The sequence below is a fragment of the Muricauda sp. MAR_2010_75 genome (genome assembly GCF_000745185.1).
Classification (GTDB): domain Bacteria; phylum Bacteroidota; class Bacteroidia; order Flavobacteriales; family Flavobacteriaceae; genus Flagellimonas.
The window spans coordinates 3,404,339-3,462,009 of the sequence record NZ_JQNJ01000001.1 but is presented as its reverse complement, the minus strand read 5'-3'; the positions used below and the strand labels follow the sequence as shown (position 1 = coordinate 3,462,009).

General features: G+C 42.1%; 42 protein-coding genes and 1 tRNA gene (2 of these 43 running past the window's edge). 18 read left to right on the top strand and 25 right to left on the bottom strand.

Annotated elements, in window-relative coordinates; all coding sequences use genetic code 11:
- On the bottom strand, window positions 1–154 hold the 5' portion of the coding sequence (locus tag FG28_RS15580; protein WP_036384394.1) for a DUF493 family protein. 134 nt of this gene lie to the left of the window's left edge; the window shows 154 of its 288 coding nt (coding positions 1–154); its start codon is at window positions 152–154; its stop codon lies beyond the left edge, outside the window.
- Between the two features lie 87 nt (window positions 155–241).
- Here FG28_RS15580 and FG28_RS15575 point away from each other — a divergent pair, with 87 nt between their 5' ends.
- The 5 genes from FG28_RS15575 (at window position 242) to FG28_RS15555 (ending at window position 4,783) form a co-directional block, all read left to right on the top strand.
- On the top strand, window positions 242–805 hold the full coding sequence (locus FG28_RS15575) for an AAA family ATPase (RefSeq protein WP_036384392.1): 564 nt from the start codon (window positions 242–244) through the stop codon (window positions 803–805).
- Window positions 805–2,700, top strand: a complete 1,896-nt coding sequence (locus FG28_RS15570) for an ATP-dependent DNA helicase RecQ (RefSeq protein ID WP_036384391.1) — start codon at window positions 805–807, stop codon at window positions 2,698–2,700. Before FG28_RS15575 ends, FG28_RS15570 begins: the two co-directional genes overlap by 1 nt.
- Window positions 2,678–3,643 (top strand): methionyl-tRNA formyltransferase, encoded by a 966-nt coding sequence (gene fmt / locus FG28_RS15565; protein ID WP_036384389.1) that lies wholly within the window; start codon window positions 2,678–2,680, stop codon window positions 3,641–3,643. Before FG28_RS15570 ends, fmt begins: the two co-directional genes overlap by 23 nt.
- A gap of 177 nt (window positions 3,644–3,820) precedes the next feature.
- Window positions 3,821–4,093, top strand: coding sequence for an HU family DNA-binding protein (locus tag FG28_RS15560; RefSeq protein ID WP_036384387.1), 273 nt, complete (start codon window positions 3,821–3,823; stop codon window positions 4,091–4,093).
- Between the two features lie 129 nt (window positions 4,094–4,222).
- Window positions 4,223–4,783, top strand: a complete 561-nt coding sequence (locus FG28_RS15555; RefSeq protein ID WP_036386733.1) for a YqgE/AlgH family protein — start codon at window positions 4,223–4,225, stop codon at window positions 4,781–4,783.
- Here the strand turns inward: FG28_RS15555 and FG28_RS15550 are convergent.
- Window positions 4,780–5,628 (bottom strand): aminotransferase class IV, encoded by an 849-nt coding sequence (locus FG28_RS15550; RefSeq protein ID WP_036384385.1) that lies wholly within the window; start codon window positions 5,626–5,628, stop codon window positions 4,780–4,782. The genes FG28_RS15555 and FG28_RS15550 overlap by 4 nt on opposite strands.
- 53 nt (window positions 5,629–5,681) lie before the next feature.
- On the bottom strand, window positions 5,682–6,065 hold the full coding sequence (locus tag FG28_RS15545; protein WP_036384383.1) for an START-like domain-containing protein: 384 nt from the start codon (window positions 6,063–6,065) through the stop codon (window positions 5,682–5,684).
- 138 nt (window positions 6,066–6,203) lie between these two features.
- Here FG28_RS15545 and FG28_RS15540 point away from each other — a divergent pair.
- Window positions 6,204–6,277: transfer RNA gene (locus FG28_RS15540), tRNA-Met, on the top strand.
- A gap of 64 nt (window positions 6,278–6,341) precedes the next feature.
- On the opposite strand, the gene acs is transcribed toward FG28_RS15540, so the two are convergent.
- The 5 genes from acs to FG28_RS15515 form a co-directional block, all read right to left on the bottom strand.
- Complete coding sequence (acs, locus tag FG28_RS15535) at window positions 6,342–8,249, bottom strand: acetate--CoA ligase (protein ID WP_036384381.1); 1,908 nt, start codon at window positions 8,247–8,249, stop codon at window positions 6,342–6,344.
- Between the two features lie 63 nt (window positions 8,250–8,312).
- A complete protein-coding gene (locus FG28_RS15530; protein ID WP_036384379.1) occupies window positions 8,313–10,028 on the bottom strand; it encodes a sodium:solute symporter family protein in 1,716 nt (571 codons plus the stop codon).
- Between the two features lie 19 nt (window positions 10,029–10,047).
- Complete coding sequence (locus FG28_RS15525; protein WP_036384378.1) at window positions 10,048–10,305, bottom strand: DUF4212 domain-containing protein; 258 nt, start codon at window positions 10,303–10,305, stop codon at window positions 10,048–10,050.
- Window positions 10,306–10,377: 72 nt separating this feature from the next.
- Window positions 10,378–11,337, bottom strand: a complete 960-nt coding sequence (locus tag FG28_RS15520; protein WP_036384375.1) for a phosphoribosylaminoimidazolesuccinocarboxamide synthase — start codon at window positions 11,335–11,337, stop codon at window positions 10,378–10,380.
- Window position 11,338: 1 nt separating this feature from the next.
- Window positions 11,339–12,295, bottom strand: a complete 957-nt coding sequence (locus FG28_RS15515) for a PhoH family protein (protein ID WP_036384373.1) — start codon at window positions 12,293–12,295, stop codon at window positions 11,339–11,341.
- A gap of 121 nt (window positions 12,296–12,416) precedes the next feature.
- Between FG28_RS15515 and FG28_RS15510 the strand changes: the two genes are divergently transcribed.
- From FG28_RS15510 to FG28_RS15475, 8 genes are all read left to right on the top strand, one after another.
- A complete protein-coding gene (locus FG28_RS15510) occupies window positions 12,417–13,247 on the top strand; it encodes an S-adenosyl-l-methionine hydroxide adenosyltransferase family protein (protein ID WP_036384371.1) in 831 nt (276 codons plus the stop codon).
- Window positions 13,248–13,544 carry a putative quinol monooxygenase gene (locus FG28_RS15505; protein WP_036384368.1) on the top strand — a complete coding sequence of 99 codons (297 nt, stop codon included), beginning with the start codon at window positions 13,248–13,250 and terminating at the stop codon, window positions 13,542–13,544. It abuts the gene before it with no gap.
- A gap of 37 nt (window positions 13,545–13,581) precedes the next feature.
- Entirely contained in the window at window positions 13,582–14,082 is a 501-nt protein-coding gene (locus FG28_RS20225; protein WP_051947404.1) for a carboxypeptidase-like regulatory domain-containing protein, read from the top strand.
- 40 nt (window positions 14,083–14,122) lie between these two features.
- A complete protein-coding gene (gene gldF, locus FG28_RS15495; protein WP_036384366.1) occupies window positions 14,123–14,854 on the top strand; it encodes a gliding motility-associated ABC transporter permease subunit GldF in 732 nt (243 codons plus the stop codon).
- The gene (gene gldG, locus FG28_RS15490; protein WP_036384364.1) at window positions 14,851–16,515 is read left to right on the top strand and encodes a gliding motility-associated ABC transporter substrate-binding protein GldG; all 1,665 of its coding nucleotides are present in this window, start codon (window positions 14,851–14,853) and stop codon (window positions 16,513–16,515) included. The genes gldF and gldG overlap by 4 nt, the downstream gene beginning before the upstream one ends.
- A 120-nt stretch (window positions 16,516–16,635) precedes the next feature.
- A complete protein-coding gene (dnaN, locus tag FG28_RS15485) occupies window positions 16,636–17,754 on the top strand; it encodes a DNA polymerase III subunit beta (RefSeq protein WP_036384362.1) in 1,119 nt (372 codons plus the stop codon).
- Between the two features lie 154 nt (window positions 17,755–17,908).
- The gene (locus FG28_RS15480) at window positions 17,909–18,982 is read left to right on the top strand and encodes a hypothetical protein (RefSeq protein ID WP_036384360.1); all 1,074 of its coding nucleotides are present in this window, start codon (window positions 17,909–17,911) and stop codon (window positions 18,980–18,982) included.
- Between the two features lie 105 nt (window positions 18,983–19,087).
- Entirely contained in the window at window positions 19,088–20,035 is a 948-nt protein-coding gene (locus FG28_RS15475; protein WP_036384359.1) for a GNAT family N-acetyltransferase, read from the top strand.
- 53 nt (window positions 20,036–20,088) lie between these two features.
- Here FG28_RS15475 and FG28_RS15470 read toward each other — a convergent pair whose 3' ends face one another.
- Window positions 20,089–20,448 carry a DUF4870 domain-containing protein gene (locus FG28_RS15470; protein ID WP_036384357.1) on the bottom strand — a complete coding sequence of 120 codons (360 nt, stop codon included), beginning with the start codon at window positions 20,446–20,448 and terminating at the stop codon, window positions 20,089–20,091.
- Window positions 20,449–20,535: 87 nt separating this feature from the next.
- Between FG28_RS15470 and mnmE the strand changes: the two genes are divergently transcribed.
- Window positions 20,536–21,906, top strand: a complete 1,371-nt coding sequence (gene mnmE, locus FG28_RS15465) for a tRNA uridine-5-carboxymethylaminomethyl(34) synthesis GTPase MnmE (protein ID WP_036384355.1) — start codon at window positions 20,536–20,538, stop codon at window positions 21,904–21,906.
- Window positions 21,907–21,908: 2 nt separating this feature from the next.
- Here the strand turns inward: mnmE and FG28_RS15460 are convergent, their stop codons facing one another.
- The 9 genes from FG28_RS15460 to FG28_RS15415 form a co-directional block, all read right to left on the bottom strand.
- Window positions 21,909–22,538, bottom strand: coding sequence for a hypothetical protein (locus FG28_RS15460; protein WP_197062612.1), 630 nt, complete (start codon window positions 22,536–22,538; stop codon window positions 21,909–21,911).
- 127 nt (window positions 22,539–22,665) lie between these two features.
- Window positions 22,666–23,010, bottom strand: a complete 345-nt coding sequence (locus tag FG28_RS15455; RefSeq protein WP_036384351.1) for a hypothetical protein — start codon at window positions 23,008–23,010, stop codon at window positions 22,666–22,668.
- 37 nt (window positions 23,011–23,047) lie between these two features.
- Window positions 23,048–23,464 (bottom strand): GreA/GreB family elongation factor, encoded by a 417-nt coding sequence (locus FG28_RS15450; protein WP_081894425.1) that lies wholly within the window; start codon window positions 23,462–23,464, stop codon window positions 23,048–23,050.
- A gap of 221 nt (window positions 23,465–23,685) precedes the next feature.
- Window positions 23,686–25,005 carry a sigma-54 dependent transcriptional regulator gene (locus FG28_RS15440; RefSeq protein ID WP_036384344.1) on the bottom strand — a complete coding sequence of 440 codons (1,320 nt, stop codon included), beginning with the start codon at window positions 25,003–25,005 and terminating at the stop codon, window positions 23,686–23,688.
- Window positions 25,006–25,011: 6 nt separating this feature from the next.
- A complete protein-coding gene (locus FG28_RS15435) occupies window positions 25,012–26,115 on the bottom strand; it encodes a HAMP domain-containing sensor histidine kinase (RefSeq protein ID WP_316930872.1) in 1,104 nt (367 codons plus the stop codon).
- A gap of 53 nt (window positions 26,116–26,168) precedes the next feature.
- Window positions 26,169–26,411, bottom strand: coding sequence for a hypothetical protein (locus FG28_RS15430; protein ID WP_036384343.1), 243 nt, complete (start codon window positions 26,409–26,411; stop codon window positions 26,169–26,171).
- A gap of 83 nt (window positions 26,412–26,494) precedes the next feature.
- Window positions 26,495–27,193, bottom strand: a complete 699-nt coding sequence (locus FG28_RS15425) for a response regulator transcription factor (RefSeq protein WP_036384339.1) — start codon at window positions 27,191–27,193, stop codon at window positions 26,495–26,497.
- The gene (locus FG28_RS15420) at window positions 27,183–28,460 is read right to left on the bottom strand and encodes a sensor histidine kinase KdpD (protein WP_036384337.1); all 1,278 of its coding nucleotides are present in this window, start codon (window positions 28,458–28,460) and stop codon (window positions 27,183–27,185) included. The genes FG28_RS15425 and FG28_RS15420 overlap by 11 nt, the downstream gene beginning before the upstream one ends.
- Before the next feature lie 219 nt (window positions 28,461–28,679).
- Complete coding sequence (locus tag FG28_RS15415; RefSeq protein ID WP_051947403.1) at window positions 28,680–36,692, bottom strand: malectin domain-containing carbohydrate-binding protein; 8,013 nt, start codon at window positions 36,690–36,692, stop codon at window positions 28,680–28,682.
- A gap of 446 nt (window positions 36,693–37,138) precedes the next feature.
- Here FG28_RS15415 and FG28_RS15410 point away from each other — a divergent pair, with 446 nt between their 5' ends.
- Window positions 37,139–37,879, top strand: a complete 741-nt coding sequence (locus tag FG28_RS15410; protein WP_036384333.1) for a tyrosine-protein phosphatase — start codon at window positions 37,139–37,141, stop codon at window positions 37,877–37,879.
- Window positions 37,880–37,962: 83 nt separating this feature from the next.
- On the opposite strand, the gene FG28_RS15405 is transcribed toward FG28_RS15410, so the two are convergent.
- The 5 genes from FG28_RS15405 to FG28_RS15385 all read right to left on the bottom strand — a co-directional run bounded on the left by FG28_RS15405 (window position 37,963) and on the right by FG28_RS15385 (window position 53,454).
- The gene (locus FG28_RS15405; protein WP_036386728.1) at window positions 37,963–46,947 is read right to left on the bottom strand and encodes a PKD domain-containing protein; all 8,985 of its coding nucleotides are present in this window, start codon (window positions 46,945–46,947) and stop codon (window positions 37,963–37,965) included.
- A 247-nt stretch (window positions 46,948–47,194) separates the two neighbouring features.
- Window positions 47,195–49,567, bottom strand: a complete 2,373-nt coding sequence (locus FG28_RS15400; protein ID WP_036384331.1) for a tyrosine-protein kinase — start codon at window positions 49,565–49,567, stop codon at window positions 47,195–47,197.
- A gap of 28 nt (window positions 49,568–49,595) precedes the next feature.
- Window positions 49,596–50,372 carry a polysaccharide biosynthesis/export family protein gene (locus tag FG28_RS15395; RefSeq protein ID WP_036384330.1) on the bottom strand — a complete coding sequence of 259 codons (777 nt, stop codon included), beginning with the start codon at window positions 50,370–50,372 and terminating at the stop codon, window positions 49,596–49,598.
- Between the two features lie 23 nt (window positions 50,373–50,395).
- Entirely contained in the window at window positions 50,396–52,330 is a 1,935-nt protein-coding gene (locus FG28_RS15390) for a nucleoside-diphosphate sugar epimerase/dehydratase (protein WP_036384329.1), read from the bottom strand.
- Window positions 52,324–53,454, bottom strand: a complete 1,131-nt coding sequence (locus FG28_RS15385) for an aminotransferase class I/II-fold pyridoxal phosphate-dependent enzyme (protein ID WP_036384326.1) — start codon at window positions 53,452–53,454, stop codon at window positions 52,324–52,326. Before FG28_RS15385 ends, FG28_RS15390 begins: the two co-directional genes overlap by 7 nt.
- 246 nt (window positions 53,455–53,700) lie before the next feature.
- On the opposite strand from FG28_RS15385, the gene FG28_RS15380 reads away from it, so the two are divergent.
- Window positions 53,701–55,098 (top strand): nucleotide sugar dehydrogenase, encoded by a 1,398-nt coding sequence (locus FG28_RS15380; protein ID WP_036384325.1) that lies wholly within the window; start codon window positions 53,701–53,703, stop codon window positions 55,096–55,098.
- Window positions 55,095–56,114, top strand: a complete 1,020-nt coding sequence (locus FG28_RS15375; protein ID WP_036384324.1) for an NAD-dependent epimerase — start codon at window positions 55,095–55,097, stop codon at window positions 56,112–56,114. Before FG28_RS15380 ends, FG28_RS15375 begins: the two co-directional genes overlap by 4 nt.
- Window positions 56,115–56,309: 195 nt before the next feature.
- Here FG28_RS15375 and FG28_RS15370 read toward each other — a convergent pair whose 3' ends face one another.
- Both FG28_RS15370 and FG28_RS15365 read right to left on the bottom strand, forming a co-directional pair.
- Entirely contained in the window at window positions 56,310–57,200 is an 891-nt protein-coding gene (locus FG28_RS15370; protein ID WP_051947401.1) for a sulfotransferase, read from the bottom strand.
- A 267-nt stretch (window positions 57,201–57,467) separates the two neighbouring features.
- Window positions 57,468–57,671, bottom strand: the 3' end of a protein-coding gene (locus tag FG28_RS15365) for a hypothetical protein (RefSeq protein WP_036384323.1). 1,929 nt of this gene lie beyond the right edge of the window; 204 of the gene's 2,133 nt are visible here — the last part of the coding sequence; its start codon lies off the right edge, out of view; its stop codon occupies window positions 57,468–57,470.

Below are 57,671 nucleotides of genomic sequence, written 5' to 3'. Positions count from 1 at the left end.
CGCCTGTATTATCAAAAATATCGTGGATTTGTGCTATTCGCTCCTCATCAGTGGGCACAATGAACTTATAAAGATAGGTTGAAGGCCAACTGGTGTTTTCCAACAGTTGTTCCTTGAGCCTTTCATAAAACTCATCTGTGTTCTCCTTCGCCATGCCTATTTTTTTACAAATATATGGCTTAACCTGCAATTTTTTTTCTTTGGGGCTATTTCATTACTTTGTAGTGTTAAATTATTGTGCTTGAGTAAGAACAAAGTGGTTATTACAGGGGCTCCGGGAACCGGGAAGACTTCCATTGTAAAAGGATTGGAGAGCTTGGGCTTTCATTGTTTCCATGAAATTATCCGAGACATGACCTCAAAGGCCAAACAGGAAGGAGGCTCCAGTGTTTTTGTGTCCAATCCCCTGGTCTTTGTTGACGATGCCATGCAGTTCAACAAGGATTTGCTTTATGGCAGGGCCCAACATTACAAAGAATCATTGGGCACTAAGGTCTCCATAAGTTTTTTTGACCGTGGCATTCCCGATGTACTTGCCTATATGGATTTTTTTGGGCAGACATACGGAAAAGAATTCATCAACACTTGTATAAACCACCGATACGATACGGTGTTCATAGTACCTCCATGGGAGGAAATTTATATTTCTGATGGTGAGCGATTTGAAACCTATGAGGAGGCAGAGCGCATACATCATGCCTTGATGAACACCTATACCCAATTTGGCTACCACCCCATCTCAGTGCCAAAAGATGTAATCCAAAAACGGATTGACTTTATTTTGGAAACCCTTAATCAACCTTAGTGCGGAAAGAAACCAAAGCTATTTTAAAGGAATTCTGGGGTCATGATGATTTTAGGGGATCCCAGGAAACCATCATCAATACTGTACTTTCTGGAAAAGATGTCCTGGCCTTGATGCCCACCGGAGGTGGAAAATCCATTTGCTATCAGGTTCCGGCACTTTCCAAGGAAGGGCTTTGCATTGTGGTTTCCCCCTTAGTGGCGTTGATACAGGACCAGGTGAACCAGCTAAAGGCCCGGGGCATAAAGGCCATTGCACTTACCGGTGGCATCCCCTTTACAGAACTCAATGATCTTTTGGACAACTGTCTTTATGGAAATTACAAGTTTCTTTATCTCTCTCCAGAGCGGTTGCAGCAATCCTTGATCCAAGAGCGTATTCAAGAAATGGATGTAAACCTCATTGCCATTGATGAGGCCCACTGCATTTCGCAATGGGGCAATGATTTTAGGCCTGCTTATTTGGAATGTTCCGTTCTCAAGGAGCTCATCCCCAACACGCCCATGATTGCACTAACGGCCACAGCGACTCCTAAAGTTGTGGATGACATCGTTGAAAACCTAAAATTGAAAGAGGTAGAAATTTTCAAGGATTCGTTTTCCCGATCTAATATTGTTTTCAAGGTAAAACGGACACAGGATAAGCTGTATCAACTCAAGAAATATATGGGCAAGATTCCCGGCAGTTCCATTGTGTATGTACGTTCCCGGAAGATGTCTGTTTCCCTTTCAGAATTTTTAAACAAGAACGGTTTTAAGGCTTCCTTTTTCCATGGAGGGATTTCAAAATCTGAAAAAGAGGAAAAACTTAAGGATTGGTTGACAGGAAAGGTAACTATAATGGTGGCCACAAATGCCTTTGGGATGGGTGTGGACAAACCTGATGTTCGTTTGGTGGTCCATTATCAAATTCCCGATAGTCTGGAAAGCTATTTTCAAGAAGCTGGAAGGGCTGGTAGGGATGGTAAACCATCAACTGCCATTATCATTACCACCAAGGAGGATGAAGAACGGGCCAAACAACAGTTTCTGTCTTCCTTGCCCGATATCGCCTTCATTAAAAAAGTATATTCCAAACTGAACAACTTTTTTCAGATTTCCTATGGTGAATCTGTATTGGAGCCTATGGCCTTCAAGTTCAATGCCTTTTGTAAGCGGTATGAATTCAACCCAAACATGACCTTTAATGCATTGCGTATTTTGGATCAAAACTCGATTATTTTGCTGTCTGAGAATTTTCAGGAAAAGACCACCCTGCAATTTGTGGCTTCCAAGGCTGAAATTTTTGCGTATCTGGACAAAAACCGAAAAACAGCTTCCAGTATTCAGACCATATTACGTACCTATGGCGGAATTACGGAGTACGAGACCAAAATCAACCTTAATCTGCTTTCAAAGAAAACGGGGGAAAGTGAAAAATCTCTCAAAAAAATATTGAAACAGCTTCAAAAAGATGGCATTGCGGAATACAAAAACACTACCAGTGACTTGGAAATCACCTTTTTGGTTCCCCGTGAAGACGACCATACCATCAATCCGTTTGCCAAAAAAGTACAAGATTTCAATCAGGTAAAGCAAAACAATATGGCCGCCATGCTGGGGTACATCAAAAACAAAAAGGTCTGCCGAAGTGTCTATTTGTTGAAATATTTTGGTGAAAACAAAGCGGAAAAATGTGGTACATGCGATATTTGCACCAAAAAGGAAAAGCAAGCATCTCCCATAAAACTGGAAGAACGCGTAATAGGTCTTTTAAAAATCGCCCCAAGCACCTCCAGAAAACTGGAAAAAGCAACCGGAGCGGATGAAAAGACTCTTTTAAAAGTCTTGCAACAACTACTTGAGGATGAAGTAGTTGAATTAAACGAAATCAATGAATACACCCTTAGAAAATAACCCCTTGCGAATCGTATTTATGGGCACCCCGGATTTTGCGGTGGCAAGCTTGAAGGCCATCGTGGAATCAGGTTTTGATGTTGTAGGAGTGATCACAGCCCCAGACAGACCTGCTGGTAGGGGTCGTAAAGTACAAGAATCCGCCGTAAAACAATTTGCTGTTCAACATCATTTAAAAGTGCTGCAGCCCACCAACCTCAAGGATGAAGCTTTTTTAGAAGAACTCAGAAGCCTTAAGGCCAATTTGCAGGTAGTGGTAGCTTTCCGGATGTTGCCCAAAGTGGTATGGCAGATGCCGGAACATGGCACTTTTAATCTGCATGCTTCCCTTCTTCCCCAGTATCGTGGCGCGGCACCAATTAATTGGGCCATCATCAACGGCGAAACGGAAACGGGGGTGACCACCTTTTTTATTGATGAGAAAATAGATACCGGAGGTATCATTCTTCAAAAGATCGAAAAAATAACACAAGAAGACAATGTGGGAACTTTGCATGACCGTTTGATGAAACTTGGCGGTGAACTTGTGGTGGAAACCTGCAACCAAATTGCTTCGGGTAAAGTTGCCAGCACCCCGCAAAAGCATTTTGATGATTTAAAACCAGCACCGAAGATTCATAAAGACACTTGTAAAATAGATTGGAATAAATCATTGGATGCCATCCATAACCATATTAGGGGGTTGAGTCCCTACCCTGGCGCTTGGGCCTTTTTGGTAAACCATGGTGATAAGGACCCTATCAAAATCTATGCAACCCATAAAGAACCGGCTCAACATAATGATGAAATTGGAAAACTGATTGCTGATAAAAAAACACTCAAAGTGGGGGTAGCCGATGGTTATCTACATTTGTTGGAAATACAGTTACCAGGCAAACGAAAAATGGAAACCAAAGCGGTGTTAAATGGTCTTGACCTTGATAAAAATGCACACCTTTGCTAACCCCTTGCTATGATTGGGCTGGCAAAAAGTTGTCATTTTTTTCCGACTTTATCAACAAACGTTTCAAGTTATTAACAAAAACCCCTATTTCCCTAGGTTTTACTTGCGTTAATAGCAAATCCATATAAATTTGTTCAGCATTAAAATTATTTTAACAACAATTAATTTAATTCCATTATGAACAAAACAGAATTAATCGATGCTATGGCAGCTGATGCTGGCATCACTAAGGCAGCAGCCAAAAAGGCATTGGAATCTTTCTTGGGAAATGTAGAGGGATCACTTAAAAAAGGGAACAGAGTTTCTCTAGTTGGTTTTGGTTCTTGGTCAGTTTCCAAAAGAAGCGCCAGAGAAGGTAGAAATCCACAGACTGGACAGACCATTCAAATTGCAGCTAAGAACGTAGTAAAGTTCAAAGCAGGAGCAGAATTGAGCGGTGCGGTAAACTAATCAATTGTTTTTTATAATATAAGTAAAGCACTTCTTTGCAAAGAAGTGCTTTTTTATTTTAGAGGGCATTTTAGTTTTTTTGGAAAAATTGTATATTATACAACAATTTGAAGTGCTAATTCTATGGAAATGGTGAGCCATAAGCCTCAAAAAGGTAAGTTACTTGTTGCGGAACCTTCACTTACCGGAGATGTTTCCTTCAATAGGTCTGTGGTGTTGCTCGCGGAGCACAACCATGAAGGATCTGTTGGGTTTATCCTCAATAAGCCCCTGGACTACACCATTTGCGATCTTATTTCTGAGATTATCATCCCGTTCAAAGTATTCAATGGCGGTCCTGTGGAGCAAGATAATCTATACTTTATCCATAAGGTTCCCGATTTGATCCACGATAGCATTGAAATCTCCGATGGGATATTTTGGGGAGGTAATTTTGAAAAAACCGTTGAGCTCATCAATAATGGGGTAATCACCGAACAGGATATTCGATTCTTTTTGGGCTACTCGGGTTGGGGCTCCCAACAGTTGGACCAGGAACTGCTGTCCAAATCATGGGTCGTGGTCAAAAATGAATATGAAAGTGGCATCATAGAGAAATCATCGATAGCCTTTTGGAAGGAAAAAATGGTTGAACTGGGCGGAGATTATCTACTGTGGTCCAACTCCCCTGAAAACCCATCCCTCAACTAACTGGCCATTCTGGCCTTTGCATTTAATTTTCCCACCAGTTTTTTAGCAACCGTATTGGAAAAGTCCTTTTTCCGGTATTTGCTTATGGGCTGAATACCCACAATACTATTGGTAATGAACAATTCATCTGCCTTTTGCAACTCAAAAGGCGAAATGGATTCTTCCACCATCTGAAACTCTTCAGTTGTCTCAATGATCTCCATCAATTTTTTTCGGATAATACCATTTAAACACCCATCACCCAAGGGAGGCGTCTTTATGGTATTGCCCTTTACCAAAAAAAGATTTCCGTTGATGGCTTCCACCACCTGTTTATCTGTATTTACCAGAAGGCAATTGGCATACCTGTTCTCCTTGGCATAGACACTGGCCACCACATTTAAAATTGTATTGGTAGTCTTAAGAGTGGACAGCAAATCCTTATTTACGTAGTAATCTTTAAAGAGCTCTACTTCATATTCATTTTCCCCAATAATATAAAAAGGAGAATCCAAAAGACTGGTTTCAATAATATAGGAGACGTCATTGCTTTCAGGCAAATACAATCCTCCTTCCTTCCGAAAAACAGTGAGTCGCACCCGGGCAGCCCTGTTCTCCAGGTTATTCTCCCTAATGTTTTTTTTGATTTCTTCTTCCAAAAATTCCAAGGTAAACTCCATGGGAATCTCCATTCGAAGCATTCGCATGGAGGCCATCAATCTAAAGTAATGGTCTTCCCAAAAGAAGAGGGTACCGTTTACACACCGAAGCGTTTCAAAAAGAGCATCCCCGTATTTTAACCCTCTATTGGCATGGGTCAATACTTCCTTATCTTCTGAAAACAGCGATCCATTAAAATTGATCATAAAAAATCCCGATTTTTATCGGGATCAAAGATACGGTATAGTTGAGAATCCCTTTAGGTAGATCCCAAGACTTGTTTTAAGTCTGAAATTTGGTTTTGCCAAAGCATTTTGGCCTCATCCACTTCATCCTCATCTGCAAAATCGGTAATGAAGAGGGAAACATCCTTGGTGATTTCATCCACAATAATGCGCATTTCAAAAAACGAATCATCCTCGTTATCCACCCAAGTGAATTTTACAAACTCATCACTTTTTCTTTTTAGCATCTTGGCCTGCTCCTCGGCCCCATCCCAGATAAATGTGAACATCTCACTTCGGGAATTCACATTATCGGCATACCATTCAGATAGACCGGATGGTGTGGAAATATATTGGTAAAGCAACTGTGGGGAAGCTTGGATAACAAATTCAATTTCAAATTTTACCTTATCACTCATTATAGCGCGCAATTAATCCTTTTCAACAATAGATATAATTTGGGAAGATAAAAAAATAAATATCAAATAATAAATTAATCCTGAATTTTGATTCAGCAAAAATTAAACTCTATATTTGCACCCGCTAAAACGAATTCTGGCGAGGTAGCTCAGCTGGTTAGAGCGTCGGATTCATAACCCGGAGGCCGAGGGTTCAAGTCCCTCTCTCGCTACAAAAAAAAAGACCATCACATGATGGTCTTTTTTTGTTATATGCTATAAGATTTAGGAAAGCGCCTACAAACTCTCTTCTATTATCTGTTCCACTACCTCTGGATTCAACAATGTTGAGATGTCCCCCAAATTATCGGTTTCCTTGGATGCAATTTTACGAAGTATCCGGCGCATGATTTTTCCGCTTCGGGTTTTGGGCAATCCAGGCACAAATTGAATCTTATCCAATTTGGCAATAGGGCCGATATGATCCGTAATCATTTGGTTGATTTCTTTCTTGAGGTTATCACGATCTCGGGACTCACCAGTTTCCTTTAAGATAACATAGCCATACAATGCATTTCCCTTTACGTCATGGGGGAAACCAACAATAGCGGATTCTGCTACAGCCTGGTGCTCATTGATGGCATCCTCAATCGGCGCAGTACCCAAATTATGTCCGGAAACAATTATGACATCATCTACCCTTCCCGTGATTCGGTAATAGCCTACTTCATCCCGTAAAGCGCCATCCCCAGTGAAATATTTGCCTTCAAAAGCAGAAAAATAGGTGTCTTTGTAACGTTGATGGTCTCCCCAAATGGTTCTGGCTATGGAAGGCCATGGGAATTTTATGCACAAACGTCCATCTACCTGGTTTCCTTTGATTTCTTTTCCATTTTCATCCATTAACGCAGGTTGTACCCCAGGCATGGGCAAGGTAGCGTAGGTAGGCTTTGTTGGGGTTGAAAAAGGAATGGGTGAAATCAAAATACCCCCTGTTTCGGTTTGCCACCACGTATCCACAATGGGGCATTTTTTCTCACCCACATGGTCGTTGTACCAGTGCCATGCCTCTTCATTGATGGGCTCACCGACTGTACCCAAGACTTTTAAGCTGGAAAGGTCATATTTGGTGACAAAATCCAAATTCTCCTTCGCCAAAGCTCGAATAGCGGTAGGCGCGGTATAAAACTGGGTGACCTTATGTTTTTCCACCACCTCCCAAAACCGACCAAAATCTGGATAGGAAGGGACACCTTCAAACATTACCGTAGTGGCCCCATTGGCCAAGGGTCCATACACAATATAGGAGTGACCCGTAATCCAGCCAATGTCCGCAGTACACCAATAAATATCTTCTTCACGGTATTGGAACACATTTTTAAAGGTGTACGCCGTATAGACCATGTATCCCGCCGTGGTATGCATCATTCCTTTAGGTCGACCAGTGGAACCCGAGGTGTATAAAATGAAAAGCGGGTCTTCCGCTTCCATGATTTCAGGAACACAATCCGAATACGCTTTATCCAGTAAAGGGGCTAACCAATGGTCACGACCTTCCATCATGTTAATTTTCTCGCCAGTACGTTTGGCAACCAAGACACTGGCAATACCAGGACACTGTTTTAAGGCTTCATCTACAATCCCTTTAAGGTCGATGGTCTTGCTACCTCGGTACGAACCATCCGAAGTAATCACCATTTTTGCATCACAATCATTGATTCGGGTGGCCAATGCGGTGGATGAAAATCCTGCAAACACCACGGAATGGATGGCTCCAATCCGTGCGCAAGCCAAAACAGAAATGGCCAATTCAGGAATCATCGGCAAATAAATCACCACACGGTCCCCTTTTTCTACACCTTGGTCTTTGAGCACATTCGCAAACTTGCACACTCTTTCATGCAATTCATTATAGGTGATGTGCTCCGCTTCTTCGTTTGGGTCATTGGGCTCAAAAAGAATGGCGGTTTTGTCGCCACGACTGCGTAAATGGCGGTCTATGCAGTTTTCGGTAATATTGAGCTGGGCACCATCAAACCATTTGACTTCAGGCTTTGTAAAATCCCATTCCAACACCGAATTCCATCTTTTGCGCCAGAAAAAGTGCTCTTCTGCCACTTCTTCCCAAAACGCTTCTGGGTTTCTCACGGATTTACGATAGACCTGAAAATACTCTTCCAAATGTTTAATATGGTAGTTGCTCATCTAGTTTAATTAATTTTTATTGAGGCTTAAAATTATGAAAAAGGGGGGAATTAATTGAGGATATCAATGGTCAATAGCCTCTCCTACCCCGCTTGGAATACGAATATTTTCCACAATCTCCTGAACATCTTCTGGAGGGTCTTCGGTAAAGGAGTTCACAACTATGGCCACGATAAAGTTCACTACCATTGCGATGGATCCAAACCCTTCTGGTGAAATGCCAAACCACCAGTCATCCTTTAAACTAGCAACGGCTTCCTTTCCTCCATCAAAAATTCCAAATTTAAATTTCAACATATAGAAAAGCATGAGACAAAGACCTACAACCATTCCAGATATGGCCCCCTGACTGTTCATCTTTTTATAAAAGATGCCCAAGATAATGGCAGGGAAGAACGATGCTGCTGCAAGACCAAAAGCCAGCGCTACCACTGCCGCCACAAAGCCTGGCGGGTTGATTCCAAAATACCCTGCAATGACCACAGCTACTGCAGCTGAAATCCGTGCGGCCCAAAGTTCTCCTTGTTCGGAAAGGCCAGGATTCAGTACATTTTTGATCAAGTCATGGGATACAGAGGAGGAAATTACCAATAACAACCCCGCTGCGGTTGACAATGCGGCTGCCAATCCGCCTGCGGCAATTAAACCAATTACCCAAGCAGGCAAATTCGCTATTTCTGGGTTGGCCAACACCATGATATCCCGGTCAACCGTAAGTTCGTTCACTTCTGGTGCCGCCACATATTGAATTACGCCATCACCGTTTTTATCCTCATGGGCAATGAGTCCGGTAGTTTCCCATCGGCTGAACCATTCAGGCATTTTATCATACTCTTTCCCACTTACCGTTTCAATCAAGTTTGTTCTTGCGAATACAGCCACTGCCGGTGCCGTGGTATACAAAATAGCAATGAACAACAATGCCAAACCAGCTGATTTTCTGGCATCGCGCACCCTTTTTACGGTAAAAAAGCGAACGATTACGTGCGGTAAACCGGCCGTACCCACCATCAACGCCAATGTAATGGCAAATACATCAATCGTACTTTTGGAGCCCGAAGTATACTCGGCAAAACCGAGTTCGGTGGAGAGACCATCCAATTTATCCAAAAGATAGGTTCCAGAACCATCGGATAAGGTGTCGCCAAAACCCAATTGTGGGATGGGGTTGCCTGTCATCTGAATTGAAATAAATATAGCAGGCACCATAAAGGCGAAAATCAATACGCAATATTGCGCTACTTGGGTATAGGTGATTCCTTTCATTCCACCGAGGACGGCATAAAACAAAACTATCACCATACCGATAACCACCCCGGTGTTGATATCAACCTCCAAATATCTTGAAAACACGATACCCACGCCTCGCATTTGACCCGCTACGTAGGTAAAAGAAACAATAAGGGCACAAAAAACCGCTACAACCCGGGCTGTTTTGGAATAGTAACGTTCTCCAATAAAATCAGGTACGGTGAACTTTCCGAATTTTCTAAGGTAAGGTGCCAATAACAAGGCCAAAAGCACGTAGCCTCCTGTCCATCCCATTAAATATACAGCTCCATCATACCCTGCAAAAGAGATAATACCCGCCATGGAAATAAAAGAGGCTGCCGACATCCAATCTGCTGCGGTAGCCATTCCATTGGCCAATGGGGAAACGCCACCGCCGGCAACGTAAAACTCTTTGGTGGAACCGGCTCTAGACCAGATGGCAATTCCTATATAAAGACCAAATGATAACGCGACCAACACATAGGTCCAAATTTGAACATCACTCATAATTAGGTTTTAATGATGGCTAATCAACGTTGTAGCCGTATTTCTTGTCCAATTTGTTCATAAGTCGGACGTATACAAAAATGAGGATTACGAAAACATAGATGGAACCTTGCTGGGCAAACCAAAAGCCAAGTTTAAAGCCGCCTATTCGGATGGTGTTGAGTTCATCGACCAATAGGATTCCAAATCCATAGGAGACCAGGAACCAAATTGCGATTAAAATTGAGAGGTATTTTAGATTTTCTTTCCAGTACTTTTTGCGAAGGTCGGTGTCCATTTGTTAGGTTTGATTGAAGAAATATATGAAATCCTCAGTAAAAACCATCAAAAATTGGGCAGCGCAACAATTTTAAGAAAGACTGTTCAAATAGTTTGAAACGTTGACACCTATTCGCTCATGAATGTTGGAAACATCGGCTTTTACGAACTCATCCCCCGTAATACTCTCATACAGCTCAATATAGCGCTCTGAAACCGACGCAATGTAGTCATCACTCATCTCAGGAACAGTCTGCCCTTCCAAACCTTGGAATCCATTGGAAATCAGCCATTGACGAACGAATTCCTTGGACAATTGTTTTTGGGGCTCACCTTTGGCCTGTAATCCTTCATAACCTTCGGCATAGAAATAGCGCGAAGAATCCGGAGTATGGATTTCATCAATCAAAACGATTTCACCTTCCCTAGTTTTCCCAAATTCGTATTTGGTGTCGACCAAGATCAATCCGCGTTTTGCGGCAATTTCGGTCCCTCTTTGGAAGAGTGCCTTGGTATATTTTTCCAAAACTTCATAGTCCGCTTGGGAAACGATACCCCTTTTTAGAATATCCGCTTTGGAAATATCCTCATCGTGATCTCCTTTTTCAGCTTTAGTGGCCGGAGTGATAATGGGTTCAGGAAATTTGTCGTTTTCCTTCATTCCTTCGGACATGGGCTCTCCGCACAGCATACGTTTACCAGCCTTATATTCTCGCGCAGCATGACCGGAAAGATATCCACGTATGACCATTTCAACCTTGAAAGGTTCGCAAGCTTTTCCAACAGCCACGTTGGGGTCTGGCGTGGCCATCAACCAATTGGGGACAATATCTTCAGTGGCCTGCATCATTTGGGTGGCAATCTGATTTAAAATCTGGCCTTTGTATGGAATGCCTTTGGGCATGACCACGTCAAACGCAGACAGCCGGTCAGTGGCGACCATTAGCAAAATATCGTTTTCCAAGGTATAGACCTCCCTAACTTTTCCTTTATATATTGATTTTTGGCCCGGAAAATGAAAATCCGTGTCCATAAGCGTATTCTGCCCCATCTTAGAATTGATTTTGGTGCTCAATGTTTTTGTATGCGTCGATGACCTTTTTGACCAATTTATGACGGATTACATCCTTATCATCCAAATAAATAATGCTGATGCCATCCACGTTTTTAAGAATCAACAACGCTTCCTTCAAGCCAGAAATTACCCGTCTTGGCAAATCTATTTGGCCAGGGTCGCCCGTTAATAAAAATTTGGCGTTCTTGCCCATCCGGGTCAGGAACATTTTCATTTGAGCATGGGTGGTGTTTTGGGCCTCATCCAAAATCACAAAGGCATTGTCCAACGTTCTTCCTCGCATAAAAGCCATTGGCGCAATCTGAATGGTACCGTCCTCAATATATTTAGCCAATTTTTCGGCAGGAATCATATCCCGCAGGGCATCATACAGAGGCTGCATGTAGGGATCAAGCTTTTCTTTAAGGTCCCCAGGAAGAAATCCTAAATTTTCCCCAGCTTCCACAGCAGGTCGGGTTAAAATGATTCTGCGTACCTGTTTTTCTTTCAGCGCCTTTACCGCCAAAGCTACACCGGTGTAGGTTTTACCGGTACCTGCAGGACCAATGGCAAAAACCATATCATCTACCTTGCAGGCATCCACCATTCTGCGTTGGTTCAAGGTCTGCGCCTTGATCAAGCGTCCGCTGACCCCATGTACCAAAACATCGCCACTACTTTTGGACGCTGTATCTTCTTGTCCATTGCTGGTCAGCACGCGCTCAATCATATTTTCATCGAGCTTGTTGTACTTGGCAAATTGACTTGTGAGTAAATCAAACCGCTTGTCAAACTCTTCCAAGAGTTCCTCATCTCCATACACTTTAATTTTGCTGCCTCGGGCAACAATTTTTAGCTTTGGGAAATATTTTTTAAGAAGTTCAATATTCTCATTGTGTTGCCCAAAAAAATCCTGTGGGCTGATATCCGTGAGTTCTATGATAAGTTCGTTCAAAAAATGCGGGGTATTTTATGTTATTTCTTGAAGATTGTATTCTTCTTTTTTAGTGTAATTTTACTTCACAAACTTAACCAAAAATCAATTTGAGCAGGCAAAAACATATCAACAGTATTGCATGGCAATCATAACCTTAACTACGGATTTTGGAATTAAAGACCACTTTGTTGGTGCCGTGAAAGGGACTATTCTGAGCAACCTTCCCGATGTGACCATTGTTGATATTTCCCATGCCATAAGCCCATTCAACATTCAGGAGTGTGCCTACATCCTTAAAAATGCCTACCGTTCCTTCCCCGAAGGGACCGTACACATTGTGGGTGTGGACTCTGAACTTTCCCCCGAAAACCAGCATATTGTGGTGCAGGTGGACGGCCATTATTTTGTGAGTGCCAACAGTGGGGTCATCTCGTTGATTACTTCTGAGGTGAAACCAGAAAAAGTGGTTGAAATCCGGATTCCCAATGTTATCTCAGGGTCTTTCCCCGTGCTGAATGTATTCATCCAAGTGGCCTGCCATATTGCCCGAGGTGGTAAATTGGAGGTGATTGGAAGACCTTTTAATGAGTTGCGTGAACTCAGGGAGTTTGAGCCCAGAATTATCGATAATGGAAAGACCATTTCAGGAAACGTAATCTACATTGATAACTATGGAAATGTGGTGACCAATATTCAGCGAAGCCTTTTCAACGCTTACCGAAATGGAAGGGATTTTGAAGTTTCCGCGCGTACCACCAAAATCAAGGAAATCCACACCAGTTATAATGGCATCATCAATTTTGATTTGGACAAAAACCAGCGCAAAGGCCCTGGTGATGCTCTGGCCTTGTTCAATTCGGCGGGCTATATTGAGCTGGCCATCTATAAAAGTGATTTGAATTCCGTGGGTGGGGCATCCTCCCTTTTGGGCCTCAATTATAGGGATACGGTAACTATAAATTTTCTGTAAATGCTGATACGCATCGTAAAACTCACCTTTAAACCCGAAAATATTCCTAGTTTTGAGCAAATTTTTAAAGAATCAAAAAACGGAATCTTGGCGTTTGAAGGTTGTAATATGGTAGAGCTGTACCAAGACCTCAAAAATCCATGTGTGTTTTTTACGTATAGCTTTTGGGAAAAAGAATCGGATTTGGAAAGATATAGAGCATCAGATTTTTTTAAAGACGTATGGGGTACAACCAAACAATTGTTCAGCGAAAAACCTGAAGCCTGGAGCGTCAATAAAGTTCAAACAACCAATTAGTGACCTCAGTTAATTTTATAAAAGGAAAATGTATCAAATGAAAAATACTATACTTCTTTTGTTTTTCATGTTGGTAATGAAGCTTTGTGCCCAAAACAGCAGTGTTAGCGGAAAAGTCTTCTTTAAATTGGATTCATCCGCCTTACCAGGAGCCACAGTTTTAATAAGTGGCAGCGAAATTGGAACTCAAGCTGATTATGATGGTAATTTTGAATTATCTGGTTTGAATCAAGGCAAATATGATATAATTGTTGAATTTGTTGGTTATGGAAAGGATACTATTAAAAATGTAGTATTGAAAAAGAATTCTGATTTACATATTGATTTAGGTCTTCCCTCAGGACCTTGCTATCAGTTTACAGACTCAAATAAATGTCCGATAGATGGTTCATCTAAAAATGTTATCCCAATTATTTATGGACTTCCCGGTAAAAAATTAATGAGAAAAATGAAAAAGGGCAAGATCAAACTTGGTGGATGTGAGGTTACTGGTTGCGAGCCAAATTGGTTTTGTGTTAGGCATCAAAAGGAATTCTAACTTAATTTTTAAAATATAAAAGTTCAATTAAATAATCTTAATGTTCGCTATTTTTAAGAGAGAGGTACGGTCTTTTTTCACATCGCCCATTGGGTATTTGATCGTTGGAGCCTTTTTGTTGCTCAACGGTCTTTTTTTGTGGGTCTTTCGAGGCGAGTACAACATATTTGACTACGGTTTTGCCGATTTGGGCAATTTCTTTTTGCTCGCTCCTTGGATTTTCATCTTTTTGGTTCCGGCCATCACCATGAAAAGTTTTTCCGAAGAACGTAAAATGGGAACGTTGGAATTGTTGCTCATCAAACCCATCTCCGTTTGGAAATTGGTGTTGGGCAAATTTTGGGGTGCTGCGCTGCTTTGCATCATCGCTGTCATTCCAACCATTGTCTACGTGTTTGCCATTTCCAGTCTGGGAATGATTGCAGGGAATTACGACCTCGGAATGGTTCTCGGCTCCTATTTTGGTCTCTTATTTTTGATTTCAACTTATACCGCCATCGGCCTATTTGCTTCTACCCTATCGGATAACCAAATCATTGCTTTTTTAGTAGGCATTTTATTGTGCTTTTTGGTGTTCAACGGATTTGATGCGGTTTCTTCGTTGTTTTTGGATGGTGAGACACAGCAAATGATTCAAAGTATAGGTGCAAAATCGCATTTTGATAGCATAGCACGTGGAATTATCGACACTCGAGATTTGGTGTATTTTATTTCGATGACGCTCCTCTTCTTGTTCCTCACTTTTCAACGCCTAAAACAACTGCCCCGATGAAAAAGTTTCTTATTTCAGCAGTGGTGGCGCTTGTTGCTGTTGTGGTGTTGAACATCCTGGCAAGTTTTACCTACACCCGTTTCGACCTTACCGAAGACAAGCGGTATACTTTGTCAGAACCCGCCATCGAAGTGGCTAAAAAGTTTGATGCTCCTGTGGTGATTGATGTACTTTTGGATGGTGCTATTCCACCGGAATTTTCAAAATTGAAGTCAGAGACCATTCAATTGTTGGAATCCTTTGCCTCAAAAAACAAAAACATCACCTACAACTTGGTAGACCCTTTGGAAGATGAGAGTCGAGCCCAACAGACCATCGCCGAACTGCAAGGTTTAGGACTTCAACCTGCCAGCGTAACGGTTCAAGAAAATGGCAAGGTTTCCCAAGAAATGGTCTTTCCGTGGGCCATGGTAAATTATGGCAATCAGACCGTAAAAGTGGCATTGCTCAAAAATAAAATTGGGTCATCTGCGGAGGAACGCATCAACAATTCCGTTCAACAATTGGAATACGCTTTTGCCGACGCGTTTACCAAATTGAACATCACCGAAAAGAAAAGCATAGCTGTCATCAAAGGAAATGGGGAACTCCCAGATATGTACTTGGCGGATTATTTGACCACTATTCGGGAGTATTACAACATAGCAGCCATTACGTTGGATTCCGTGGCATCCAACCCACAAAAAGTATTGGACCAACTGGAAGGCTTTGATATGGCCTTGATTGCCAAACCCACCGAGCCGTTTTCTGACCAAGAAAAATATGTAATGGACCAATACGTGGTGAACGGTGGAAAATCTATTTGGTTGGTAGATCAGGTGGCCATGGAAATGGACAGCATTCTAGCCGGCGGGGGAAGTGCCTTTGCTCTGCCTCGCGAACTCAACCTTAAGGATTTCTTTTTTAAGTATGGGGTGCGGATCAATCCGGTTTTGGTGAACGATATGTATTTTACCCAGATTGTTTTGGCTACAGGAGAGGGCAATGATTCTCAATATGACCCTGTACCGTGGTACTACAACCCCATGGTGTTTTCCAAAAACAACCATCCCATCAACACCAATATTGAAGCGGTTCGTTATCAATTTACAAGTCCAATTGACGTTTTGGAAAACGATTACGAAAAAACCATTCTATTGCAAAGTTCACCGCTGTCCAAAATTGATGGTACACCCAGACAGGTAAGTTTGGATATTTTGAACAATCCTCCAAACCAAGAAGCATACACCCCTGGAAATATGCCATTGGCCGTATTGATTGAGGGTGACTTTGTTTCCATGTACAAAAATCGGGTGAAGCCGCTCAAATTACAGCATGTACAAGAGGAAGGTCCGGCCAACAAAATGATTGTTATTTCGGATGGGGATGTCATAAAAAATCAATTGCGAAATGGCAGACCTTTGGAACTGGGGTACGATAAATGGACCAACAGTTTCTATGGCAACAAGGAATTTTTGGTCAACTGCACCAATTATCTTTTGGACAACGATGGACTTATAAACATTCGGAGCAAAAAAGTTTCCATTCCATTGTTGGATGTGAAAAAAATTGCCGCCGACAAAACCAAGTGGCAGTTTATAAACATTGGTGTTCCAGTACTCTTAACCTTACTTTTTGGTGTTTTCTTCAGCTATTACCGAAAGCGTAAATTGGCGGTCTAAGTGTTGATAAATTTGTTTCTTTGCTTCGACCTTTTAAGATATATTTGCTTTTATCGATTTATAAGCCCAGTTTTTAATGACCACAAGTCGATTGGGCCGCAATACTAAAGGATTTCTTTGATGAAGTTTATTGTATCCAGTACATATTTATTGAAACAATTACAGGTTTTGGGAGGAGTTATTAACAATAGCAACACGCTCCCAATCCTAGATAATTTTCTGTTCGATTTAAAACAGAACCAACTTACGGTCTCTGCATCCGACCTTGAAACCACTATGAGTTCTGTACTTGAAGTGGATTCCGACGCGGAAGGCACGATTGCTGTTCCAGCGCGTTTGTTGTTGGACACCTTAAAGACATTTCCGGAACAACCCCTCACCTTTGTAGTTGAGGATAACAATACGGTGGAAATCAGTTCCAACCACGGTAAATATGCCTTGGCGTATGCGGACGGTGCTGAGTTCCCAAAAGCAGTGGAAGTTTCCGACCCGAGTTCCACTACCCTCTTGGGCGATATTTTGGCCACGGCCATCTACAAAACCATATTTGCGGCCGGAAACGATGACCTTCGCCCAGTGATGAGCGGGGTGTTCTTTCAATTTTCTCAAGAGAATTTGACTTTTGTGGCCACAGATGCACACAAATTGGTAAAATACCAACGGCAAGATGTCACCGCCTCGCAAGTGGCGGAATTCATCATGCCCAAAAAGCCATTGACCCTTTTAAAGGGTATTTTGGCAGGCTCAGAATCCGAAGTGACTATTGAGTATAACGATAGCAATGCTAAGTTCATTTTTGATAATTCAGAATTAATCTGTCGCTTGATTGACGGAAAATACCCCAATTATGAAGCGGTAATTCCAAAGGAAAACCCCAACAAACTGACCATCTCCAGGAATCAGTTCCTAAGCTCAGTCCGAAGGGTATCCATTTTCTCCAACAAGACCACACACCAAATCCGATTGAAAATTGCCGGAGCCGAGTTGAACATATCTGCTGAAGATGTGGATTACAGTAACAAGGCCGAAGAACGTCTTTCCTGCTCCTATCAAGGTGACGATATGCAGATTGGGTTCAATTCCCGATTCTTATTGGAAATGCTCAATAATCTATCTTCCGATGATGTTTCGTTGGAAATGAGCTTACCCAACAGGGCGGGGATTCTAACCCCTATTGACGGACTGGATGAGGGTGAGCATGTTACCATGCTAGTAATGCCAGTAATGCTGAACAACTAACAATTTTTCCTTATTGAGAAAGGGAAAGACTACGTAAAAATCAATAAGAGCCTTTTTATCGAAAAAATTTCATGTTCATCGTTGTCATTGGTCTAAAACACTTGTTTTAAATTATTTTTAACAAATTATGTGTTTTAACCTTAAACTTTTGAACATGAAAAAATTAACACTAGCCTTTTTTGCGGTTTTCGCATTAATTCTTTCCTCATGTGAGGTTGAACCTGCTGGGGGCGAGGATGTAACCGGTATTGAAGCCAAGGGTAAAGCCCAAAAAAACAATGCGGTAGAATTTGATTTTTCTGAAGAATGCCTAACCTCTGAGGCCATTCTTTATGCGGGACAGAATATAGAAGTTGGTAAAGTAACCGTTTTCGAGTCAGAAGGAAATTATGTTATTACCTATGAGATTACAAACAATGCATGGTGCATTACCGAAACGCACCTTTCTGTTGTTAATTCTCCAGAGGATTTTCCAATGACCAAGTCGGGCAATCCAAAGAACGGTAACTTCGAATACTCGGACGAGTTTGAGTGTGAAAAGACCGTTACCTATGAGGTAGCTATTGAAAAAGGACCCTTTATTGCAGCCCATGCTGTGGTGGAATGTGTTTCCAGCTCACCGGAGACCATTACCGCCAGCTTACCTGAAACCGTTGATTTTTGTACTATTGACCAAGGCCCTGGTGCCTATCTGAACATTAATATCAGTGAAGGACCTTTGGCCGGAACGTACGGCTCTTGGTGCATCGATAATGATTCACCAATCAACCTTGATGAGTGCTATTCGGCAGATGTATATGCCATTGGAGAAGAACTTCCTGATGCATTCGAATATCCAGAAAACTTTGATTTGGTCAATTGGTTGCTGAATCAAAATCTAGTAGGTGAAACCAGTCCTGGCACAGGAGAAGCGTATACCTATGGTGATGTTCAATTTGCCATTTGGAAGTTGTTGGACGACATAGAAGACGAATCATGTGAGGAATGCAGTTTGGGTGATTTCACTCCAGAGCATGTTGATGAGTTGGTTGCCTTGGCTCAAGAAAATGGAGAAGGATTTACACCAGAGTGCGGGGATGTAGCCGGTGTTGTACTGATAGCAGAAGATGCTCAACCGCTTGTTATTCCATTACCATTGGAGTGCAGCCCTTGTGAAGAGACCGCTTGGACAGATGGATGTGACTTCCCCGGCAATAATTGGGCTACTTATTTTGAGTATTCCGAATGATAATCCAACAAGAGTAACTCTGTATCATAAAAATAAAGGGGCAACTAAACTTTGCCCCTTTTATATTATAGTACATTTACCTAAATCCAAACAATACGCTTCTACATGAAAATACCCTTTGTAGAATCACATAACTTCTTTTTTGACTTTTTTGAAAAAAATCAAATCCCAGCTTTTTACAGCAAGATTGACGGTGTTCCCAAATCCTTTTTTACTGAGGCTGATCCATCAAAAAAAACAAAAAACAAAGTACATATTGTAAACTGTGTCCCTCCACATGTTCTTGACGATGGAGATAGTATAGACCCTACCTATGGCTTTTTTTCAAAATCATACCGAATGGGGTTTGCCATGGACCTGACCAATCACGATTCCGCTAGTGCGTATTTAAGCGATAGATTCGCTAAAAAGACTTTTAAAAATCTCCGGCAAGATCGGCAAAGACTGGAACGTGACCATAACATTCGCATAGTAACATACTTTGGCAATATTGATCGAGCCTTGTGCACAGAACTTTTGAACACCCTAAAAAAGTATGTGGAAAGTCGGTTTGAAGGTAGAACACACAAGCACACAGCCTTAAGTAGATGGGATTTTTATGCCGAAACAACGTATGAAAATATATGTGCAAAAAGAGCATCCCTGTTTGTAGTATATAATAACAATGATCCCATTGCCATATCGCTCAGTTATCACTACAAAAACATTTTTAACGCCACCATCACCTCATTTGACCAAGCGTATTTCAGATACAGTTTAGGGAAACTTATGTTTGTATGGCAGCTAGAATGGTGTTATGAAAACGGATACGGGCTATTGGATACCGGGTGGGGCAACTTGGACTATAAAATCAAATTTTGCAACGCCGTTTACTATTATAACACTCATGTATTTTACCAAAAGAAAAGTTTATTTAAAAAGATTTTGGCCTATACCATAAGCTGGTTACTACATAAGAAGCACCATTTAATAACGCTTCGTGGTAAAAAAATACAAGATTTAGAAAGTGCCTATGAGGGACTATGGCTGAAACCCGAACGGTTCAAGTACTGAAACCCGTAAATACACCAGTTCCTATTTTGATAGCAAAACCCCAAGTGAAAATCCTATACAAATTGAATTGTTAGAAAATAAGAAGGTGATTCTCCATTAGACGCTTTTACCGCATTGACTATGGGCAACACAAAACCTAAGATTCCTGTTGCGATCAAGCCCAAAATCCCCAAGCCCAAAAGCAAGATGGCTGGAATACTAATTATAATATACAATATGAGGCTCAATTGTAGGTTAATGATGGCCTTTCCATGCTCATTCATTCCCTCAACCTTATCTCTTGACGACAACCAGATTATCAAAGGAACAATTAGACTTCCAAACCCAATTACATAAGATAATAATTGAGTTAAGTGGGTGATGGACAACAAGGTGTTGTCCTTTCGCATAACATTTTGATTAACAACTTCCATTTTTCGATTGATTTTGATGATGTACCCTATTAGTATATAATTATGTGAAAATGTTACAGCTCTCCGCTAATTTGTACTTTTGCCCCTATGTCATACACGGATAACATTGTAGCCTTGGCCACCCCTTCTGGAACAGGGGCCATTGCAGTGATTCGCATTTCTGGGCCGGATGCCGTTTCCATTGCTGACTCCATTTTTAAATCGGTAAAAGGAAAAGAACTATCCAAGCAGAAGAGTCACACCATTCATTTGGGTCACGTAGTGGACGATGGGAAAATTTTGGATGAAGTCCTCGTTTCAATTTTTAAAGGGCCGTATTCCTATACCGGAGAAAATGTGGTGGAAATATCCTGTCATGGCTCCCCCTATATCCAACAACAAATCATCCAATTGGTTTTGCGAAAGGGCTGCCGAGCTGCATCGGCAGGTGAGTTTACCCTTCGTGCTTTTTTAAATGGTAAAATGGATTTGAGTCAGGCGGAGGCTGTGGCCGATTTAATCGCAAGCGACAGTGAAGCGGCGCACGATATCGCCATGCAGCAAATGCGGGGTGGTTTTAGCAATGAAATCCAAAAGTTACGGGAGGAACTTCTGAACTTTGCTTCCCTTATTGAGTTGGAGCTGGATTTTTCACAGGAAGATGTTGAATTTGCAGACCGGACCCAATTCAACGAGTTGTTGAATCGCATTAGTGAAGTGCTCAAAAAACTGATTGATTCTTTTGCATTGGGGAATGTCATAAAACATGGTATTCCCGTGGCCATTGTAGGACAGCCCAATGTGGGTAAATCCACGCTACTCAATGTTTTGTTGAATGAGGAAAGGGCCATTGTAAGTGACATTGCTGGAACCACTAGAGACACTGTTGAAGACCAAATCAGTCTCAATGGCATCAATTTTAGGTTTATTGATACTGCTGGCATCCGTGAAACGGTAGATGTCGTGGAAAAAATAGGAATTGAGCGCACATTTGACAAAATTGAAAAGGCCCGTTTGATTATTTTCCTTTTTGATCGTATGGATTTTGACCGTTCGGAATTGAAGCGGATTCAAAATCGCTATCCCAATAAACAATTGGTCCCTATTTGCAATAAGGTAGATTTGTTGGAGCAATCCCAAATAGAGGAATTGCGAAAGGAAATTCCAGAGGTTCTCTTTCTTTCGGCCAAGAATAAAACGGGAATCCCTGAATTGGAAAAGAAACTACTTGCTTTAGTGGATTCGGGTGCGTTGAGCGGGGATGAGACCATTATTACCAATAGTCGCCATTATGATGCCCTACTAAAGGCTTTGGAGGAAATCCAAAAAGTAAAAGAAGGTATGGAAATGGGATTGGCCAGTGATCTTATGGCTATTGACATTCGCCAAGCCTTGTTTCATTTGGGAGAAATCACGGGGAGCGTTACTACCGATGATCTTTTGGGCAACATTTTTTCCAACTTCTGCATCGGGAAATAAGGCTAGTTTACCTTCCCCAGCCGATGGGTTCCCAACAAAACCATATTCATAACAATAAAGCCGATAATCACCAGAAAGACCAATTCTACATGTGAAAGTAAGGTGTTCATCCCCAATGCCCGATTGGAACGTTGGGTCATTTGGGCACCTTCGGTAAATTGGACCCCTTCCAAATCGTCCAGGTTTTTTCTGATTTCATGTAATTCTAGCTGAATATGTTTTCGGGTAGTCCCTGCAGCTTCCGTTTGTTGCAACAGTTTATCTTCCAATGAGATCAATTCTGCATAGTTTTTTCTCAAGTCGATAAAGAATCCTGATTCACTCCGGGTCAATTTGGTTTCGCCAAAGCGTGACATCAAGCTGGTAATGGAATCATTCGTGGTTTCAAAGAAACCCACGTTTTCCCCAAGAGAAAGTTCTTTTTGGTAGAACAATCCACTCAACTGATAAATATAATCTTGGGCCACCACACGATCTTCATATACCGAATTAACGGTATTCTGGGTTCTTAGAATGTATCCATAGTCCATCACATTGGCAACCATTATAAGCACAAATGAAATTGCCAAAACCAGAATCAAGCTAGATCGTTGCTTTCTTCTGGCACTTTTGGGTATGATGATCGTTTTCAACACTCTATCCAACTTCCTATAACATATACTTATTTGTAATTCTAAAATAAGCCCAGCCCCAATACTACCTCTAGAGCAAATCTTGGAACATTGAAGCTGGGCAAAACACCAATCAATTAACCGCTACTTAAGCTTTTATCAACTCTCCGGAGGCCATGGCTTCCTTAAAGTCTGCAGCAACCTGCCAGTGGCTTCCAAAAAAGCGATTGCCATCAGCTCGCTTTATTTTTACCGTAAGGGTGCCATCTTTCTTTTCCTTCACAGCCGTGACGACAACTTTGTTGCCCTCTACCCTTTTATAGTTGGCAATTCCTCCCCGTTTGATGATGAAATTGGCTCGTGGAAACTCAATATGCTCGTATTGTGGGGCATCTGGTCTTCCTATTTCAAAAACATCACCTACGGACACCTCTTGGGCATTAAGGCCAAAAGCACCGATCATAAACGCTACTACTAAAATGTATTTATTCATATCTGAAACTATTTAAGGGTTATACAAAATTTTTGTTCTATTCATTCTTTAGGGAATAGCTCATTTTTTCTTTTGGAAGCCATTCCACATGTTCTATCATAATTGGATCCATGTTACCCGGAACCTGCACTTGGTCTCCTACTGACCGCCCGATCAAAGCCGCACCCAGAATGCTTCGTACCGAGACTTTTCCATCATCATTTATTCCATCAGGTTCAAGTACCAATTGAAACATTTGCTGCTTACCAGACATGGCTACCGTTACATTGCTGTACAGACGCACAATATCTCCCGGTAATTCTGAAGTATCGCAGATCTTCGCATGGTCCAGGCTCACTTTAAGTATCTCCAAAGCATCGTTTTGGAGATTGTCATGGTAATACTTGTTAAAGTTCAATACCTTCTTGAGCGCCAAATAATCCGTCTTCTCCATAATCACATCTCCAAACTTCATGACATGGATTTAGGTCTTATACTTCTTATGGTTATGGATGGCACAAAAATTAGCATGGCTATTCTGTTTGCCTTAGTAAAGCAAAGCCTATGCCCAAAAATTCTTAAATTTCTAAGTGAATAATAAAACTCTAAATATCAGAGTTTTACGGGTGTAGTGTAGAATTTACTCAAAAATAAAATTGGGGATATTTTACCCGCATGGGTAATTTTTACCCAGTTTTATTTGAGTTTTTCCCGAAGTGTTTTGCGGTCTATTCCCAATATCTTTGCCGCTTTGGTTTTATTGTTTCCTGTTGATGCCAATACTTTTTGAATGTACTCTTTTTCCACCTGCCTTAAGGGCTTAAGGGATTCCTCTGGAAAGTCAATTTTAAACTTAACCTGTTCTGGCAGATGCTTTACGGTCACCTGTCCATCACACATAATCACCGCACGTTGGATGACATTTTCGAGCTCACGAATGTTTCCCGGCCACGAATACCGCTGCAGCACCTCTACGGCCTCCGGGGTAATGCTCACCAATCTATCCCTGTATTCCACACCATATTTTTGAAGAAATTTGTTGACCAAAAGGGGAATGTCAGAAATCCGCTCACGCAATGGCGGCACTTTTATGGACACTACAGTTAAGCGGTAATATAAATCTTCCCTGAAATGTTTCCCCGCTATCATTTCTTCCAAATTGCTATTGGTGGCGGCTATAATCCGAACATTCAACTTTTCAGGTTTTTGGGAGCCTACTTTGATTACTTCCTTTTCTTGAAGTACCCTAAGCAATTTTCCCTGTACTCCCAGTGAAGCGTTTCCTATTTCGTCCAAAAAAATGGTGCCATTATTGGCAGCCTGGAAAAAACCGTTTCGGGTTTCATTGGCCCCGGTAAAGGCCCCTTTGGAATATCCAAAAAGTTCGGCCTCCAAAAGGTTTTCGGGAATGGCACCGCAATTGACTGCAATGAATGGTGCTCTGGAAAACCTACCAGAATAGTGAATGGCACGGGCCACCAGTTCCTTTCCCGTCCCACTTTCCCCTTGAATGAGAACCGTGGCATGGTTGTCCTTTACACGCTCAATGATTTGCGTGATATCTTGAAAAGCTTCCGAGGCACCTATCATTTCTCCGTATGCCTTTGGGAGTTGTGGTTCTGATTTTACGGACTTCCTTTTTAGGATAATGGTTTTTAGCGACTTTTCAACCGCATCCTCCAGTTCGGCCTTTGTGAAAGGTTTGGTAAGATATTCCGTAACACCCGATTTAATAACGCTCATGGCGTCATCAATCGATGGAAAACCCGTAACCACCAGTTTTGGCATATCCGGAAAATGTTCTGCCGTATACTTTATCAACTGTATGCCATTTATCTCGGGCATGTTGATATCCGTGATCAAGAGATCTATCTCAGTATCCTTTAAAATATAGAGGGCTTCCTTGACCGATACGGCACTGTAGGTGTGGTAGTGCATCCCATTGAGGTGCCTTTGGAGCAATTCCAAAATTTGGATGTCGTCGTCCACCAACAGAATATTTTCCTTCTTCAGCATACAATCCTATTTGAGTTTGGGAAATTCAATGGTAAATACAGTCCCTTTAGGTTTGTTCGGGGCATGGGCTATGCTCCCTTTATGACTTTTGATGATGCCATGCACAACGCTCAAGCCAAGGCCACTCCCTTCGCCCACGGGTTTGGTCGTAAAGAAGGGGTCAAAAACGCTGCTAGCCTTATCCTTGGGTATTCCACTTCCTTCATCTGAAATTACCAGTACCACTTTATCCTTTTTATCGGTTACCTTGATTTTGATGGTACTATTTGGAGGTGAAAAATAAATGGCATTTACAATAAGGTTGAAAAGCACTTGGGTGAGTTGAATCTTGTCCGTCCGCAATTCAATATTTTCTGTGTTGACCTCCAAATCACAGGAAACTTCGTTTTTGGCCAAGGTGACTCGCAGTAAGTCCATGGCATCTTTTATAATAGGAACAATGTTGAGCGTATTGCGTTCCTCCGGCATTTCGCAAGCAAAGAACATGAGCTTTTTTACCACTTCCCTGGAAAAAATGGTGTTGGTGATGATTTTGTCCAAGTCTTTTGTGGCCAGTGGATCGTTTTCGACCCTCTCCCGCAAAAGTTCGGCAAATCCCAATATATTGGCAAGGGGTGTATTGAGTTCATGGGCAATTCCCGCGGTGATCTCACCCAAAATCCGAAGTCGGTCAGCTTGCTCTACCTGCCTCCGAATACTTTCTTGATTGTCCTTGATTTCTTTACGTTCCAAAAGATTGCCCACTTCCAAACAGACATTGTCCAGCAACTGCTGTTCTTCCACCAAAAAGTCATCCAGGGTATATTTGGGTGAAGGGTACCCTACTTTTATGAGACCCTTCTGTTCATTAAAAACCTTAATGGGTGATTGCAAAAATACGTATGCCTCCCCTCTTTCTTCGGTATATATAGAGGTTACTGGGGTTTCCAGTTCCACATAAGTCTCTTTATCAAATTGCCAGGCCCGTTGCAAACAATCGGCAATGGCCTTCAACACTTCTTCTATCTGTTCATAATCACTGTGCACAATCAAGGAGGTGACCTCGTAGAGACAGGTCAATTCCTTGATACGTTCTTTGAGTTTCTGTTCTGCTGTGTGCAAGGTTTTCACTTTGCCCGTAAATTACTAATTTACCAAGAATAATATGGAGCCCAATAAGCATATTAATGCTTCCCTTCAGAATCCAATCGTTGAATTTCAATATTGGCTGCGGTAATCAGATTTTTGAGTTGTTCTGAATCCTTCTTAGGGCAATTTTGGGACAATTGATATTTTGAACTTTCAATAAGCCTGTGACAATACGCTATCTGTTCATTGACCGGTAATTTGGATATGGTCTTTACAAAAAGATCGTCCAAATGGCACAATGAAACTTCCTTGGGCTTTTTACGAATGAATTTGAGCATTTTAACTATGTCGTTGGTTGGTGGATTACATCTAAATCCACAAAAACCAAGCCATAATTGTCAACAAAACACTTAAGGTTCCCTTATTCATTCACCTTGAGCATAAACCCTCTTCGGTTCACATTTACAATACTTATTCTGGAATCCCTGCTTAAATGTTTTCGCAGGTGCGATATAAAAACATTGAGACTCTTTTTGTTAAAGTAATCGTTCTTGTCCCAAATGGTGGTCAATATTTCCTTATGGGTGCAGAGTTGATTCATATTCACGGCCAATAAAGTGAGCAAATCAAATTCCTTTCCTGTCAATTTTATGCTTTCCCCTTTGTATTTAAGTTCAAAGCTTTCGGTGTTAAGGGTATAGTCACCAATATCATAACTGGTTTCTTGGGATTCTTTGTTTTCTTCAGCAACCAAACGGGACAAAAGTGCATTGATACGGACTACAAGTTCCTCTTCATCAATGGGTTTTTTTAAATAATCCACCGCACCCAGGGAAAACCCTTTTAGTACATCAATCTTTAAGGAACGGGCAGTTAAAAAAAGAAATGGAAGCTCCGGGTTTATGGCCTTCACCTTTTGCGAAAGTTCAAAACCGTCCATATCGGGCAACATAACATCCAAGATGGCCAAGTCAAACACATTGGTTTCTGTTTTTTGGAGTGCTTCCTGCGCATTCTTCACCCAAGTGACGCCAAATCCCTTCATACCCAAATATTCGGAAAGCAAATATCCCAAGGAAGCATCATCTTCCACCAAAATCAATTTGTATTTATCGTCCATTGTTACTTGTTTTTAAGGAAATTACAAAGGTTGTGCCCTCCCCCAATTTACTATTTACCGCAATGTTACCGCGGTGCATGCTTACAATCTTATGCACATAAGATAAGCCAAGCCCATATCCTTTTACTTTATGTACATCGCCATTCTTGATTCTATAATATTTTCTGAAAATCTTTTTTAAATCTTTTTGGGAAATGCCCGGGCCATTATCTGAAATGGCCATCAAAAGCTTTCCTTTTTGGATATGGGCATTGAGCCGTATCACGGGGTCATCTGAATACTTCTTGGCATTTTCCAAGAGGTTTCCTATGGCATTCTCCAAATGAAATTTTTCTGCACGTATGGGATAGGCGCTTCCCTGCAATTCATAATCAAAATCCACCTTTTCGTATTTTGAGAGTGTTTTAAAATCTTCACATATTCGCTGTAGTTCAGGTTTAAAATCCAGTTCTGTAAATTGCATAATTTTTTTACCAGACTCCAAACTTGCCAATTCCAGTACCTTATCAATATGTTTTCGCAACCTATCGGTCTCTCTCCGAATCAGCTCCAAAACCGGCTTCTTTTCTGGGGATATGCCCTCTTCCAATATTTTACTGGCCAGACCAATGGAAAAAACAGGGGTTTTTAGTTCGTGGGTTAGGTTATTGATGAAATCGTTTGTGGTTGTGATCAAGCTGCTCTGCCAATAGAACGACCTTAGCACCCATATCACTACTACAATTATGGCCAGTAGGAAAATAGCTCCGGGGATGGTCAATCCGTTCAACTGGCTCATGAAATACTTGTTGATGTCCTCAAAGCCGAGCTCAAGCACAACTTCCTTATTTAAAAGATTGGGTAAATACCCTTCAATCTTTACAGGATACATCAGGATGTCATCATTCTTTACATGTGGTTTTAATGACGTAAGATATTGAGTGGAATCCCTTGCGTACAATGCATAGGTAAACGGTGCGTCTATGCCCGAAACCCCCAACTGATACGAAATGTAGTCGTTCAAATAAAACTGTGAAAGCCTTTGCAAGCTGTCCAGGCTTATTTTCAATTCGGAGGTGTCCTTTTTTATAGTACTGCCAAGAGTGTATGAGAGGGAGTTGAGTTCCGAGAGTTCGCTGTTTATATTTTCCCTTGCTTCATCAATCTTTTTTGAAAATTGCACCCGCGCAAGTCCCAATCCAACCCGGAGATATTGGTATTGCACTACCAAAAGACCTATGACAGATACCACAAAAACAATGACATATACATTTCTCCGTGTCAGCATATTGCGAAGTAAACAAAAATTCCGAAGCATTTAACCTAATGGTTGACCTCATTAATCTTTCATTAATCTTTTTGGTCTTTTGTTAACCCCTTTGCATCCAACTATATCTTAATTTAGCGATGAGTTTAGTTAGTCATAAGTTAAATAGCGTAACATCCGTTAAAAACGTAAAAAACCGACCTTATTGGTCGGTTTTTTTATTTCAGTTCAATGGCAATATTATTTTTTAACCACTAATTGCTTGAAGTATATCTCTCCATCCTCAGTCAATATATTCAAATGGTATACCCCACTTTGTAAATTAGTAATTGGTAAAACGTAAGTATTATTGCCCGTTATTAATTCCAAAGCATTATGAGTGCCCACCAATTGTCCGGATGAATTAAAAATCTGTATTGCTTTTAAACCTGAACTATCACTGGTTGAAAGCGTAACTTCTGTTGTTCCTGGGTTTGGATATAACATAATTTCATAAGGAACAATCTGCACATTACTATCCATGTCGATCGCTACATTATCCGTTATGCGTGCTGTAAGGCTTGGAGAAGATCCTGTCACGGTCACATTGTCAATGAAATAAAATTCTGGGTTCCCACTGACGATCATCTCCACTACGATTTGTATCGTAGAGCCCGTAAGGCCACTCGCCGTGAAGGTCTGAGGGTCTATGTCGTCCGATACAGAACCGAACTCCACAGGAGTGCCACCGTCCAAAATGTACAGCGCACGCAAAAAATCATCGCCTTCCTTATTGTCCCTATCATCGTCAACATCCACCGATACCGATACCGTTTCGCCTATCGCGATGACCTCGGAGGTCCATACCCCTGGAGTGTCGCTCGCACCGTTGGCCATGAAGCGTCCATCGAAAACCTCAAAGGTTCCCCCGTCACGTGTCGAGGTCCAAGCTGTTGCTCCATTGTCCACAGTGGTTCCATTTGTTAAATCCTCAAAGTCTTCCAGCCATATCGTTCCTCCTAATGGGATAGTACCATATGTGGCCGTTACACTCACCGCCGAAGATGGCATCGTTACTGTGGTAGAGGCGCTATTGACATCAGCGACAGCTCCGACATCGCCTGTCCAGGCCTCGAACTGCTGGCCCGAGGGTGCTGCATCGGCCACTATGTTGACCACCTCACCCGACTCGTAACTTCCATCACCGCTTCCGTTGTTCACCGTAAGTGCATACGTTGTAACGCCGATTGGGCTGTACGTGGCCGTTACACTCACTGCCGAAGATGGCATGGTAACCGTCGTTGAGGCACTGTTGACATCAGCGACAGCTCCAATATCGCCTGTCCAGGCTTCGAACTGCTCGCCCACAGGGGCCGGATCGGCCACAATGTTCACCACTTCGCCAGCCTCATAGATGCCATCACCACTTCCGCTGTTCACTGTAAGTGCATAGGTTGTGCCACCGGCCGATTCGCCTGTTACGGTCACATTGTCAATGAAATAAAATTCTGGGTTCCCACTGACGATCATCTCCACGACAATCTGTATCGTAGAGCCCGTAAGGCCACTCGCCGTGAAGGTCTGAGGGTCTATGTCGTCCGATACAGAACCGAACTCCACAGGAGTGCCACCGTCCAAAATGTACAGCGCACGCAAAAAATCATCGCCTTCCTTGTTGTTGTTCACATCGTCCACATCAACGGATACCGAGACCGTTCCGCCTATCGCAATGACCTCGGAGGTCCACACTCCAGGAGTATCACTGGCCCCTCTGGCCATGAATTGGCCATCGAAAACCTCAAAGGTCCCCCCGTCACGTGTCGAGGTCCAAGCTGTTGCTCCGTTGTCCACAGTGGCCCCATTGGTCAGGTCCTCAAAGTCCTCCAGCCATATCGTTCCCCCTGAAGGGATAGTACCATATGTGGCCGTTATACTCACTGCCGAAGATGGCATGGTAACCGTCGTTGAGGCGCTGTTGACCTCAGCGACAGCTCCGACATCGCCTGTCCAGGCTTCGAACTGCTCGCCCACAGGGGCCGGATCGGCAACAATGTTCACCACCGTGCCCGATTCATAACTTCCATCGCCGCTCCCGCTGTTCACCGTAAGCGCATAGGTTGTACCACCAACGGATTCGCCTGTTACGGTCACATTGTCAATGAAATAAAATTCTGGGTTCCCGCTGACGATTATCTCTACCACGACCTGCACAGTTGAGCCCGTAAGGCCACTAGCCGTAAAGGTCTGAGGGTCTATGTCGTCCGATACAGAACCGAACTCCACAGGAGTGCCGCCGTCCAAAATGTACAGGGCTCTCACAAAATCATCGCCTTCCTTGTTGTTGTTCACATCGTCCACATCAACGGATACCGAGACCGTTCCGCCTATCGCAATGACCTCGGAGGTCCACACTCCAGGAGTATCACTGGCGCCCCTGGCCATGAATTGACCATCGAGAACTTCAAAGGTCCCCCCGTCACGTGTCGAGGTCCAGGCTGTTGCTCCGTTGTCCACGGTGGCCCCATTGGTCAGGTCTTCAAAATCTTCCATCCATATTGTTCCAGAGACACCGCCTTCATTTCCTTCCAATCCAATGGTCAATGTCTCTCCAATCCCATAATCAATCACTAAATCAGCTGTTGCATCGCTAGATGAGCCTGTGTAGATCAATGATAATTGGTGTGTTGAATTTGCTTTAATAAATCCAGGATTCATAGCCCCGGATACGATGGCAAAATCTGATGCATCTGGTCCGGTGATGTTCATTTCAGTAACATAAACACCGGTATTACCACCCGAAGCGTCCACATCTACCAGTGCATTATTTCCAGAACTCAATTGTACCGTGGAAGGTGCACTTAAGATGCTTGCTGTTCCGGGAACTCCAACTGGAGCATCAGTGCCAAAGTATTCCATGTTCTTTTGATTACCTCCTCCACGACTTGGAGATCCAGCAACCACATATACACCTGTTCCTGATACAATAGCCTGGAAGCCATGACGTTCAAAATTCATATCTTCCAACCTTGTCCACTCACCTGTGGATGGATCGTATGATTCAGTTATTCGAAGGGCATCATCAACATTTTCTCCATATACAATTTCATCACGAACTTCTCCACCCATAACAAGCAAATTCCCATTAAAGTTTGCTACAGCCGGAGCTGCTCTTGGTGTGGGAAGATCAGCTCCTAAGGTACTCCAAGACCCGCTTGTGAAGTTAAAAACATCAACTTCTGGCAATACAGGCTTAAAACCACCTCCATCTCCACCGGATTGTCTTCCACCAACTGCATATAAATTATCATCGATGACCACTGCATGGAAATGATCTCTCGCTCTTGGTGCATCTAAGTCTTCGAGTGCTGTCCACACCCCTGTGGCAGGATCATATTCATCAAACCAAGGCACATATCCCCCAGCATGACCCAACGTGTTTCCTCCTATGATATAGAACTTGTCATCGTAAACTACCAAGCCTGCAGATCCCCTCTTTCTACTTTCAGGTATTTCCGGGCCTTGTATCCATTCTTCATTTACAGGATCAAAAGCCCAAATAAAGTCTGCGGGAGGTTCTGGGAACGTATTAGCCTGAAAAGCCCCAATAACCCAAATAAGGCCTTGATATTCTGTTGCCTGAAAGTGATTGAACTCAAAAGGCGCTGAATCGACAAGCGATGTCCATGAATCACTTGCGTAGTCGTATATGTCTAATGTTCTAGCGCTTTCACGACCACCCATGAGGTAAAATTTATCCCCAACCTGAACAAAAGAGCATTCATGTCTTCCTGTATAATTTTGGTCCTCATTTTTAAGAACCCATTCTGTACCTATTGGTACTGCGTTCACTGTAGTGGTCACTGTATCGGTATCTGTCTGGTCATCACCATCCGTCACCGTCAGTACTGCATCATAACTACCGGCGTCCGTATAGGTATGCACAGGGTCTGCTTCGTTGGACACTGGACTACCATCACCAAAGTTCCATTCATATTGCACCACTGCTACATCATCTGTGGAGTTGCTACCAGTGAAACTTACTTCCAGTGGCATGTCACCGCTTTCCGGTGTTGCCTCTGCCAAGGCAGTAGGAGGAGAACTTGTTGCTGCACCACCACTTATCTGTATGGCGGACAACTTGGGCTGATCCACCCCTCCATCAGAAGCCAGTGCAGATAGGTATAGGTTCAGTATCCCATCATTTACTGTAACTGGATAACTCTTGATTGTAGGCGTTTCAGGACCAACATCGGCCGTAATGTCATAATCATCAAGCACCAAGGAGCCCTCAAGGGTTACATCGAACACCCTGAGTCCTTCACCTCCTGTACCACCTCCAGTGGCTCCCCAATATAGTTCTGCGATATGCAACTGTACAATGTAATCACCATTGGGAACAGGAATCTCATAGCTATAAAACTGATCAGAGGAACTACGTTCGGTCTGGTACAATGGAGGAAGCTGTGCATCAGAATTCTCATAGGTGTCTCCACCAACAAAATACTCATCTTGTTGGTAATCCACTCCATTATGGGTTAGAGCAGGACCACCTGCATTGATATTGAGTTCAAAAACGCCTTCTGGCAATATTACCCATTCAAAAGTTATGGATTCTATATCTTCGGTATCTCCATCGGTATCATCTACAATTATGGTTACATTGTAAGGTGACCCAGTGGCGGCACCCATTTCTACGGTTCCTCCAATCTGGCCATTTGTAGGCTCAATGGTTATTCCTGGTGGAAGGCCTATGGCAGAATACTGAAGATTACCATCTCCTCCTGATGCTTGGACAAATAGGCTTCCATTCAAAGCTTCACCTTCTTGGTTGGTTTGATTAGCCAATTGCTGTATGTCGATAGGGTTACTGGCATCAAAAGATTCTATGATTTCTATACCGCTTATCACAGCATCCCCATCGTTGAAATTAATCAAGGAAATATTGATGAAGTCATCCAGTACCTCAATAGTTTGTGATAGCACTACACCATTTCTAAAACCATACGTCCCGGATAAATCAATATCATCCATGTTTGGATAAATATTCCCTTCAACTTCGACATCAAATACCCTTTCTCCAGCTTCGGAAGTAGCGTTTAACCCCTCTCCCATATAAAGCCGTATTTCATAAAGTCCTTGAAGGCTCACTGGAAACGAATAGGTAACATGGGGAATGGATTCAAAGGTGTCGTATCGCGATGTGTCGAAAATATCAGTTGGTGTGGTAGACAAATCCACTGAAGTATCAAAAGATTGCATGGACTGCACACTTCCAACCGTGTTGGTTTCCCATTGTATAAGATATTCATTTGGGTTGCTATTTGTGTCAGCCGCCCAAGAAATGCCCCCGTCCAATGCTGCTATTTGCGGACCACCGGCATTTACCCTATAAATTACTGGGGAAGCGGCCACATTAATATTGAATGTGAATTCTGTGAAGTTTGTGTCCTGATCGGTGGCCCTGATTGTAATATTACTATTCGCCGCTGTTGACGGATAGTTAAGCGTTAAAATATTTCCATTTATCTGAGCGCCAATACTGGGGTCTGTGTTGCCCGATACCGAATAAACAAGATTTTGATTCCCGTTATCATCATCAAAATAGTTGTTTAAATTGAACGTATCGGATCCAGAATTGATATAGGTGTGAATATCCGAGATGGTACCCGTAATCGTTGGCGCTCCTCCAATAACATTCAAATAATCCCATGTTCCTTCCAATTCAACACCTGTGGTGTTTGAGGTTCCAATAAGTCCAACTGCCAGTGGATTCCCGGTTTGTTGGATTGATTCAAGAACTGCTCCTTGGGCTGTAATAGAGCCTAAAAGTTGTCGTGGTCCGCCGTCAAAGGCATATTCCAATCCTATTTCGCCTGTGGATGGGTCCACCAGAAAATAAAGAATAGCGCTGGCTCCGGGACGATTGCCAGGAGCAATGGTTAATTCTATTGGGGTCTGTTCTGAATCTGCGATCTCCTGACGTACCTGTAATCCTGCTTGGGTAATTACAAACTTAATGTAGTTACTCTGGGTTCCATCCCCCATAAATATACCCAACTCACCATTTGCCGGGCTGGCTGCGTGGTATAATTGCAAGTTGTCCGTAAAATTGATAAGCCTTGAGACAATAGTATAGGGAGTAGTGGTTATGTCCGACTCCACTCCATATTGGAAAGCTTTTTCTTGGCTATTGGCATTTCCTAAAGCTGTACCAGCTGTCAACTGCATGGTCATGGCGCCAATGGCCCCGCCAAGAATATCGTTGGGGTTTGGGTCGCTGGGATCATCCCTTCGATCCAACCATTGTAGCCAATTGGGATTGGCGTCCCCATTGTTCATCATTCCGGTAAAGCCCAGTCCTAAATATCCCTTTAGTTCGGTATTACTTGAAAACATTTGATTGATCACCGGTATACTAAAGGCATCGGTGCCAGAATCTTTGGGATCTCCCAATTGAAATGGATCTTGGGCATCTGGAATCCCATCATTATCATCATCAGGGTCGTTTAAATCTGAAACCAAGGTTCCTCCAGCTGTTTTATCAAAATCATTGGGTTGAGATCCTCCATTACATGGGTCTGATCCATTCTCATCTTCGTCTTGGTTTGTATACCCGTCAAAATCGTAGTCATCCGTTGCATAGCCTGGTGTGCTTGGTGGGTTACAAACGATAAAATCCTGCGGTTCAAATACGTAGATACCCCCTTCAAGGGTTGCTACCCATATGGACCCCGGAAAGATATCCGTATCAGAATTACAGGTTACGCCAAGTGCATTTCCTTCCAGTCCAGACAAAAAGTTACTAGTCAGGTTTTGCAATGACCCATCAGGATTTAATTGAACACGTCGTAATCTTCCCGTGTTTACCCCTGCAATTAAATCGCCTTGCATGGCGCCACCAAAATTGCTGGCCGTATATTCATCAATACCATTGGTATTGGTTCCCCAAAGGGTGATAATTTCCGCATCATCCCCATCTGGATTGTTAATGCCAGGTCCGCGCCAATCGCCTTCAACAGGGTTAGCCATGGCCACAGGTACTGGAGGCCAGTTTGCGGGCAATCCCAAATCTGGGTTTGTGGTTGAACCCGGTGTAGAGCCATCGGGGTCATAAACCAGTGTTCTAAATACCGCTCCATTGGTTGTTCCATCACTTGATGGGTTGGTATATAAGCCTGCCCCTAAAGGGTTGGCCCTTGTTGGGTTGGCGTGTCCGCCATAAAAGCTTCCAGGAGCATAGGTGTTAATATTATTTGTGACCATTTTAAGGTTATCTCGGTTGTTAACCGATTCGCCTCCCGAATCTGAGCTGCTTCCAGGTTGTAGGGGATTGTAATTATTGGTTACATTACCCGTTCCTTCTCCAAAGGGGAATCCACCCCAACCTTGGTTGGCTCCATTATCCGTAATATAAACGGCACCACTTTCGGTAACCACAAAATCATATATGTTTCTATGTCCAGGTGAAAAAACCTGAACAGGACCTCCAGATACCAATACCGCCTGATTTAATCCATCGTTTCCACCAAAAGGGTCGTTAACATCAACACCATCATATCCGAGGTTATCTGGATCAATAATTCCATTTGCGTTGGGACGACTAGGGTCGTCCAAAGTGGGTAGGTCATAGATATACTTGCGACCATTATCATCTAGAATAGGCATACTTTCCAAAGCATCCAAATCAACCGAAAGGAGTGCTGCCGTGAGTGCATATTCACCTGTGTAGGCAAAATTTCTGGAAGGCGAACCAGCATTGGTATGTCCGCCTTGACCAATCAACAAATATTCTTGGCCATTGATTTGAGCCAATTCCAAACCGTTTGAGGCGTGGTTTTCTTCGGATCTAGGTAGCCCTCGCACAATATCCACAACATCCCATTCAGAGCCCGTCCATGATATACGGGTTATTATCCCCGAATTGGTGTCGAGACCACTATCACCGTTTCCCCCACTACCAAAACCTCCAATCCTAAAATCACTGGAGGCTACATAAATTATGGGGTTCTCCGCGGTTCCACCTACTTCAATACCCAGGGTTTCCCTGGATGAACTAAAGAATAAGCTTCCGTCGTCATTATGATCCTGAATTGTGGTAATGGCATCCAATTCTTCTGCGTCCGTTACCACATAATTTCCCGGGCCATTTCTTTCGATGGTAAAAACCATGATAAGTCCACGGTAATCGGAGACATATAGTCTTCCATCCGGTCCAAACTTTATGGAAGTTCCGTTTGTAATGGATGGAAATCCATTTAAATTGAGCTCATTCAATGAAAAACTGACCTGCGCAAAGGTCGAGCTGCATAAAAAAAATAAAAAAGTTACACATAGAAGTCGGATACACCTATGTATTGTGGGGTAAAGTTGTATCATATTTGTTCTTTATATGGGCTAAAAAGTAATTACGTAAAAAAGCACGGGAAATCCCGGAAATGTTTATTATCTCATATTGAATGTGTTTAGTAATGACGGGGGGCAGTACGAATATATATCACATGTTTTAACTTGTACCATTACGCTGTACCAATTAAGACCAATTACCATAAAATTCGGTGAACGTCAGAATTGGGCATTCATCTAACTTGCAATGCATTACTCTTAATGACCAGGTTTCACCATCTTATGCATATTCCTACTGGTTTAGAGAGGGTTGCATTGTTTTTTGTTTTAGGGAACAGAAACAATTTTTCAGCCTATTTTTGCACAAAACGTATTGTATGTTAAACTTTTTTTCGAAGAAGGAGTACCTGATTGATCATTTGGGAGGTCTTGTGGACATCCATAATCATATCCTACCAGGTATTGACGATGGTGCTAGATCCGTTGATGATTCATTAGCTTTGATAAAGGGGTTTGGTGAGTTTGGTGTTACAAGGTTTGTATGTACACCGCACATCATGCACAATTACTATCCGAATACGCCTGAAACCATTCAAGAATCCTTTGAAAAGTTGAAAAATGCATTGAATCAAAGTGGTATGGATGAGGTGTCATTGGACAAGGCGGCTGAACACATGATCGATGATAACTTTGAAGAATTGTTACACCATGATCAGATTATGCCTCTTACAAGATACCATTTGCTGGTTGAAATGTCTTTTTTACAGCCTCCCATAAATATGAATACGGCCTTGGACAAGATTATTTCCAAAGGACTTTTCCCCGTGCTGGCCCATCCTGAACGGTATTTATTTTTGAGCAGTTCTTCCAAACGCCTTAAAAGCTATAAGGAAAAGGGAGTTTTGTTCCAAGTAAACCTTTTGTCATTAGCGGATTATTACGGTAGCGATGTAAAATCAAAAGCTCTTAAACTAATGGAAAACAATCTTATAGACTTTGTTGGGAGTGATGTTCATAACATGCAGCAATTAAAATCGCTAAAAGAGGCAACCATTACCAAAAAAACAGGCAAAATGCTCCATACACTGGTCAATGACACCATTGAACAATTCTATTGATTGAATGTTCAATATATACATGTAAAAAACGAAAAGCGGGTGATAAAATCACCCGCTTTTTTATTTAAAAAACACTTTGAACTTTAATTCCGCACCAATAGTGCAACCCCTATTGTATCACCTTCACTCAATTCTACCGTGATGTAATACAGCCCATCCCTAAGCGTAAATATTGGAATTGCATAATCTCCACTAGTTCCATCAACGCTTACTTCCGCTGGTTCATGTGACTCCATGAGCCTACCAATGGAGTCATGTAGATTAATTTTGGTAATGACCGCTCCATTTGACAAATTCATTACTTGAAGATTGGCATAATCCCTTGCCGGGTTCGGGGCTACAATAACAGACATTTCTACTCCCGAAGGAGCATTATCCATCACTTCTATTGTTACGGACGTAGTATCTGTCAACCCTTCGGCATCTGTAACCGTCAATGTGACTTCATAAGATTCAGCGTTTTCAAAAATATGGGTTGGGTCAGCTTCCGTAGAGCTACTACCATCACCAAAATCCCACGCATAACTTACAACCTCAACATCATCTGTGGAGCCAGAACCTGTAAATACAACTTCCAAGGGTGCATCACCGAATTCGGGGTTGGCAGAAATCACAGCAACAGGAGCCTCATTGGTCATCTGTGGATCGGTTACCGAAATTATTACCACCTCGGTATCGGTCAGTCCGTCTCCATCAGTCACCGTAAGTTCAACATCGTACGTTCCCGGTGTATTGAATGTGTATGTCGGGTCAGCTTCCGTGGATGTACCACCATCCATAAAGTCCCAAGCATACTCTACCACCGCAACATCATCTGTAGAATTGCTTCCAGTGAAGGAAACTTCCAGCGGGGCATCCCCGCTCATAGGTGTTGCGGAAGCATTCGCTACTGGAGCTTCATTACCATTAGGTTCTGTAACTTCTATACTTACCATAACGGTATCCGTGAGTCCTTCCGCGTCAGTCACAGTAAGCTCTACATTATAGATACCTGCTGTTTCAAATGTTGTTACTGGGTTAATTTCATCCGATGTTGTACCATCTTTAAAATCCCAGAAATAGGTAACAATACCTACATCGTCCGTTGAGCCAGCACCATTAAATATCACTGGAAGTGGAGCTTGACCCGTTGTTGGGTTAGCCGAGGCCACAGCCACGGGTGCTTCGTTGCCTCCCGGTTCAGTAACCTGAACGGTGACGGTATCTGTATCGGTCAATCCACCTGCATCAGTAACGGTTAAAGTAACTTCATAGGTTCCCGCCGTGTTAAACGTATAGGTTGGATCAGCTTCCGTAGAACTGGCACCAGCATCATCAAAATCCCATGCATAGCTCACTACGCCCACATCATCTGTGGAACCACTTCCTGTGAAAGCTACTTCCAAAGCTGCTGCTCCTGTATCTGGGGTAGCTGTTGCCATGGCCACTGGAGCTACGTTAGGTGAAACCGTAATGGTCACGATATCCGTATCCGTCAATCCGCCGCCATCGGTAACAGTAAGTTCAACATCATAGGTTCCCGGTGTGGTAAATGTGTATGTTGGATTTGCTTCTGCGGATGTTCCTCCATCCATGAAATCCCAAGCATAGGTAACAATACCTACATCATCGGTACTTCCGCTTCCTATGAAAGCAACTTCCAACGGTGCTATTCCAGATTCTGGAGCAGCAGTTGCCAATGCCACAGGTGGTTGATTAGGTTGGTTTACCGTTATAGTTATTACATCGGTATCCGTTAGTCCCTCTACATCTGTAACCGTAAGTTCTACATTATAAACCCCGGGCGTATTAAAGGTATAGGTTGGACTTGCTTCGGTTGATGTACCTCCATCTATAAAATCCCAAGAATACGTGTCAATAGCCAAGTCATCTGTTGAACCTGTACCATCAAAAACAACCTCTAGAGGAGCATCGCCCTCCGTTGGTATGGCCGAAGCCACTGCCGTTGGGGCAACTCCTGTTCCATTAACCTCAATGGTTATGCTCTTTGTATCGGTGTTAAGATCATCATCCGTAACAGTTAAATCAACCACATACGTTCCTATTGTGGTAAAGGTATGCGTAGGATCGGCCTCATTCGATATTGGAGATCCATCCTTAAAATCCCATGTATACGTATCAACTCCTACATCATCCAACGAATTACTTCCTGTAAAGTTGACGGTCAAGGGTACAAAACCACTGGTTACGTCAGCTTGTGGAACCGCAATCAAATCACCAGGTTCCCCAATGTACCATACGAAGTCGATGGTTTCATTTCCTGCAGGATCACCATCATCGGTAACCGTTACCGAAACACTGTATGGACTATTATCAGCCGCTCCAGGACCACTGACACCTCCACCCTGTTGGGATTCTGGTGCATTGAGTACCGCATTGGTGTTGTTATTGTAACCGTAATCGTCCACTTTATACAATACCATTCGATCAATGGCATGACCTAAGGAACGTTCTGAAACTTCCATGGTATAGGTACCAGGGTTTACAAACCAAACAAAGATTTCATGGTTGTCATTATCGCTGGTTCTAGCCTGCCAATCATAGGTTTCAGGACTACCGTTACTTCTATACACTTTAAAATACCCATCAGCTCCAACTCCATTAGGTGTTGTGGATGCTGTTATCCTTGAACTTCCTATTGGGAAAACAATTTCTGATTGTGCCCCTTGAAGGTTCGCAATGATATCTGCTTCGGTTCCTGGGTTGCCCACAGAACCATCAATTCCGAAAAACCACACATCATCATTATTGGGGAAACGCAGCCAGTTATCATTTTCCTCGGTAGGATCAACACCAGAGAAGAAACTTCTCCAATTGAAACGATATACACCCGGATTACTGATTGTTATTTCATAGGGTATTGTACTACCGTTTATATTATTAAAGTTATTGTCATTAGCAATAATACCTGTCGCTCCATCTATATTGGTAATATCCCATCCTGTGGTATCCCCTGATTCGGCTTCAATGACCACCAATCCGTTTTCTTCAATAAAGTTATCGCCACTACCGCCAATAAAACCATCATCAATGGTACCTGTTATGATACCCGTGGTTTCATTAATGGTCAAATCCGGTGGTAATCCTGTAGCACTGAATGAGGTGTTGTTTGGACTTGTTGCCTGGATTTGTAACGATACCACGTCTCCCTCATAGTTATACTGATCTCCCGGGTTTGTAACTCCAAAAGTAGCATCGGGATTATTGGTAAGCGTAATACTGTAGGTACTTGAATCATCATAGTTGATGGTCAAGGTAGCAATCCTATCTGGGCCGGTACCTGACAATGAAACACTCAATGTATGTGTACTGTTTGGATTGATCAAAGCGTTAATCAATTCACCCGACTCAATAGCAAAATCAGCAGCATTGGCCCCAGTGATTTCCATGGAGGTCACAAAAACTCCCACGTTACCATCGATGACATTTAAATCAATGTCCTGGGTTTCACCATCACCAATAACCACTGTATTTGCCGAAGACAGTGCACTAACTACGCTTGGGGATCCCACAGGGCTATCTTCCCCTAGAAACTCCATGTTCTTTTGGTTTCCACCTGCTCTGTTGGGAGAACCACCCAAAATATGAACCCCAGGTCCAGAGACAATGGCCTGTGTACCATGACGTTCAAAATTCATGTCGGGCAATCGATCCCACGATTGGGTCACCGGGTCGTATTCTTCTGTAATGGCCAAGGCATCGTCGGTATTGACGCCATAGACCAATTCATCTTGTACCTCACCACCAATCACCACCAGTCGGTTGTTAAAGTTTACCGCAGCAGCGCCTCCTCGAGGAGTTGGGATATTCTGTCCGCTCGGCAGGGTGCTCCATGTTCCAGAGGTGAAATCATACACATCCACTTCAGGGATAACGGGTTTAAATACACCCCCAGTACCTCCAGAAAGTCTACCTCCCGCAGCGTATAATTTGTCTCCGATCACTACAGCTGCAAAGTGGTCCCTTGCTCTTGGCGCATCGGCCAAAGGTGTCCAGGTGCCTGTAGCAGGATCGTATTCATCAAACCAAGCCACATAGCCTCCATCATGCCCATCATTATTTCCACCTACTATGTAAAACTTATCATCATAAACCACCAAACCTGTGGATCCTCTTTGTCTTCCCGCAGGTATTTCAGGACCTTGAATCCATTCTTGGGTAGCTGGGTTGAACATCCAGATGTATTCCGTTGGCACTTCATTGGGATAGGCATTGTCTTGGAATGCACCAATAACCCAAATGAGACCTTGATATTCGGTAGCCTGATAGTGGTTAAATTCCTTGGGCGCTGAATCGACCAATGAAGTCCATGAGTCTGTGGTATAATCGTAAATATCGATGGTTTGCGCTTCTTCGCGACCACCCATCAAATAAAACTTATCACCCGCTTGTACAAAAGAGTTTTCGTGTCTTGCGGTATAGTTTTCATTCTCGTCCTTGTCCGTCCATAACAATTGCGTATCCACAGTCCAGATAAATGCTTGGCTGGATGGAGCCGATAATGGCTTCACTGCGGTGACCACCACGGAATGTGTGCCATTGGCATTTGGACCGCCTGTAGCCGCAGCCGCATTGATAGTACCGGATATTTGACCCGTTGAAGGGTTAATGTTTATCCCTTGAGGTTGGCCAGAAATATAATAGGTAATATTCTCTCCGGGATCTCCTCCACTTGCCGAAGCATTGAAATCCACCGCATCCAGAATGCCATTGTCTTGATCGGGAATACTGGCCAAGGTCAATGTTGGATTACCGGTATCTACTGCATATACCTCAATGGCATTGATCAATGGATTCTCAGTCACATGGCCAAAAGAGATGTTCAATGCGCCATCATTAACCGTCGCCGGATAAGAAATCATTCCTCCTACCTGGTTGCCAAATCTTTCAACCAAATCCAAATCGTTTTCAACCAATGCACCTTCTATGAAAATGTCAAAAACGCGATCTCCAATGTTACTAGTACCGTCAAAACTATTTCCCATATAGAGATTGACTACATAGTCGGCGTTTTCAACAGTCAAGACATATTCCATCTCGGGCCCTGTGGCCAAATCATAACGTTCTTCATTGAAAATGCTCAAATATGTACTACTGTCTATGTATGCCGGTATGGAGGAATCTTTAGTGTTGAACGACATGACCTCATAGTCTTCCGTACGGCCAGTGTTAACCATATAATTATTTCCTGTCTGTGCTCCATTGCCCAAATCATCTTCCCAATTGGCACCTAGATCGGAAGCTACAACTTGAACTCCACCGGCATTAATACGGTACATATAAGGTTCAACAATCTCCCATACAAAATTAATTTGTGCCTGATCACTGGTCAGTCCATCACTATCATCAACCGAAATGGTAACGTTATAAGGGCTACCCGAAAAGGCTCCCTCTTCAATAGTTCCAAAAATATGGCCATTGGTGGGCTCTATATCCACACCTGGTGGTAACCCAGTTGCTGAAAAACTAAGATTACCGTCGCCGCCTGCTGCATAGACCGCCAAACTTCCATCCACATCGTCACCAGCAAAGCCCAATTGGTCTGCAATGGGGTTTACATAAATGGGTGTATCAGAATCGGAAGCATCCAATATTTCAATACCATTGATCAGAGGGTTTTCTTCCAGCCCGTGCAGGAATTCAATATTTAGGACCCCATCGCTAACTTTTACAATATGGCTGATCATGGTACCCGTATTAGGTCCATAAGTTTCCGACAAGTCCACATTATTGAGCAAAGGCATAACAACGCCTTCTATGGATACATCAAAAATCCGTTGCCCTGGTAGTGAAGTTCCTGCAAATCCATCACCCATGTATAAGCGGACTTCATAGTTACCTGGTTGTGGAGCAACAGGGAAAGAATATAGCATGTTAGGGCTGCCAGGTATGTTGTCATAACGTTCTGAATCAAAAATCTCATCAGGTGTTGTGGTTGTGTTTACGGAACCATCCGTGCTTGTAATTGTTCCGTTAGACGAACTGTTCGTGCCTGCCGCTGCCAAGTATATTGAATTATTGGCTTTTGTATCTTCACCCCAATCTATATCACCATCAATACTGGACAACAAAGGTCCTCCTGCATTAACCCGATATAAAATAGGCGGTGTCTCGGTAACCGTTACGGTAAAGGTATCATCCACAAAATTAAGGTCCTCATCCGTTGCCCTTATGGTAATATTGGATACCTCGGCTGTGGAAGGAAATGAAAGCGTCAATATATTGTCCGTAATACTGGCACCTATTTGATTGTTGGTATTGCCTTGAATATTATAGGTAAGGTTGGCTGCACCATTGTCGTCATCAAAATAAACATCCAAGTTGATATTCTCATCGGCTGAGTCTATGAGTTTTTCAATATCCGGTATGCCTTGAACCACCGTTGGTGTTTCTGCTTTAACATATAAAAACTCCCAAGTACCTTCCAATTCAAAACCTGAAGCATTGGATGTACCAATAACCCCCACCGCCAAATCAGTGTTTGCTAGCTGAATAGCATCCAAAATGGTGCCTTCAGCCGTAATGGTGCCCATAATATTTCGGGAACCACCATCCAGTTCGTATTGTAATGAAACATCCCCTGAAACTGCATCTACCACAAAGTAAAAGTCAATACTGGAACTAGGTCTGCTAGGAGCAGCGATATTAAACGTTATAGGTGTTTGTGCATTATCCCCTATTTCTTGCTGTGCCACGAGGCCTGAAGGTGTGGCCACAAACTTAATATAGTTGCTCTGCGTACCGTCACCGATATAAATACCAATTTCTCCATTTGGTGTGTTTGCATTGGTGTATAGTTGGTTTTGTGTCAAATCAAAACCTCTAATTTCACCTTGTACCGTGAAGCCTCCCATGGATTGGTCCACTTGAACACCGTATTGGAATGCTTTTTCTTGGTCGTTATTGGATTCAAATGCTGTTCCATCGCCCATTTGCATGGTCAAGGCACCAATGGCTCCACCGAGTAAGTCATCAGGATTTGGACCGGGTTTATCCAACCAAGCCAACCAATTACTGCCAGTATCACCATTATTCATCATTCCTGTCATTCCCAAACCTAAATAACCACCAAGGCCCGTATCTGAATACAAATCATTGGTTACGGGTAGTTCAAACGCATCGCTTCCGCCTACATTGGGATTTCCCAATTGGAACGGATCATTGGCATCCAAGATACCATCTGCATCATCGTCATTATCGTTAAGATCGGAAATGGAATCGTCATCAAAATCACTGGGCTGAGAACCTCCGTTACAGGGGTCGGTACCATTATCTTCTTCGTCTTGATTGGTGAACCCATCAAAATCGTAATCGCCATTGGCATCATATTCTGGGTCACTTGGGTCTAAACACTCTACAAAATCTTGTGGCTCCAAAATAACAATACCTCCTGAAGATGTATTGAAAAGACCTACCCAAATGGTCCCTGGAAAAGGGTCTAAATCGCCATTACAAGTTATTCCCAAAGCATTACCAGCTCCCCCAGCACTTAAACCGGAAGCCCAAGATGTTTCCAATGTATTTAAACTACCATCAGGGTTCAATACCACCCTATGTAAAATACCATTGTTCTTCCCAACTATAAGATTTCCTTTATAGAAGTCTCCACCGTTACTAGCAGTATATTCATCAATACCGTTAGAGTTTCTTGGAAAAATTGCAATAGGGGCATCATCCGGGCCATCAGGATTAGGTACCGACGGACCGCGCCAGTCACTTTCCACCGGGTTCGCTACCTCAACTGGTGGCCAATCTGCAGGAAGTGCAATGGAAGGATCATCCGTATAACCCGCTTGCGGATTTGAAGGATCATAAATCAATGTCCTGTACGTAGCATTATTTGGATTGGAGTCCGGAGATGTCAACAAACCTGCACCCGTTGGGTTTGCCCGGGTTGGGTTGGGGTGCCCTCCATAAAATGTATTGAAGGTATAATTTTGAATGTCCGTGGTAATCAATTCCAAATGATCCTCGTTGTCCATACCTTCACCATTCTCTGTGTTGGTATTTATATCCCCTCCAGGCTCACCGGGACGATAGGCATTGGTTACATTGGCTGTTCCTTGATTTTCTGGGAGTCCTCCCCAACCTTCATTGGCACCGTTGTCCGTAACATACAATGCCCCACTTTCCGTAACGACCAAATCATAGGCATTTCTGTAACCGGGAGATACAATTTTCACAGGGCCGCCCGCTACAACCTTCGCTTGGTTCAATCCGTCATTGCCACCAAAGGGATCATTTACATCAATACCGTTATAGCCTGGTGCATCTGGATCTGTAACCCCATTTGCATTGGCCCGTGTTGGATCATCCAATGTTGGTAAGTTGTATTTGTATTTTCTACCGTTATCAAACTTGTCGGCCATGGCTTCTATAGCATCCAGATCAATTGCCAATATAGCTGCAGAAAGGGCATATTCGCCCAATAAGGCAAAATTGACGGAAGGCGATCCCCCATTGGCATTCCCCCCTTGAGCCACAATCAGGTAATTTGTACCCCCAATGGTTACAAACTCCAAACCGTTGGTGGCATGATTTTCCTCGGAGCGTGGTAATCCCCTAACCAAATCGGCCACATCCCAAGAAGTTCCATTCCAAAAGAAACGGGTAATGGTTCCTGAATTGGTGTCCAAACCTGTATCTCCCTGGCCTGTAGTGGCTCCACCTACTCTAATATCACTGGAAGCTACATAAATAACCGGATTTGTTGCAGTTCCAGCAACAGCCAAGCCTGTGGTTTCCCTTAGGGTACTGGAGTTGTTGCTACCATCATCATTATGGTTTTGGATTCCTTGGACACCGGTAAGGGTTTCCATGGACGTTACCTTATAGTCATTGGGACCGTCACGTTGCACGGTCATTACATGGACAAGACCTGTATATTCGGTGGCATAAAGTCTTCCATCTGGGCCATAGGTCAACGATGTAATCCCTGAGGTAAACGTTCCTTGGCCATTTAGGTCTAATGCACTTTGTGGAAAACTTAATTGAGCCTGAACTTTAAATGAAAATATTGTTGCTAAGAGTAAAAACAACAATACGAATTTGGGGTAATTTTTTTTCATAACGGTAAAAGTGTTTTCAACCATTTTTTTATTAGCTAAAAATTGGTTTTACAGGGTTTAAAGATACTTGAATGCGTATGAAGCTTATGGATTGAGCGAGTTATATTCGTTCAATCCTATTTCTTTATCGATAAAATACAACGCCACTTGTTAGGTGATTTAGCAGAAAAAAAAACGCAGGATTTACCTGCGTTTTTTTCCGATGAAAGTCATATTGTAATGGGTAGCTATTTAAACCATGCGGATTTTAGAATTTCCACCATTTTTTGGCAACTTTTCCGTAACCGTAGCCATACTTGCCGCCATACCCTAAGTTGTTCAGTTTTACATCATTGACCACAAAAGAAAGACCTTTTATTTTGCCTTCTTTCTGTAATTTTAGTGGAAAATCAAGTGCTTTGGTCTCAGTAACATCAGCCCTCGTAACGTAAATTAATTGATCCGCATGTTCGCTGATCAATAGGGTATCCGAGACCAACATCATAGGTGCCGTATCCACGATGACATAATCATAACGTTCCGAAACTTCATCAAAAAGCTCTTTTAACCTGCCACTCATAAGAAGTTCTGAAGGATTAGGGGGTATTCTACCCGAGTAAATCACATCAAAATTGTTGTCATGAACCAGCATGGTATTGACAATCTCCTTGTAAGAAGATATATTTCGATCATGGAGATATTCGGTCAACCCATAATCCGATTTGTTTTGCCCCACAGAAAGTTTATCAACATTCTTTCCTGTAAAAAAGCTTTTGAATTTGGGATTACGCACATCGGCCCCAATCAACAAGACTTTTTTATGGGTATTGGCCAAAATCATGGAGAGATTAACCGACAAAAAGGTTTTACCCTCACCGGGCACACTGGACGTTATGTAAATAATATTATTGGATTTTTTGTTGGACCTGGATTTCATTAAATAGTCCAGATTGGCCCTGATGATACGCAATGCCTCGGCCAAAACCGAGCGATCATCTTTAGTGACAACTTTTTGCTCTTTTTTGGAAAGCCGTGGTAATTCTCCCAAAATGGGGACACTGCTATGTACCTTTTTTTCCAGATTGTGCATGTTGTGCACTTTGTTGTCCAACAGGTCTTTACCATAAATTGCGGTAAAGGGTATTAAAAGACCCAAAATCCCAAAGGCCAAATAAATTATTTTCTTTCTTGGGGATACCGGAAGTTCTTCAAAATATGCGCTGTCGATTACTTTTGATTTTGGTGCTGTAGAGGCCACTGTTATTTGGGCTTCCTCTCTTTTTTGCAAGAGATACAGATATAAGGACTCGGTGGTTTGCTGTCTTCTGGTAATATCACGCAGCGCCCTTTCATTTTTTGGAGCTGAATAAATCTTTGAATTGATGATGGCTTGTTGCCCACTCAAGGTGTTTACCTGCAATCCCAAATTGTTCACTGTGCTGTTTAAACTTGCTTGCATGGTCCTTTTTAAGCTACTTAGCTGCTGATCAAGGTTAACAATGACAGGGTTTTTTTCATTGGAACTTTCCAATAGGCGGTTTCTTTCTTGAACCAACTGGTTGTATTGCTGTGTTGTGTTGGCAATGGTGGGATCCGACAATCCCAAATTAGCTGGAAGCACCTCAAAACCTTCTTGTTGGTCCACCATGTCCCGCATGGAAGAGGCAATGTTCAGTTGTGTCTCGGCATTGGCCAAGTCTTGGCGGTTGGCTGCTCCTACATTAAGATTAAGATTAGCTTCGGAAGCAATATCCGTGACCCCCCTCCCCGTTTTGAAATCTTCCGCAGATTGGTCCACAGAGGATAAGCTCGATGATATATCGGCTATCCGTCCTTCAATAAAACTTGAAGTTCTATCTGCTATCTGTTGTTTATCTTCAATAGCGTTCTTATTATATATGGCAACCAACTCGTTAATGATATCCCTTGCTTTCTCCTTTACTGGATCTTGCAGGCTAATGTCCAGAATATTTGAGAAATCATTAGGCTTTGAGATAATGATCTCATTTTGGTATTCCGTAGCAATTATGGAAAGGGGCAATACCTGCACTTTAAGTTTTTTCCCCAAATGATTGCTGATATAATTTGTGTTGGGTGTAATAACTATATCCCCAAAGGGAGTTGTAATGTTCTTACCAAAAGCATAATTCTTGGGAGCCTCATCTTCTTCAACCGAATAGCCAAAACTTGTTGTGGAAGAATTTAATTCCAAGTAAAACTCAAAATCCGCCTTATAAATGGTAGAATCCGGCGCAATGATGTTGAGGGTTATCGGTGAATTATTGTAAAGTTCCGTATTTCGGATGTTGCCCAGTGAATATACTTTGGTGTTGAGGCCCAATTTCTTGGCCACTTCAATCAAATTAGATCGGGATGTGATTATTTCAACCTCATCCTCAACATTATTCTCCATATCGGAAAAAACGTCAATATCCTGCAAAAGGTTCGCCCCTGGACTTGCCGATTTTTCTTGAATAATTTGAATTTTTCCCTTTGCCAGATATTTAGGTGTAGAATATCGAACAAAAAGATGGGCAACAATAACTCCAATGATAAAAGACAGAACAAACCACTTCCAGTTTTTGGAGTACTTTCTTATTTCATCGCTAAAATTGAAGTCACTACTATTGTTTTGACTCATTGCCAAATGGGATAAATAGGATTATAAACTAGTTTCTAGTTATAAGAATAATTGCTGATGTAATTAGGGTTGATATTATTGATACGTACAACCCAGCCCTATTATCAAGACTCGAGGCGGTTACCGCAGACTTGTTGGGCTCTATATATACTACATCGTTCTGTGTTAAATAATATACCGGGGAGTTCAGAACTTCCTTATCGGTCAAATCAACCTTGGTGTAGACTTTGGTGCCATCAAAATCTCGGATGACCATTACGTTGTCACGTCTACCCTTTATGGTCAGATCCCCTGCAAGTCCAATAGCCTCCAAAAGTGTGATTCGCTCTCCTTCAACACGGTAAGTGCCAGGGTTATTTACATCTCCCAATACCGTTACGGTAAAGTTTCTCAATCTAATATTAATGATGGGATCCTTTAGATAATCGCTCAATTTCTCTCGCAAAAGCACTCTAACCTCCTCAGGAGAAAGACCTGCAATCTTTATTTTTCCTATTACGGGAAAATCGATTTCACCATCTTGGTCCACCAAGTAATCAACCTGTTCGGGACGCATACCATCTTCTTGTGATCCTCTAAATAGGTTGAACGGTACACTGGCCTCTGGGTTCAGGGTTGATATATGAATGCCAACCAAATCATCGACCTTAAACTTAGGTGAAAAGGTATTCTTATCCACCAAAGTTTCAAAGTTGTTTGAATTCTGAAAATAAACCACGTCTTTTCTTGATGCACAAGAAGTTACCAATAAGGCGATTGTAGCCAACAATACAAGATGAAGACCCTCTTTTTTTATAATTCCCATTGAAGTTGATTTATTGTATTTGATTAAGATTGCATGATTTTTTTGTCCTCAATCTCTTTTTCGTCGGCAGTTTTGGACTTATCAAATCTACAAAGATCAGAGTTATTAGAAATATACTCCGGTACTATTTCTTTCATTAATTGCACAATGCTTCCATTGAAAAACATGTTGGATACAAAAAGTTCATCGATTTTTGATCGGACAAATTCGTAATTTAAATCCCTGACCTTGCTGATCATGATCTTTTTGTTGTAAGTAGGCAAGGTATTTTCTCCATTGGCCAACAGTTCCTCATATAATTTTTCACCTGGCCGCAAACCGGTGATCTTAATGTCAATATCCTCGGGGTATTTAAGACCAGAAAGTTTTATCATGTTTTTGGCCAAGTCAAATATTTTGACCGATTCGCCCATGTCAAAAATAAAGATCTCACCACCTTTTCCCATTGCACCGGCTTCCAATACCAACTGGGATGCCTCAGGAATGGTCATGAAGTAACGTGTAATGTCTTTGTGGGTCACGGTAAGTGGGCCTCCTTTTTCAATCTGTTTTTTGAAAAGAGGTATTACTGAGCCATTTGAACCCAAAACATTCCCAAATCTGGTGGTTATGAACTTGGTTTTCTGTTCTTGCTGTTTACAGCTGATGTACATTTCAGCGATACGCTTGGTAGCTCCCATTACATTGGTTGGGTTCACCGCCTTATCCGTAGATACAAAAACAAACTTCTCTACATTATGGCTAATGGAGAGATCGGCAATGATTTTTGTGCCGCCTACATTTATTTTGATGGCCTCATATGCGTTGTACTCCATTAAAGGCACATGCTTATAGGCCGCCGCATGGAAAAGAATATCCGGTTTGTGCTCTTCAAAAAAGTGGTTCATCCTATTTTTGTCCCGGATATCGGCTACAATGGGAACAAAATTGTGGTGCCCCGCTTGTTTCAATTCTTGTTGAAGATCATATAAAGCAGACTCCGCTTGATCTATTATTATTAAGGCGTTGTAATCATAGTTTGCAATTTGCCGCGCTATTTCACTCCCGATGGAACCGGCACCTCCGGTAACCATAATGGTTTTGCCCCTTAACTCCTCAGAGACTTTGGACTTCCTAATGCTAATGGGCACCCTGTTGAGCAAATCTTCAATCTGTACGTTCTTGATCTGGGATACCTTAAATTCCCCATTGATCCAATCTTGTACAGGCGGTACGATCTTAACTTGCACAGGTAAATCAACCAAGCCTTCAACCAGTTTTCTAAGTTTAACGTTATCAATCTTATGAATGGCAACAATGATCTCAGTTATACTGTACTTATCTATTAGGTATTCAGTTAAATCTGATCTAGAATGTACAGGAAGACCGTTGATTCGCTTTCCAGATTTTTTCTTGTCGTCATCTATGAACCCCACCACCTTGGAATTGGTAGCCGTATGGTTGCTAAGCGCATTACATGTAATGATACCTGATTCACCTGCACCATAGATGAAAACATTTTTAAAAACCTTGAACTTAGCAACCATGTTGTGGTACATGGCCTTAAAAATGTATCGCGATGCAGTAAGTCCAACAAAGCTGATAAGGCTGTGTATTATGATAATGGAAAGTGGTATGGTGAAACCATCAACATAGTCGAACTGACGATTAAGAATAATCACAAAAATAATCAGGATACTGGAAAGGCATATTGCATTGAAAATGTTGTAAATGTCCTTGATTCCCGTATGCCTAACGAATCCCTTATGAGATCCTGTCACCACAAAAGCAGCGGCAGCCATGACCATGACAACAGGCAATTGTACCAAAAGCTTTGAAACATCAAAATCAAAGGAAAGATTGAATCTGATGATATAGGAAAGCACAAAAGAAAATGCAATGACCAAAGTGTCAATGGCCAAAACCAACCATTTTGATGCATATCGATGTGAGTTCTTTAAAATGTATTTTTTTAGCATTGGTCTAGATTATTTAAGATTAGGGAGGTTATTCTGTACAAATCTTCTTCGAGCAAGTTGGAACCGCTGGGCAAACAAAGTCCCCTTTTGAAAAGATCAGAAGACGTTCCATTGGTATAACTTTTAAAATTTTTGAACACGGGTTGTTCGTGCATGGGCTTCCAGAGTGGTCTGCTCTCAATATCTTCAGCTTGTAGGGCAAGCCTTAATTTTTCCCTTGACTCATAAGATGGGGTAAGGATACAGGTAAGCCAGCGATTACAGTAAAAGCCATTGGGCTCTTCCAAAAATTGAATCGATTCAAGGTGCCCTAATCGTTGTTTATAGTACTGGTAATTTACTCTTCTTGCAGTGACCCTGTCGGTTAAAACTTCCATTTGACCACGTCCTATACCCGCTAAAATATTGCTCATTCTATAGTTGTGTCCAATAGAAGAGTGTTCATAATGTGGTGCGTTATCCCTAGCCTGTGTGGCCAAGAAAACTGCTTTTCTCTTTACATCAATATCTTTTGTGAGCAGTGCACCACCACCAGAGGTAGTGATGATTTTATTTCCATTGAATGACAATATGCCAATTTCTCCAAAACTTCCACATTTTTTCCCGTTTACAGAACTGCCCAGAGCTTCAGCGCTATCTTCCACTACCGGAATTTCGTATTTGGCGGAAATTTCGGCTACCTCTTCGGTCTTGTAGGGCATTCCATATAAGTGTACTGCTACAATTGCCTTTGGTTTTTTCCCTTTTTCAATACGGTCCAAAATAGCTTCTTCCAATAATTCCGGTGAAATGTTCCATGTATCCTTTTCACTATCCACAAAAATGGGATTCGCCCCCAAATAGGTGATGGGATTTGCTGAAGCGGAAAACGTAAAGCTCTGGCAAATAACATCATCATCATGGGAAACACCTAAAAGTTTTAGTGCCAGGTGAATTGCCGCAGTACCTGAACTAAGTGCGGCAGTGTTTACCTCATTATTATAGAAATCGGATATCGAGTTTTCAAAACCATCAACGTTCGGCCCCAAAGGAGCTACCCAATTGGTATCGAAAGCTTCTTTGACATAGTGCTGTTCGGTTCCTCCCATGTGGGGTGAAGACAACCATATTTTGGTTTTTGTCATCAAAATTGAATCTAGTTAAGGTTATTCGGGAATCAAATGTAGCCAACTGCATCCTAGCCAAAGCCATAATTCGTTCAAGGCGTAAAATTATCGATTAAAGGGATATTAAAAGTGAAATTTGTATGAACATTCTTTGGTTGTGTGTCAGTGAACGAAATAAGTGGGTAATATGTCCTTTTTTGTAAACAATAATGGAAAGTTTTTAAAGTTATTATAACATTTGCAAAAAAGAAACCTAAATCCCTAATGAAAAAAATCAATAAGATTTGCTGTATTGGCGCCGGCTATGTAGGTGGCCCCACTATGGCAGTAATAGCAAAGAATTGCCCTGAAATTGACGTTACCGTGGTTGACATCAACCAAAAAAGAGTAGACCTTTGGAACCACGAAAATCTTGACCTTCTTCCTGTTTATGAACCCGGTCTAAAAGAGATAGTTGACGAAACTAGAGGGAGAAATTTGTTTTTTTCAACTGAGGTGGACAAAGCCATTGATGAAGCCGAAATGATATTCATCTCGGTAAACACTCCCACCAAGACCTACGGTAAAGGAAAAGGTCAAGCAGCCGACCTTAAATATATTGAGCTTTGTGCAAGAAATATCGCCAAAGTGTCCAAAACGGATAAGATAGTGGTTGAAAAATCAACCCTGCCCGTTAGAACGGCCCAAGCCATTAAAAGTATTTTGGACAACACTGGAAAAGGGGTTAAGTTTGAAATCCTTTCCAATCCTGAATTTTTGGCTGAAGGTACTGCCGTTGACGATCTATTGAACGCCGATAGGGTACTGATTGGTGGCGATGAGACCAAATCCGGGCAAGAAGCCAAGGACACCCTTAGCTGGGTCTACGAACATTGGTTGCCCAAAGAGCGAATATTGCAGACCAATGTATGGTCTTCCGAGTTATCTAAATTGGTGGCCAATGCATTTTTGGCCCAACGGGTTTCTTCCATAAATTCAATCTCCGCACTTTGTGAAAAAACAGATGCCAATGTGGCCGAAGTGTCAAGAGCAATTGGTTTTGATAGCCGCATAGGATCTAAATTCCTGAATTCCTCTGTTGGTTTTGGAGGTTCATGCTTCCAAAAAGACATCCTAAACTTGGTGTATATCGCCAAAAGTTACGGGCTCGCCGAAGTGGCCGACTATTGGGAGCAAGTCATCCTTATGAACGACTATCAAAAAAGACGTTTTGCCGACAATATTATTTCTACATTATATAATACGGTATCGGGCAAGAAAATTTGTTTCTATGGTTGGGCATTTAAAAAAGACACGAACGACACCCGTGAGTCTGCCGCCATTTATGTAGCAGATGCCCTTTTGGACGAACAGGCCCAAATTGTTGTCTATGATCCCAAGGTTTCAGAGGAAACCATTTATGCGGATTTGGATTATTTGGGAACCAGGAGTCCTGAGGAAAACAGAAAACTTTTAAAGGTGGTCAAAGACCCTAAGGAAGCATGCAAAGACGCCCACGCCATTGCCATATTAACGGAATGGGATGAGTTTAAAAACTACGATTGGCCTGCCCTTTTTGAGTTGATGTTAAAACCCGCTTTTGTGTTTGACGGAAGAAGAATCCTTGAAAAAGAGAAAATGGATTCTATTGGGTTCAAATATTACAAAATTGGGCAATCATGAGAATATTGGTGACCGGTGCCGCTGGTTTTATAGGATATCACCTCTGTGAAGCATTGCTGAAAGGTGGACATTCCGTTGTTGGACTTGACAACCTCAATGACTATTACGAGGTAAGTCTAAAGTACGACCGTTTGCAACAGCTGGGGATTGATACCAAGGATGTCCAGCAAGAAAAAGTACATAGTTCCAGCAGTATTCATGGTGAAAAAATGATTTTTGTAAAAATGGATTTGGAAGACAGAGAGGCCCTTCCAGCACTTTTCAAAGATCATGATTTTGATGTGGTCTGCAATTTGGCGGCCCAAGCAGGGGTGCGTTATAGTTTGGAAAATCCCGCTTCCTATATTGACAGCAATATTGTTGGTTTCTTGAATCTCTTGGAATGTTGCCGACATCACAAGATAAAGCATTTGGTATATGCAAGTAGTTCCAGCGTGTATGGATTGAACGAAAAGATTCCGTTTTCTGTGCACGACAATGTGGACCACCCCATAAGCCTATATGCGGCGAGCAAAAAAAGTAATGAACTGATGGCGCACACCTATAGTCATTTGTATGGGATACCCACAACAGGACTCCGCTTTTTTACCGTTTATGGCCCTTGGGGAAGACCAGACATGGCCATTTATCTGTTTACAAAAGCGATAATCCAAGGCAAGCCCATAAATGTTTTTAACCATGGTAAAATGGAGCGTGACTTTACCTATGTAGATGATATTGTGGAAGGGGTTGAGCGCATCATTGAAAAGCCAGTGAACGAACGGAAAGAATTGTACAAACTCTATAATATTGGCAACAATAGCTCTGTAAAGTTGATGGATTTTATTGAAGCCATTGAAAAAAGTTTGGGTACCAAAGCCGAAAAAAATATGATGCCCATGCAACCAGGCGATGTAACCCGTACCTGGGCCGATGTGGATGATTTAATTGCGGATTATAACTACAGGCCAAATACCCCTGTTGCGGAAGGTATTCAGTCTTTTGTGGATTGGTATAAAGGCTATTATAATTCATGATTTAATTTATAGCCCATATTTTGAGTTGCTTTAGCTTGTTCAAGTTTATTTTTAAAGTATAAAGTTTTTTGAGTGAATTTGCGAACACTAGTTGAACTTATTATTACACGGCCTTTTTATAACTTAAAACCTCTTCCATATTCCTTTTGTTGTAATATTCGGAATGAGTATGGTTTTTATCAAGGCAGGCTGATTTTATTTATCAAAGAGATTTTCGAGTTTTTCTCTTTCTCCAGCCGAAAAGAAAGTTGAATTTTTCTTGTTTTGGTTATAGATTTTGTTCTTTTTAAAATAATCAAAACATGCCTTGTCTTGACTTAAACCAGTATAGGAAAGAATTTCTTGGATTGTACTTTCTGGGTTTTTAATAAAATTGGAATATTGCACCCTTAAGGCATCTGGTCTGAGTTCATCAATCTCTTTTTTAGTGACTTCAATGACTCTCTTTACTTGGTAGGCGGTTATTTGAACGCTATCCGATTTATTGGATTCCAGCCAGTTATAATCTGTCTTATCATAAGCGCCTTGCCACCAAAACGTAGTCATGCCCCTAGTCTTCCAAAAAGGTACCCGCATTAATGAATTCACCACAGCAATGGGATCTCTGGTAATATGGACAACCTTTGCATCTGGGAAAATGCTCAACAAGTAATTTAACCGGGAAGGTCCTGTTATTTTAAATGCCAATCTTTTCTTGCCCTGTTTTTTAACCAGCTTCTTAAAAAAAGAAACAATCCGTTTCTTCTCTTTTGGAGTTGCTTCTTCATTGATCAAAAAATCCTGTGAAAAGCTTATTCCATCCCTTACCAAGTAATTCCACATAGGATAGGCCTCCACAGAACGGAATATAAAGTAATTTAATAGCGATACCCTATTGAGCTGTTTTTTTTGACCGTGAAATCTCCAAAATGGGTTATCCGCAAGTCTTCTCAAATAATTGATGTTGGTATTTCCCAAGACCCGAGGTTGGTATTGGGACGGATAGGCCAAGTCTTTGTGACGCATCACAATTTCAGAAATTACCGATGTGCCTGATCTTGGCGCTCCCAAAAAAATAATAGGCTGCTCCAAATAATTGGTTCCCATAAAACAAATTGCTTTGGTATCCCGAAGACTCGTTACGTCTTTGGAGGTTATTGGTTTTAAAAATAACAATTTCCCGGAACTAACAACCCCGTATTACGGTACTCTCGACCAAAAGCCTTTTTTACCCTATTTGATGCAATTTAAAAGTGCCAATGAACATTTTAATCAAAGAATTCCAAAATAAAACCGCCCTATGAAATTCATAGGGCGGTTCCATTAAAACTGTCAACAGGACTTTATTTTTTGTATTAAAGAAGAATTAAAAAATCAGTCGTTGATTTTTAGGTTATTGGTACCGTCAATCATGGTTTCAAAACCTCCCGCATAGTATTCGGCGCAGATTTCAAGATTGGTATATCCTGCATTATTCACTACTGCATATCCATCAGCAAAGGTCCAATCCACATGGGTTGCCAACATATCATTTGGATTATTGGGGTTAAGGTGATCATGCTGGTTTTCGAACCAATC

Coding starts and splice junctions, on each gene's coding strand:
- FG28_RS15410 (WP_036384333.1), top strand. CDS start 37,139: ATGTTAAACTTTTTTTCGAAGAAGGAGTACCTGATTGATCATTTGGGA.
- FG28_RS15555 (WP_036386733.1), top strand. CDS start 4,223: ATGGTGAGCCATAAGCCTCAAAAAGGTAAGTTACTTGTTGCGGAACCT.
- FG28_RS15470 (WP_036384357.1), bottom strand. CDS start 20,448: ATGGAAGTTGTTAATCAAAATGTTATGCGAAAGGACAACACCTTGTTG.
- gldF (WP_036384366.1), top strand. CDS start 14,123: ATGTTCGCTATTTTTAAGAGAGAGGTACGGTCTTTTTTCACATCGCCC.
- FG28_RS15380 (WP_036384325.1), top strand. CDS start 53,701: ATGAAAAAAATCAATAAGATTTGCTGTATTGGCGCCGGCTATGTAGGT.
- FG28_RS15405 (WP_036386728.1), bottom strand. CDS start 46,947: ATGAAAAAAAATTACCCCAAATTCGTATTGTTGTTTTTACTCTTAGCA.
- FG28_RS20225 (WP_051947404.1), top strand. CDS start 13,582: ATGAAAAATACTATACTTCTTTTGTTTTTCATGTTGGTAATGAAGCTT.
- FG28_RS15385 (WP_036384326.1), bottom strand. CDS start 53,454: ATGACAAAAACCAAAATATGGTTGTCTTCACCCCACATGGGAGGAACC.
- FG28_RS15370 (WP_051947401.1), bottom strand. CDS start 57,200: ATGGGAACCAATTATTTGGAGCAGCCTATTATTTTTTTGGGAGCGCCA.
- FG28_RS15560 (WP_036384387.1), top strand. CDS start 3,821: ATGAACAAAACAGAATTAATCGATGCTATGGCAGCTGATGCTGGCATC.
- FG28_RS15520 (WP_036384375.1), bottom strand. CDS start 11,337: ATGGGGCAGAATACGCTTATGGACACGGATTTTCATTTTCCGGGCCAA.
- FG28_RS15480 (WP_036384360.1), top strand. CDS start 17,909: ATGAAAAAATTAACACTAGCCTTTTTTGCGGTTTTCGCATTAATTCTT.
- FG28_RS15550 (WP_036384385.1), bottom strand. CDS start 5,628: ATGATCAATTTTAATGGATCGCTGTTTTCAGAAGATAAGGAAGTATTG.
- dnaN (WP_036384362.1), top strand. CDS start 16,636: ATGAAGTTTATTGTATCCAGTACATATTTATTGAAACAATTACAGGTT.
- FG28_RS15440 (WP_036384344.1), bottom strand. CDS start 25,005: ATGCTGAAGAAGGAAAATATTCTGTTGGTGGACGACGACATCCAAATT.
- FG28_RS15455 (WP_036384351.1), bottom strand. CDS start 23,010: ATGAATAAATACATTTTAGTAGTAGCGTTTATGATCGGTGCTTTTGGC.
- FG28_RS15395 (WP_036384330.1), bottom strand. CDS start 50,372: ATGGGAATTATAAAAAAAGAGGGTCTTCATCTTGTATTGTTGGCTACA.
- FG28_RS15420 (WP_036384337.1), bottom strand. CDS start 28,460: ATGCTGACACGGAGAAATGTATATGTCATTGTTTTTGTGGTATCTGTC.
- FG28_RS15510 (WP_036384371.1), top strand. CDS start 12,417: ATGGCAATCATAACCTTAACTACGGATTTTGGAATTAAAGACCACTTT.
- FG28_RS15375 (WP_036384324.1), top strand. CDS start 55,095: ATGAGAATATTGGTGACCGGTGCCGCTGGTTTTATAGGATATCACCTC.
- gldG (WP_036384364.1), top strand. CDS start 14,851: ATGAAAAAGTTTCTTATTTCAGCAGTGGTGGCGCTTGTTGCTGTTGTG.
- fmt (WP_036384389.1), top strand. CDS start 2,678: ATGAATACACCCTTAGAAAATAACCCCTTGCGAATCGTATTTATGGGC.
- FG28_RS15530 (WP_036384379.1), bottom strand. CDS start 10,028: ATGAGTGATGTTCAAATTTGGACCTATGTGTTGGTCGCGTTATCATTT.
- FG28_RS15505 (WP_036384368.1), top strand. CDS start 13,248: ATGCTGATACGCATCGTAAAACTCACCTTTAAACCCGAAAATATTCCT.
- FG28_RS15525 (WP_036384378.1), bottom strand. CDS start 10,305: ATGGACACCGACCTTCGCAAAAAGTACTGGAAAGAAAATCTAAAATAC.
- FG28_RS15390 (WP_036384329.1), bottom strand. CDS start 52,330: ATGCTAAAAAAATACATTTTAAAGAACTCACATCGATATGCATCAAAA.
- FG28_RS15400 (WP_036384331.1), bottom strand. CDS start 49,567: ATGAGTCAAAACAATAGTAGTGACTTCAATTTTAGCGATGAAATAAGA.
- FG28_RS15545 (WP_036384383.1), bottom strand. CDS start 6,065: ATGAGTGATAAGGTAAAATTTGAAATTGAATTTGTTATCCAAGCTTCC.
- FG28_RS15430 (WP_036384343.1), bottom strand. CDS start 26,411: ATGCTCAAATTCATTCGTAAAAAGCCCAAGGAAGTTTCATTGTGCCAT.
- acs (WP_036384381.1), bottom strand. CDS start 8,249: ATGAGCAACTACCATATTAAACATTTGGAAGAGTATTTTCAGGTCTAT.
- FG28_RS15475 (WP_036384359.1), top strand. CDS start 19,088: ATGAAAATACCCTTTGTAGAATCACATAACTTCTTTTTTGACTTTTTT.
- FG28_RS15425 (WP_036384339.1), bottom strand. CDS start 27,193: ATGGACGATAAATACAAATTGATTTTGGTGGAAGATGATGCTTCCTTG.
- mnmE (WP_036384355.1), top strand. CDS start 20,536: ATGTCATACACGGATAACATTGTAGCCTTGGCCACCCCTTCTGGAACA.
- FG28_RS15450 (WP_081894425.1), bottom strand. CDS start 23,464: ATGAAGTTTGGAGATGTGATTATGGAGAAGACGGATTATTTGGCGCTC.